At 39.2% G+C, this 46,352-nt stretch carries 43 protein-coding genes and 2 pseudogenes (1 of these 45 only partly in view); 15 read left to right on the top strand and 30 right to left on the bottom strand.

The window, feature by feature from the left end; translation table 11 throughout:
• Window positions 1-808, bottom strand: partial view of a KPN_02809 family neutral zinc metallopeptidase gene (gene ypfJ, locus BR30_RS0111550; protein WP_026565160.1) — the 5' portion only. It extends 32 nt beyond the left edge of the window; 808 of the gene's 840 nt are visible here — the first part of the coding sequence; the start codon lies at window positions 806-808; the stop codon falls past the left edge of the window.
• Between the two features lie 226 nt (window positions 809-1,034).
• Window positions 1,035-2,834 (bottom strand): S9 family peptidase, encoded by a 1,800-nt coding sequence (locus BR30_RS0111555; RefSeq protein WP_026565161.1) that lies wholly within the window; start codon window positions 2,832-2,834, stop codon window positions 1,035-1,037.
• A 301-nt stretch (window positions 2,835-3,135) separates the two neighbouring features.
• On the opposite strand from BR30_RS0111555, the gene BR30_RS0111560 reads away from it, so the two are divergent.
• The 5 genes from BR30_RS0111560 (at window position 3,136) to BR30_RS0111580 (ending at window position 9,080) form a co-directional block, all read left to right on the top strand.
• Window positions 3,136-4,158: a LacI family DNA-binding transcriptional regulator gene (locus BR30_RS0111560; protein ID WP_035445417.1), complete on the top strand. Its 1,023-nt coding sequence runs from the start codon at window positions 3,136-3,138 to the stop codon at window positions 4,156-4,158.
• A gap of 17 nt (window positions 4,159-4,175) precedes the next feature.
• On the top strand, window positions 4,176-5,336 hold the full coding sequence (locus BR30_RS0111565; RefSeq protein WP_026565163.1) for a Gfo/Idh/MocA family protein: 1,161 nt from the start codon (window positions 4,176-4,178) through the stop codon (window positions 5,334-5,336).
• 26 nt (window positions 5,337-5,362) lie between these two features.
• Complete coding sequence (locus tag BR30_RS0111570; protein WP_026565164.1) at window positions 5,363-6,100, top strand: ThuA domain-containing protein; 738 nt, start codon at window positions 5,363-5,365, stop codon at window positions 6,098-6,100.
• Window positions 6,101-6,152: 52 nt separating this feature from the next.
• A complete protein-coding gene (locus tag BR30_RS33210) occupies window positions 6,153-7,250 on the top strand; it encodes a Gfo/Idh/MocA family protein (protein WP_035445420.1) in 1,098 nt (365 codons plus the stop codon).
• A 276-nt stretch (window positions 7,251-7,526) separates the two neighbouring features.
• Window positions 7,527-9,080: a bifunctional metallophosphatase/5'-nucleotidase gene (locus tag BR30_RS0111580; protein ID WP_081825425.1), complete on the top strand. Its 1,554-nt coding sequence runs from the start codon at window positions 7,527-7,529 to the stop codon at window positions 9,078-9,080.
• Between the two features lie 177 nt (window positions 9,081-9,257).
• Here the strand turns inward: BR30_RS0111580 and BR30_RS0111585 are convergent, their stop codons facing one another.
• The 4 genes from BR30_RS0111585 to BR30_RS35835 form a co-directional block, all read right to left on the bottom strand.
• Complete coding sequence (locus BR30_RS0111585; RefSeq protein ID WP_026565166.1) at window positions 9,258-10,829, bottom strand: SagB family peptide dehydrogenase; 1,572 nt, start codon at window positions 10,827-10,829, stop codon at window positions 9,258-9,260.
• Window positions 10,830-10,852: 23 nt separating this feature from the next.
• Entirely contained in the window at window positions 10,853-12,802 is a 1,950-nt protein-coding gene (locus BR30_RS0111590) for a TOMM precursor leader peptide-binding protein (RefSeq protein ID WP_026565167.1), read from the bottom strand.
• Complete coding sequence (locus BR30_RS0111595; protein ID WP_026565168.1) at window positions 12,799-14,763, bottom strand: putative thiazole-containing bacteriocin maturation protein; 1,965 nt, start codon at window positions 14,761-14,763, stop codon at window positions 12,799-12,801. The genes BR30_RS0111590 and BR30_RS0111595 overlap by 4 nt, the downstream gene beginning before the upstream one ends.
• Before the next feature lie 175 nt (window positions 14,764-14,938).
• Window positions 14,939-15,259, bottom strand: a complete 321-nt coding sequence (locus BR30_RS35835; RefSeq protein ID WP_081825421.1) for a heterocycloanthracin/sonorensin family bacteriocin — start codon at window positions 15,257-15,259, stop codon at window positions 14,939-14,941.
• A gap of 328 nt (window positions 15,260-15,587) precedes the next feature.
• Between BR30_RS35835 and BR30_RS0111605 the strand changes: the two genes are divergently transcribed.
• The gene (locus BR30_RS0111605) at window positions 15,588-15,845 is read left to right on the top strand and encodes an HPr family phosphocarrier protein (protein ID WP_026565170.1); all 258 of its coding nucleotides are present in this window, start codon (window positions 15,588-15,590) and stop codon (window positions 15,843-15,845) included.
• A gap of 62 nt (window positions 15,846-15,907) precedes the next feature.
• Here the strand turns inward: BR30_RS0111605 and BR30_RS0111610 are convergent, their stop codons facing one another.
• The 10 genes from BR30_RS0111610 to pdxR all read right to left on the bottom strand — a co-directional run bounded on the left by BR30_RS0111610 (window position 15,908) and on the right by pdxR (window position 28,461).
• Entirely contained in the window at window positions 15,908-16,603 is a 696-nt protein-coding gene (locus BR30_RS0111610; protein ID WP_026565171.1) for a YoaK family protein, read from the bottom strand.
• 472 nt (window positions 16,604-17,075) lie between these two features.
• A complete protein-coding gene (locus BR30_RS0111620; RefSeq protein ID WP_026565173.1) occupies window positions 17,076-17,381 on the bottom strand; it encodes a hypothetical protein in 306 nt (101 codons plus the stop codon).
• A gap of 102 nt (window positions 17,382-17,483) precedes the next feature.
• On the bottom strand, window positions 17,484-17,654 hold the full coding sequence (locus BR30_RS36670) for a hypothetical protein (RefSeq protein ID WP_155928581.1): 171 nt from the start codon (window positions 17,652-17,654) through the stop codon (window positions 17,484-17,486).
• A gap of 248 nt (window positions 17,655-17,902) precedes the next feature.
• Complete coding sequence (locus BR30_RS0111630) at window positions 17,903-18,889, bottom strand: Gfo/Idh/MocA family protein (RefSeq protein WP_026565174.1); 987 nt, start codon at window positions 18,887-18,889, stop codon at window positions 17,903-17,905.
• Window positions 18,890-18,902: 13 nt separating this feature from the next.
• Window positions 18,903-20,066, bottom strand: coding sequence for a YecA family protein (locus BR30_RS38840; RefSeq protein WP_026565175.1), 1,164 nt, complete (start codon window positions 20,064-20,066; stop codon window positions 18,903-18,905).
• Between the two features lie 169 nt (window positions 20,067-20,235).
• Complete coding sequence (locus BR30_RS0111640) at window positions 20,236-22,359, bottom strand: glycoside hydrolase family 3 protein (RefSeq protein WP_026565176.1); 2,124 nt, start codon at window positions 22,357-22,359, stop codon at window positions 20,236-20,238.
• Window positions 22,360-22,543: 184 nt separating this feature from the next.
• Window positions 22,544-23,743: a helix-turn-helix transcriptional regulator gene (locus tag BR30_RS35185; RefSeq protein ID WP_051633575.1), complete on the bottom strand. Its 1,200-nt coding sequence runs from the start codon at window positions 23,741-23,743 to the stop codon at window positions 22,544-22,546.
• A 6-nt stretch (window positions 23,744-23,749) separates the two neighbouring features.
• Window positions 23,750-24,829: an LLM class flavin-dependent oxidoreductase gene (locus BR30_RS0111650; RefSeq protein WP_026565177.1), complete on the bottom strand. Its 1,080-nt coding sequence runs from the start codon at window positions 24,827-24,829 to the stop codon at window positions 23,750-23,752.
• A 184-nt stretch (window positions 24,830-25,013) separates the two neighbouring features.
• On the bottom strand, window positions 25,014-26,549 hold the full coding sequence (locus BR30_RS0111655) for an NCS1 family nucleobase:cation symporter-1 (RefSeq protein WP_026565178.1): 1,536 nt from the start codon (window positions 26,547-26,549) through the stop codon (window positions 25,014-25,016).
• Window positions 26,550-27,015: 466 nt separating this feature from the next.
• Window positions 27,016-28,461 carry a MocR-like pyridoxine biosynthesis transcription factor PdxR gene (gene pdxR, locus BR30_RS0111660; RefSeq protein WP_026565179.1) on the bottom strand — a complete coding sequence of 482 codons (1,446 nt, stop codon included), beginning with the start codon at window positions 28,459-28,461 and terminating at the stop codon, window positions 27,016-27,018.
• 142 nt (window positions 28,462-28,603) lie between these two features.
• On the opposite strand from pdxR, the gene BR30_RS0111665 reads away from it, so the two are divergent.
• The 3 genes from BR30_RS0111665 (at window position 28,604) to BR30_RS0111675 (ending at window position 30,177) form a co-directional block, all read left to right on the top strand.
• Window positions 28,604-28,795: a hypothetical protein gene (locus tag BR30_RS0111665; protein WP_026565180.1), complete on the top strand. Its 192-nt coding sequence runs from the start codon at window positions 28,604-28,606 to the stop codon at window positions 28,793-28,795.
• Between the two features lie 56 nt (window positions 28,796-28,851).
• The gene (locus tag BR30_RS0111670) at window positions 28,852-29,133 is read left to right on the top strand and encodes a hypothetical protein (RefSeq protein ID WP_026565181.1); all 282 of its coding nucleotides are present in this window, start codon (window positions 28,852-28,854) and stop codon (window positions 29,131-29,133) included.
• 117 nt (window positions 29,134-29,250) lie between these two features.
• On the top strand, window positions 29,251-30,177 hold the full coding sequence (locus tag BR30_RS0111675) for a DMT family transporter (protein ID WP_026565182.1): 927 nt from the start codon (window positions 29,251-29,253) through the stop codon (window positions 30,175-30,177).
• Between the two features lie 262 nt (window positions 30,178-30,439).
• Here the strand turns inward: BR30_RS0111675 and BR30_RS0111680 are convergent, their stop codons facing one another.
• Complete coding sequence (locus BR30_RS0111680; RefSeq protein WP_026565183.1) at window positions 30,440-31,378, bottom strand: hypothetical protein; 939 nt, start codon at window positions 31,376-31,378, stop codon at window positions 30,440-30,442.
• A gap of 330 nt (window positions 31,379-31,708) precedes the next feature.
• On the opposite strand from BR30_RS0111680, the pseudogene BR30_RS33220 reads away from it, so the two are divergent.
• Window positions 31,709-32,619: pseudogene (locus BR30_RS33220) on the top strand (IS110 family transposase).
• Window positions 32,620-32,996: 377 nt separating this feature from the next.
• On the opposite strand, the gene BR30_RS0111690 reads toward BR30_RS33220, so the two are convergent.
• The 7 genes from BR30_RS0111690 to BR30_RS0111715 form a co-directional block, all read right to left on the bottom strand.
• Window positions 32,997-33,359: a hypothetical protein gene (locus BR30_RS0111690; RefSeq protein ID WP_155928583.1), complete on the bottom strand. Its 363-nt coding sequence runs from the start codon at window positions 33,357-33,359 to the stop codon at window positions 32,997-32,999.
• Between the two features lie 326 nt (window positions 33,360-33,685).
• Window positions 33,686-34,633, bottom strand: coding sequence for an MFS transporter (locus BR30_RS33225; RefSeq protein WP_231507682.1), 948 nt, complete (start codon window positions 34,631-34,633; stop codon window positions 33,686-33,688).
• Window positions 34,634-34,662: 29 nt separating this feature from the next.
• Window positions 34,663-34,896 (bottom strand): hypothetical protein, encoded by a 234-nt coding sequence (locus BR30_RS37785; protein ID WP_231507683.1) that lies wholly within the window; start codon window positions 34,894-34,896, stop codon window positions 34,663-34,665.
• Between the two features lie 33 nt (window positions 34,897-34,929).
• The gene (locus BR30_RS0111700) at window positions 34,930-35,484 is read right to left on the bottom strand and encodes an NADPH-dependent FMN reductase (RefSeq protein WP_026565185.1); all 555 of its coding nucleotides are present in this window, start codon (window positions 35,482-35,484) and stop codon (window positions 34,930-34,932) included.
• A gap of 25 nt (window positions 35,485-35,509) precedes the next feature.
• Window positions 35,510-35,881, bottom strand: coding sequence for a winged helix-turn-helix transcriptional regulator (locus tag BR30_RS0111705; RefSeq protein ID WP_026565186.1), 372 nt, complete (start codon window positions 35,879-35,881; stop codon window positions 35,510-35,512).
• A 77-nt stretch (window positions 35,882-35,958) separates the two neighbouring features.
• A complete protein-coding gene (locus BR30_RS0111710) occupies window positions 35,959-36,801 on the bottom strand; it encodes a pirin family protein (protein WP_051633576.1) in 843 nt (280 codons plus the stop codon).
• Window positions 36,802-37,277: 476 nt separating this feature from the next.
• Complete coding sequence (locus BR30_RS0111715; RefSeq protein ID WP_026565188.1) at window positions 37,278-38,135, bottom strand: hypothetical protein; 858 nt, start codon at window positions 38,133-38,135, stop codon at window positions 37,278-37,280.
• Window positions 38,136-38,414: 279 nt separating this feature from the next.
• Between BR30_RS0111715 and BR30_RS37305 the strand changes: the two genes are divergently transcribed.
• Both BR30_RS37305 and BR30_RS33230 read left to right on the top strand, forming a co-directional pair.
• Window positions 38,415-38,804 (top strand): IS110 family transposase, encoded by a 390-nt coding sequence (locus BR30_RS37305; RefSeq protein ID WP_197032322.1) that lies wholly within the window; start codon window positions 38,415-38,417, stop codon window positions 38,802-38,804.
• A gap of 54 nt (window positions 38,805-38,858) precedes the next feature.
• Window positions 38,859-39,542: an IS110 family RNA-guided transposase gene (locus BR30_RS33230; protein WP_231507685.1), complete on the top strand. Its 684-nt coding sequence runs from the start codon at window positions 38,859-38,861 to the stop codon at window positions 39,540-39,542.
• Window positions 39,543-40,094: 552 nt separating this feature from the next.
• On the opposite strand, the gene BR30_RS0111725 is transcribed toward BR30_RS33230, so the two are convergent.
• On the bottom strand, window positions 40,095-40,454 hold the full coding sequence (locus BR30_RS0111725) for a hypothetical protein (protein WP_026565189.1): 360 nt from the start codon (window positions 40,452-40,454) through the stop codon (window positions 40,095-40,097).
• Between the two features lie 191 nt (window positions 40,455-40,645).
• On the bottom strand, window positions 40,646-41,587 hold the full coding sequence (locus BR30_RS0111730) for an SMI1/KNR4 family protein (RefSeq protein ID WP_026565190.1): 942 nt from the start codon (window positions 41,585-41,587) through the stop codon (window positions 40,646-40,648).
• Between the two features lie 468 nt (window positions 41,588-42,055).
• Between BR30_RS0111730 and BR30_RS0111735 the strand changes: the two genes are divergently transcribed.
• From BR30_RS0111735 to BR30_RS0111745, 3 genes are all read left to right on the top strand, one after another.
• Window positions 42,056-43,072 carry a DUF3231 family protein gene (locus BR30_RS0111735; protein ID WP_035445421.1) on the top strand — a complete coding sequence of 339 codons (1,017 nt, stop codon included), beginning with the start codon at window positions 42,056-42,058 and terminating at the stop codon, window positions 43,070-43,072.
• 674 nt (window positions 43,073-43,746) lie between these two features.
• Complete coding sequence (locus BR30_RS0111740; RefSeq protein WP_026565192.1) at window positions 43,747-43,932, top strand: hypothetical protein; 186 nt, start codon at window positions 43,747-43,749, stop codon at window positions 43,930-43,932.
• A 135-nt stretch (window positions 43,933-44,067) separates the two neighbouring features.
• Window positions 44,068-44,277 (top strand): hypothetical protein, encoded by a 210-nt coding sequence (locus BR30_RS0111745; RefSeq protein WP_026565193.1) that lies wholly within the window; start codon window positions 44,068-44,070, stop codon window positions 44,275-44,277.
• A gap of 188 nt (window positions 44,278-44,465) precedes the next feature.
• On the opposite strand, the gene BR30_RS0111750 is transcribed toward BR30_RS0111745, so the two are convergent.
• The 4 genes and pseudogenes from BR30_RS0111750 to BR30_RS35850 form a co-directional block, all read right to left on the bottom strand.
• Complete coding sequence (locus tag BR30_RS0111750) at window positions 44,466-44,666, bottom strand: cold-shock protein (protein WP_007083691.1); 201 nt, start codon at window positions 44,664-44,666, stop codon at window positions 44,466-44,468.
• 253 nt (window positions 44,667-44,919) lie between these two features.
• A complete protein-coding gene (locus BR30_RS35845) occupies window positions 44,920-45,339 on the bottom strand; it encodes a tetratricopeptide repeat protein (RefSeq protein ID WP_081825423.1) in 420 nt (139 codons plus the stop codon).
• Window positions 45,306-45,953, bottom strand: a pseudogene (locus BR30_RS33240) (reverse transcriptase domain-containing protein); the annotation flags it as partial. The gene BR30_RS35845 and the pseudogene BR30_RS33240, both read right to left, overlap by 34 nt.
• 170 nt (window positions 45,954-46,123) lie before the next feature.
• Window positions 46,124-46,345 carry a group II intron maturase-specific domain-containing protein gene (locus BR30_RS35850; protein WP_081825394.1) on the bottom strand — a complete coding sequence of 74 codons (222 nt, stop codon included), beginning with the start codon at window positions 46,343-46,345 and terminating at the stop codon, window positions 46,124-46,126.
• Between the last annotated feature and the right edge of the window lie 7 nt (window positions 46,346-46,352).

The raw sequence follows: 46,352 nt of genomic DNA on the forward strand, positions 1-46,352 counted from the left end.
CCTCGATGGTTCCATTTTTGAAGCCTTTATTGAACCAGCGTTTTCTTTGCTCAGAAGTTCCGTGTGTAAAGCTTTCCGGCACCACATAGCCCTGCGATTTTTTCTGGATATTATCATCACCCACAGCACTTGCTGCATTCACTGCCTCTTCAAGGTCGCCTTTCTCTAGGTAGCCTTTCCCTTGCGCGAAGTGGGCCCAAACACCCGCCAAGTAGTCCGCTTGCAATTCAAATCGAACCGAGTACTCATTAGAACGCTTCTGTGCCTGTGAAGCTTGGTCTCCAGTATGCAAGAGGGTCTGGACGTGGTGGCCTACTTCATGGGCAATGACGTACGCCATCGCAAAGTCCCCAGGCGCCTGGAATTTTTGTTTCAGTTCCTGATAAAAACTTAAGTCAATGTACAGTTTGTGGTCGCCAGGACAATAAAATGGTCCTACCGCCGAACTAGCTGATCCACAGGCAGACTGGACACTGCCGGTGTACAAAACAAGCTTAGGATTCTCGTATTGAAGCCCTTTCTTCTTGAATTCATCTGACCACACATCCTCTGTATCAGCAAGAACAACAGAAACAAAGTCCGCCAATTCCTTCTCCCCGGAGGATTCCTGATAAGGTGGAGGAGCTTGTGTGCCCGTATCAGAAGCCTGATTGTTGCCTAATAGATCTCCTGGATTTCCTCCGAGCAGCGTAAAGAGGAGAACAATAATAATACTGCCGATTCCCCCTCCAATCACGGTCTTGCCGCCCATTCCCATTCCTCTCCGGTCTTCAACGTTGGCGCTTTGCCGTCTTCCTTTCCATTTCATTTTTTTACCTCCTTTAAAAAGCCAATTAACCTTGTTATACCCACAATAGCGAAGATTAAATATGTATATATTTTGGAAATTGTTAACTAAATAGCCGTGCGAATACAAAACGGCCCCCAAATTCCGGGAGCCGTTTTGTATTTCACCTATTGATGTTCCATTTTAACTAGATGTATGCGGAATTTCAGTACTGTCCCACTACAGTTGTGCCATTTACATCCTTGAGTTAGGATCCATTACCAAGATAACGATCGAGAAACCTTACCATTTCCTTATAGGCAGTAATCTTATTTTTTTGTTTTACGATGGAATGGCCTTCATCCTCGAAGCGAATAAAGTCAACTGAGTGATTTCGTTTCTTTAGTTTATCGACTATTTGCTCAGATTCTTTTATGTGGACACGCGGATCGCCCTTCCCATGAATAACTAATAATGGGGTGGTAATTCGATCTGAATAATTCAATGGATCAATACGATCAAAAAATTCTCCGTCTCGTTCGATTGTTCCATATTCGCTCTCCCTGTGCTTCTTACGCCATGGACTTGTTGTTTGAAGGAACGTTCTTAGGCTGGACATTCCCACAATATCGATAGCAGCAGCCCAAAGATGTGGATAGTGACTGATGGCAGCAAGCACCATAAACCCGCCATAGCTTCCCCCCATGATCGCGATCTTTTTAGAATCTATATTCCCATTCACCTTTAGCCATTCCACTAAAAAAATGAGATCTTTAACTGCGTCCATTCTTTTTCGAACATCATCCAAATGTGTATACCTTTTTCCGTAACCTGTACTTCCCCGAATGTTTGGTGTACACACGGCATAACCCTGGTTAAGTAAATACTGCTGAACTGGATTGTATACCGCACGCGCTTGACTCTCCGGCCCGCCATGGATGTAAATAACAACTGGAAGTTTTTCAGTTGTATCTTTCGGTTTCGAATAAAAGGCAGGAATTTCGAGGTGATCAAAAGAACGAAAGGTTATAAGTTCCGGCTCCACTAATTTCTTTTCCAATACTGGAGAGCGGGATACATATGTAAGCCTCTCCGCCTGAATGGTCTTTAGGTCAAGTTCCCATATATCCGAGGGATTTGCTGCCCCCTTAAAGACATAGGCTAGTTTTTGGCTATCTGGGGAAAATTTTAAATTTGATATGACTCCGATTGGAGTTTTCCACGTATAAAGGTAACTTCGATTAATATCTAAAAGTACCCCCTTGGAAATTCCTCCCTCATTTATCGAAAAAGCTAACAAATTTTTATCATTATTCATTGTTAAATCCTCAAAATCCCATTTCCCTAGCTCTAGCCACTCGAGATGTTTGGTTTTTATATTTATAAGAGCAAGCCCATAGAATTCTTTGTCTTTATTCGATAATACATATAGATGGTCCGCATCCTTATTAAAATGAGCGTCTCTAAAACTAGCTTCCCCTGTATGTTCTGTTAACCAATTTATAGCCCCTGTTGAAAGGTCGATGATGCCCAAATCATTATCTAAAGGGGAATTTATCCTCTGGAATAAAATGGATTTACCGTCAGGAGACCATTTAACCGCTGAAAATACCCCATCTCCAGCATTCAAAAGACGAATATCCAACGATTCTAGATTTTGAATATGAATATCAAAAAAAGCTGGATTTCGGCGATTACTCGACCAGGCGATCCATTTTCCATCTGGAGAACTTCCGCCAAAACGGTGTATATGGTCTGGTGAGTTTGTTAACTCAATTAGTTTTCCTTCTTCCTTAAGTAAGTACAATTGCTGATTTTCATCCCCGCCAACATCCATGCCAATAATCAAATTAGATTTGCCATTTAGATAGCTAATAAAGGTGATTCTTTCTTTTGTAAAGGTGGTTTGGACAGGCCATCCACCACTCCCTTCCCCTAGATTCAATTCCCAAACTTGTGGCAAACCAGTATAGTCAGCGATAAAGCTTATCTTTTGACCAATTGGATCGTAGACTGGATTTTGGGCAAAACGAACATGTAAATACGGTTCTATATCAATCGTTGCCATAAACATCCCCCATCCAATTCATGCATTTTTTGTAACACTCAGGTGAATTTGAATCATTAAGCAGGATTCATGAATGATTTTATCCATATTAATTTTCGTCATTCTATCCAATCAATTATATTTACAACCCATTCATTTTATTCTAAATGGCTAGAGCTCTGTTGAATGGTGCCTATAAAAGATGAACTTTAGATATCAATTTCTCCAAAAAATATTGACAATTACCAATTTGAATATTGACAATTGTCTGAAAAATAGAGAGAATGAACGCGTGTACATTTTTAAGTCATGAGGTGATAACTTGGCTAATCGAAAGGATGTGGCAAAATTAGCCGGCGTATCTGAAGCCACCGTTTCACGAGTATTTAATAATATTGGACCCTTGCGTATGGAAACAAAACAAAAGGTTATGCAAGCAGCCCAACAACTAAACTACCATCCTAATGCGATTGCACAAAGCTTTGCACGTGGGAAAAGTAGCAACATTGGCGTCATTGTTCCTTATTTTCAAAAGGTTAACTTAATGACTACTCATTATTTCTCAGGGCTCCTAAGCGGAATCGGTACAAAGCTTGGTGAGTTTGGGTATGGTTTGCTTCTATTATTTCAATCCCCTGATGAGCCGAAAGATTATGTGAAGCTTTTTCATACTCAGAAGGTGGATGGTTGCATCATCCTCGGTTCCAAGGAAGTTCCCGGTGAAGTGGAAGCACTTGAAAAATTACACCAATTGCAACTCCCTTATTGTCTAGTGAATCAAACTTTTTCAGGCTATCCCTTTCATTCCATTGGCGCAGATCACCTAGATGGTAGTTTACAAGCCGTTTCATCCCTGTTAATGAAGGACTATGAACAAATTATCTTTTTAAATGGACCAACTGAATTTTCAAATAGTCTCGAACGGTTAAAAGGTTATCAAACTGCCCTCACGAATGCAGGTTTTTCCTACAATCCTACGTTAGTTTTTCAAGGTAATTACAGCCGGAAAAGTGGGTTTCAAGCGGCTGCAGAAATAGCTCCAATGATGACAGAAATCAATGCTATTTTTGCCGGAAATGACCGGATGGCTATTGGTCTTATGCAAGGATTGGGTGAACTAGGCTACCAAGCAGGACGCGATTATGCTCTCATTGGTTATGATGACTCTGAAATTTCAAGAATGACTTCCCCGCCGCTTAGCACCGTTCAAGTCCCGCTTTTTGATATGGGGCAATTGGCAGCTGAGAAGGTTCTTCAATTGATTTCACAAGAGATCATGGAGGACATTAATGAAAGTTTGCCGGTAACCTTTATTGAACGAGCATCATCACAACTACATAAATAAGAAAAGGAGATGAACTGATGGAAACAGTTAAAATTGGAATGGTCGGCTACAAATTTATGGGTAAAGCCCACAGTCATGCTTACCGGGATCTCCCCCTTTTCTTTCCATATACGACTCATCCTGAAATGAAGGTGATTTGTGGTCGTGACCAAGACGCTGTTGCTGTGGCAGCCAAGCAATTCGGGTGGGAGGAATATACAACTGACTGGAAAAGTCTTTTACAAAGAGAGGATGTCGATTTAATCGATATCAATGCACCAAGTGATGTACATAAAGAAATAACAATTGCAGCCGCCCAAGCAGGTAAACATGTTTTTTGCGAAAAACCGTTAGCGCTTACACTGAAGGATTCTAGAGAAATGCTCGAAGTTGTTGAGGCAGCTGGAATTAAGCATATGGTTGGCTTTAATTATCGCTTTGCTCCTGCTGTCATGCTGGCTAAAAAGCTACTTGACGAAGGTAAGTTTGGAGAAATCTATCATTTCCGCGCTTGGTTTTTGCAGGATTGGCTCGTCGATCCCAACTTCCCGCTCACCTGGAGACTTCAGAAGGATATCGCTGGTTCAGGTTCTCATGGAGATCTCGGGGCCCATCTTATCGACCTGGCCCACTTCCTCATCGGAGATGTTACTGAGGTAATTGGGATGAATGATACCTTTATTAAGGAACGACCTCTTTCTACTCAGATGACTGGTTTATCTGCGAAAGGAAGTGAGAGTGCTGAAAAAGGCGAGGTCACGGTTGATGATGCGACCCTATTCCTAGCACGTTTCGCTAACGGTGCTTTAGGCAGCTTTGAAGCGACACGTTTTGCCACTGGACATCGCTGCAAGAATTCCTTTGAAATTAACGGCAGTAAAGGAAGCGTCATCTTCGACTTTGAACGCATGAATGAGCTGCAGGTCTATTTCACTGATGATAGAGATGATGTTCAAGGATTCCGCCGGGTATTAGCGACAGACCCTTCCCACGCTTATGCCGAGAACTGGTGGCCGCCAGGACATACAATTGGTTATGAGCATACGTTTATTCATGAAATGGTTGAGTTAATGGAAGCTATCCGTGAAGATCGGCAGCCCGTTCCTAATTTCCTAGATGGCGTCAAATGTCAAGAAGTTTTGGAAGCGGTTGATTTATCAATCAAAAAACGCCAATGGATGCGAATTTCAGACGTCTAAAAAATTTGAAAAGGAGTGCTTCCATAATGAAGAAAAAGGCATTGATTGTATGGGGCGGATGGGACGGTCATCAACCGGAGCAAGTGGCAGATATATTTAAAGGTATCCTTGAGGAAGAAAACTTTCAAGTAGAGGTTTCCAATACACTTGATTCTTATGCAGATCCAGATAAGCTAAAAAATCTGGATTTAATCATCCCCCACTGGACCATGGGGGCAATCGAACAAAAGTATGTCCAAAATATATCCGAAGCTGTCATTCAAGGTGTGGGGTTAGCTGGATGCCACGGAGGTATGTGTGACTCTTTCCGCAATAATGTGGACTGGCAATTTATGACGGGCGGAAATTGGGTCGCACATCCTGGAAATGACGGTGTGGAATATATGGTAAACATCAAGCATTCGACCAGTCCGCTCTTAGAGGGTCTTGCTGATTTTAAAGTTGTCAGCGAACAATATTACCTTCATTATGATCCTGCTGTGGAAGTGTTAGCTGCTACTCGCTTCCCTAATGTTAACGGCCCACATGCTGCCAATAAACCAGTTGATATGCCTGTGGTCTGGACAAAACACTGGGGCCAAGGAAATGTATTTTATAGTTCATTAGGCCATCAAGCGAATATTATCACCATGCCAGAGGTTTCCCGTATAATGCGCCGAGGATTTATGTGGGCTGCTGAAGGAAGGAAACGATCTGAAGAATTAGGTGCAGCATCTATCTATGGAAATGCAGGGACGTACACAGGAATGGGGGATAGCCAGTAATTAGCCGCTTGACCTTTCGGAGACAAAGATTATTAAAATGGAGGAACTAGTCATGAAAAAGCTTAAAGTCGGTATCATTGGTTGCGGAAATATTAGTTCTATTTATTTGGAAAATTGTCCGAAGTTCCCCCACCTAGCCCTTGTTGCCTGTGCTGACCTAGATGAACCACGTGCCCAAGCTCAAGCTGAAAAATTCGGTATTCCAAAAGCTTATTCCGTCGAAGAGCTGCTTTCTGATCCAGAGATTGAACTCGTAATTAATTTAACGATTCCAAAAGCTCATGCGGCTGTTTGCATCCAAGCCCTTGAAGCAGGAAAGCATGTTTATACAGAAAAACCACTAGCCATTACTCGCGAAGAAGGAAAACAAATTTTAGAAACAGCCAAGAGGAAAAACCTCCTCGTCGGGAGTGCACCCGACACCTTCTTAGGTGCTGGTATTCAAACAGCCATCCATTTAGTTGAACAAGGTGAAATTGGTGTCCCTGTTGGTGCTTCTGCCTTCATGATTTGCCGTGGACATGAACATTGGCATCCAGATCCTGCCTTCTACTATGATATCGGCGGCGGACCCATGTTTGATATGGGACCCTATTATTTAACAGCATTAGTCGCTTTATTAGGACCAATTAAACGAATTTCTGGATCCGCGCGTATTAGTTATCCAGAACGAACTGTGTTGAGTCAACCGAGAGCTGGAACCAAGATTCACGTCTCTACCCCTACTCATCTATCTGGTGTGATCGATTTTGCCTCAGGTGTCATTGGAACCATTACAACAAGCTTTGATGCCTTTGGCGGAACATCCCTTCCACCTATCGAAATCTATGGCAGTGAAGGTACTTTACTCGTTCCTGATCCAAATACGTTTGGCGGTCCTGTTCGGATAAGAAAACGTGATGAGAAGGATTTCGCAGAAGTCCCGCTTACTTTTGGGTTCACCCAAAACAGCAGAGGGCTTGGTGTCGCTGATATGGCAAAAGCGATTCTCGAAAGCGGCAACTATCGAGCAAATGGCGAATTAGCGTACCATGTTTTAGAAGCGATGCACGGACTTCTTGAATCATCGGAAAAGGGAACACACTATATCATGGAAAGCACCTGTGACAGGCCTGAATCTGCGTCTGAAGTATTACAGTTTTCTAAGTAATTTTAGATTGCTTACCTCCCTGTTTAATTTATCTCGAAAAAATAAGGGTCTCCTTTTCGATAGGGAGGCTCTTTCCTTTTCACTCCATAACCCAATAATTAACTGAAAATTCACAAAAATGTAAAGCAGATTTAACAATCCTTCTTTAAGCTAAAGAAGTAACCAACTAGAGGATTTGGAGGCGAGAAACGAGTGAGAGAAACATTGAATAGGAACGTATTGAAAAAAGCAGTAACTGCTTTAGTTCTTACGACTACCTTAGCTGCGGGCATTGTTATGGCCTCCGGGGAACCGGAGACATCAGGCGTACCCAATAACACCGAGATTACTAAGAACCGTTTCATTCAAGTGCAATTACTCGGCGTAAACGATTTGCACGGACAATTAAATATCACCCGCAAATTTAACCGAAGGGACGTGGGCAGTGTTGAGTATCTAGCTGCCTATTTGAAGCAAAAGAAAGCTGAAAACAAAAATACCCTTTTGGTTCATGCAGGTGACATGGTTGGAGCAAGTGCACCCATCTCCTCGCTTCTGCAAGACGAACCAACGATTAAAGTATTAAACACAATTGGCTTTGACGTAGGAACCCCAGGTAATCATGAATTTGATCACGGCGTGAAAGAAATGATGAGGTTGATCCATGGAGGGTACAATCTCAAAACAGGATTTTTTGATGGTGCTCAATTCCCCTATATATGTGCTAATGTAATTGATGTAAAAACACGGAAACCTCTCCTCCCTCCCTATAAAATAATCAATCTGAATGGCATTTCTATCGGATTTATTGGCATTGTATTGAACGAAACACCCACGATGGTTAATTTGAAAGGAATAAAAGGGGTAAAATTCATTGATGAAGTGAAAGCCATTAATAAATCGGTGGCACAACTTAAGAAGCAAGGTGTGAAAGCTATCGTCATACTGGCGCATAATGACGGCAGGCAGTCCACTCCAAACGGTGCTGCTACTGGAGAAATCGTCAAAATGGCTAAAAGGGTAGACAATGAAGTGGACGTGATGTTTGCTGGTCATAGCCATACCTATCTTAATACGGAAGTAGATGGAAAGCTGCTTGTTCAAGCTTATTCCTACGGAATGGCGTTCTCCGCCGTCAACTTGGAGATTGATCCGGTAACGAAAGATATCGTGAACAAAAAGGCGCAAATTGTCATTACCTATCAGGACGCTATCAAACCGGATAAGGAAATCAAGGAAATGGTGGAAATGTACGAAGCTGAAGTTGCTTCCTATGTTAGAGAAGTCGTTGGAACGGCTGCAAACGACATTTCCAGCAATCGAAACGAAAACGGTGAATCAGCCTTGGGCAATCTGATTGCCGATTCGCAGCGAAATGCCATGAATTCTGATTTCTCTTTTGTGAACCCAGGTGGAATTCGGGCAGACCTACATGAAGGAGAAGTAACCATTGAGGATTTGTTAACCATTCAACCGTTTAAACGCAAACTCGTTAAAATGACGTTGACCGGCGACCAAGTCCGCAGCCTTTTAAATCAGCAATGGCAGACGGACAAAGTGAGAATGCTGCAACTTTCCGGTTTAAAATACACTTGGGACGGAACAAAACCTGCGGGAAATAAAGTGAACGATATTTTTACTACTGACGGGACCGCGATTGATCCAAAAGCAAGATACACAGTTACGGTAAACGACTACTTGTCAGACGGCGGGGACAATTTCACCGTCTTACTTAAAGGGACAAAAAAAGTCATAGGTCCAGTTGACATAGATGTATTTAAAACATACGTAAAGCAACTTAAGCAACCGTTTACCTCTTCGATCGAGGGCCGAATAAAAAAAATTCATTAGCCAAGCAATATGAATTATCATATAGAAATTTTCTACCTTTTGAAGAAAAAATTAAGCAAAATTCTAGTGCAAAGAATATTGAACGAGACGGCTGCAGCCGTCTCGTTTCCCTTTTTGCTATTTAGAAATAAGCTAGAGTTAAATGGTGTTTTCCAAGGTCCGGTTTAATAAATCTGCCTAACTATGCAAACTCCCCTTTAACCACGGACGATATCGATAGGGGCCAATTGGAATTTGGATTAGACTCGTTTTTCCTTGTGGACCCATCTTGTAAATCTGATCACTCAAGTTTGCATCAAACCCGAGGAGTGGGTGCCCCCCCATTCCGAGGGCTGACGCCGTTAACAGTAATCGTTGCACGAGCATACCAGCTTCCATTTGTTGAATGCGGTATCCTCTATATCCCAGTGCCGTTCTGAATGATTCCCTGTCCCCTGCCACATGTAGACAGAGCGGTACTTGTAGCAAGTTTACGTTATCTAGCGACATTCCAGATTGCAACTGGAGTCGATAATCTCCTAGATGTACCTTTCGTAACTCATGAGCAGTGCTGTCATAATAATAGGCTCCATTTAGAATACCTTCAACGTTATACATACAGCCATACAATGAAACACGAGGCTCGTTCTTCCAAGCTGTTCCATCCAAATCATTTCGATATGAGAAGGCTGCGGTCGATTCCTGCAATAGTGTGGTCAGTTGAAGTTTACTCACCCTACCCAATACAAAATCCATATCTGGCGAAAATCGCTCTCGACAGACAGACCGCAGATCATAAGATAACCGGTTCATGTGAGACAGAGCTTCCGCTTCTACGTCCGAATCCAAACTCTCTTTTGCCTCAATCAGCCGAAACGCTTGCGTTGAATCCAGCATGGACGCTTCATTCAACTTGGTTACCATCGGATACTCCTTGATTCTCTGTGACCGGACATAATGATACGGCTGAATCGCAGTTAACTCTTGACACAATTCGGCCGCAGAGACGTCAATTTTACTCCCGTTAGTAGACCATCGGGTTGGTTCTACGGAAAGCGGAATAACTGCATAAACACTCTCCTCTTGTTCGGAAAGACCAACAAGATGGTTAATAGCCCGATCAAGAAACTGGAAATAAACCCCCGTAGCAAAACCAAAACGTTTCGCTACTTCCAGTAGCTGTCCTATGACCACGCCGGCATCCAACCCTTGCAGACGATAAGAAAAGTTATTGTATTTAAAGAAATTTTTCCAAAACATAGTCGACACAAATACGGTACCAAAGCAGGCAGACACATCACAACGATTACCCAGAGAGCGGCCTATATATGAATCAAAATCCCCTTCTCGTAACAATACCAAACGATGATGGGCCACATCATAATGGTACATCCCAACTGGCAAATCCTCTATCTTAAGATAAACATATAATTCGTTTGGATATAATGCCCCGCCGGAAGGAGCGAACCGTCGATATGATTGTACTAGGCTCGCCGTTTTAGCTGTGGAATCCATGGGAAGGCCTGACTGGCTAACTTGAGTAAGTCCATATACATACCAAAGAAAATGACCAATTTTGCTAAGATTTGGCTTAGCGGGTGATTCTTGTCCCTCGAGTGACAGCGGTACTTCTAGAGAAAATGGTACTTCTGGCAAGCCGCGATAAAGCTTATAAGGAAGTGGAGCATCTTCCCAATCCACTTCCCAATTTGGTACGCTTGCCTTATCAATGTCAAAATGTAGATTGAGCAAAAACTCCTCTAGACTCATCCTCCTTACCTCCTAGTCGCCGCTTATGGAAACGGATGCGGATATGGGTTTAGTTGTTCAAGTGTCAACGGTTGTTTTGAATATCCGAGTTCCATCGGTACCCGAAGTACCCGCTCTAGCCCAGTTACGCGAGTAAGATGTTGTCCGAATGTCATCGGCAACATCCCCGGAATCAGCACCTTCACGCAAAAAAGCCCATTCCGCTTCAATTCTGGTGCCGTCTGGTCTACTACAATCACATCAAGATTTAATTGACGAAAAACTTGAAGAATGTCCTGAAGATCGTTAGTAAGGTCAGTATGTTTTGGCTTCCACTTGAATTCCTCTGCAAATGTTCGCAATGGACGAGTATCTTGAAGTAAGAAATCCAAACGTTCTTCCGCTTGCGGCAAGCCGTACAGCATGCCATGATCATCCATCTGCTTCACCAGAGATGAATCTTGCATCATTCGGCTATACTCTTCTTGGTTCGACTCCAATTTCTCATCTAGCGTCAGCATCATGCCAGCCAATTCATGAACCGCACTTTTTACCGCCCGTACCGGGTCGAGATGTGCGCCAGCAGCACAAATAAGATTCAATCCCTTTTCTTTCCTGTTTTTTGCAATCGCACAAATACTCGGAATTCCGTGTTCCATCGTCGAGTTATACAAATACAGATCATATCCTGCGACCACCCGCATTCGGTCAATCATTAACTGCAATTCTTGGTCATCAGCTGAGGATGGGTCAAGACGCGGCAAGTTCAGCTGCGCGTACCAAGTCATCAGAAATGAATCACGCTCCACCACTTCCATAATTCCGTAAAAAATAGCCTCCTCCAAACTTCCGCCTAACGCGCAGCCGTTGGAAGTTTCATAGACAAATCCACGCTGCCCGCAGCCCAAGCTGTAATAGGCAAGCAGTTCAGGCACAAGTATCGGACGCTCTTCCAAAAACGAATAACCCCATACCCAATTCATTGGTTTTTCAGGATTAAACGGTTGAAAAGGAAAACCATGCTGCTCATATTGTTCCTTTGCGTGTACACCCACTTTAATAGGATTAAGTGCCTTATTCTTCAAATTGTGGAAACTATCAAAGACAACTGTACGTTTCCCGCGTGGCTCTAGACCGCAGTACCGCTCCAATCCTTCTAAAATGGCAGTCAACTCACTTACTTCATATGAATTTGTCCTGCCTGCTGTTCCCTCATCCCCCTCGAACAAAGGCAGATTAACACTGACATCGGCAAATGGCCGCACCAAGTCAACCATTTTACCATTCAAAAGGCCTGTTCGTTGGTCTAGATAATCTATAGCTAAAACTTTACTTAGTTCTTCCAACGAACGGGAGCGGTAACTGTCGGGACTGACCTTCGGACTTGGCTGCAATGAGATTCGAGCAGAGTTTTCCGAATCGTCGGGTAATTGGCTGCAAACTGGACACAACGGGTCAGGGAGAAAGGAATGCCATGAACTCTTTAATGTTTTCAAATTGATTAAACATACCTGGTCTTCCGTAAGAGGATGTTCACCCCGCAAAATTCGCTGTACCTCTGCACTGAACTGGTGTGCCAGCTGTCGAAGTCCTGTAAATGATGCCCACCCTTCAGGCTGCATACCTCTGTACTCCTTTAGTTTCTGCTGTATCCCCCACACTTCTGTACGGTCACGACCAGCCATGAGGCGTCTCATGTCTGCACATTGAGAACATCCCGATGATCCTTGTCGAACTAGTGGACCCACCACTCCCTCTCCAAATGAAACGAAGCCACGCAGCCAAGGAGTGCCTGTTCGTCGAAACATCTCTTCTGCCTTTTGATGAACAGAAGGATTCCAGACATCGTGGAGAACCAGAGCCAAATCAGTTTGTTTCGGTACAACCGCCTCGAATTCGGTTTGGCGAACTACATGGTAATGGGCGAAAAGTTCTTCACACACACTGTCTGCCACCACCCCTTTTCCTATAACCAAAACGACAGCAGCGCTCACCTAAATTCCTCCTCTCGAAGCAACACACCGAACACCCCAGCCAAACCTTCTTTTAAAAATGGTTCAATTTCTTGTTCAAACACCGAAAGCCGCTTATGATTTCGTTTCAAAACTTCTATAGCGGACTGGAAGTTCTCGGATTGTATCCTCTCTTTACAAGCAGGGATTACAAGGCTTTGCGACACCTCCTCTTCCAGACGCAAGGACGATACATCCATTGCTTCCACTTGGAAGCTGTTTTCCGGGTTTTGTACTTTACTAAGAGCTTGTTGTAACGCATTTCGTAACGCCATTGTTATATTCAAATCTACGCTGCGAAACCATCCGTCACTCGTACTGACCCATACCACAGGGAAACCGGACACTTCCTCTCCTAACCCAATAATCGGTGCCCCATGAATCGTAGATAGCGCCTGCAAATAAAACCGGCAACGTTCATCTTCAACAGCACTCAACTGTACCCGCGAGATAGATAGCATCTGATCACGCTGTTGAATGTTCAATTCTTTGTCCAAACACTTTTGTAACCCACGGCAAACACCTTCCGCAAACGTTTCCCCTGCACCAACTCCTACAAATTCCTCCAATTCTAGTATTCTACCCTCTACTTCCTGATGTGGAAGTATATTTGTAACGTACAAGTCGATCATTCGTGAAACATATGCTTCAATCCCAGCCAGACCGGCTTCCCTTCGTGCCTCTTCATGTGTCAGACCTGAACAGACAATATCACTTAACAGCTCGGCCGGTCCCTCCGACAACGGGTCGACTGCCTGAACACGACACTGAGCTAACGGAAGCTGCTTTAATTCCTCCTCCCCCCAAATATGAAAAATCCCCGACTCCTTTGATGTCAACTGGTAGAAGTAAAGAAGCAATTCACTCTGCTCACGAGTGCTTAATCCCTGTCCAAGCCGGCTTTCGAAATCTTCAACCCATTTAGTCGATATTCGCCCAGTCACATGAGGATGAGGTAAAAAGGAATGCCAGTTTCCTTCTAACGTATCTAGATCAAGCAGGAAGAATTGATTCTTCTGTTCTAGTTCGGTTACTCCTGTAACCTCTTTAAACAATTCAAATACAATCACATTGGCCAACATGGCTCCGGCTGTCGAAGAGTATGCAGAAAATTGTTGATCTTTGAATAGCACAGATTGGTGCAAGCGGCGCCAAGCAGACTCCCAGCATGCCTCAGAGTCTGGTTTTACTAACGGACCTGCAATACCCACCTGTTGTATGCAAATAGCAGGGAGTAACATCTTCTTTTCTTCCCTACAAACCGTATGAAGAAGTCGCAGTTCCTCTAGATTGCCTTCCTGTGACACATACAAAATCGAATCAAACGGCTGCACACTCTCCCGCCAAAAACTTACCCTATCTTCCTTTAATTTGACCTCTTCTACCTCCACCTCAGGGTCTGATTTATGGGCATGTGCCACTAGTTCCAACAACCGCCGTCTATTAGTCGGTACCGTGTCGGTGATTAGCAGTTTGAACTTGGGTAATCCGGATTCAATCAACGAAGAAACCAATGAAACAAAAAAAGGACCAGAGCCAACTGCCAACACTTTGGCCTGACGATAGGTTTGAAAACGATACGCCCCCGAATTAACAAAACTATCCACAAATTCTATTTGTGAAGCATGCCTTTTAAGAACCTGATCTTCCAATTGATGCGGATAGTCTTGACTTACATCTCGGACAAACCCATTTCGATACAGCACTTCTGCAATTTCATACACTCGATCACGGTATGGACCAGGTAATCCTTCTGTTAAATTACCCAACGTATACTCCCCGTTGAACATTGGGATCAGCTTTTCAACCCACTGCTCAATCGTACTGCCTTCCATACGGAACGAGCTAATATTGTTGCGAAAATACACACCTCTGTTTGAATCGGGGATAAAAAACATGTCCCTTTTCACTTTCAGACGCATAGAAGGGTTCAAACTTGTCATTTCGCTCCTCCTTAGCCTTAGCTTTACTCCATTCTGTAACAAAACTTCACTATTATTCTATGTACAGCAATTTGTCCCTTATGTCTAAGCTAAGAGAGAAGAGCCCCTACAAAAACACATGCAGGGACGGTCTCTTCTCCTTAACAATCAGTTTTACATTAGAAAAATCGATCGATTAACCTCCGCATCGATGGCCGCCACAATGAGAGCAATGAGCGCAACTAGAACACCTAAAGCAACTAAAGCAACTAGAGCAACGGAAACAACTAGAGCAGTTAAAACAGCTAGAGCAACTAAAGCAACTAAAACAACTAAAACAGCGTCCAATACCACCTATACCACCAATTCCGCCAATTCCGCCAATTCCACCGATTCCGCCAAAACCACCAATTCGAGACTGATCAAGATAGTATTGGTTTGGATCAAAAGGAACGGCCTGGCTCACTTGAAAGTCTCCAACATTCAACATTTGGAGTTCATTTTGTAAAGGATTCATTTCATACCTCCATCTATTTAAAATAAAAATTTGTGTTAGTACATAAAACTTCAAGTACTCTCTTCACCAAAATATGACCTTTGGATGGGTATTGCTACTGATTCAAAAGCCTATTTTATTGGGACATTCCTAATACTTTGCCTAAAATGTTGATTAAACTTAAGGATTAGAGGGGCTTAGAGGGTGGGATTAAACCTGTTGTCAGAAGTTCTACCACACAAAATGGCCCATATTGCATCAAACAGAGCATTTTTTAAGAGCTAGTTTCATACATAAGAGAAGTGCATTATTTAGAAAATCTACCAAAGCACACCCAGGGAGGTAAATTATGATCCAACAAACTGTAACAATCAACAGAAATGCAGGTTTATATGCTCAGCCGGTCAATCAATTAGTTCAACATGCTTCTCGATTTAATGCAGATATCTTTCTAACGTATAAAGGACGAAAGGTGAATGTAAAATCGGTCCTCGGCTTGTTATCGTTAGCGATTCCTAAACAGGCAGAAATTATCTTAGAAGTTTCCGGGGACGATGAAATAGAAGCACTTAGAGAGGTAATGCATACGTTGGAAATGCTAGAGTAGAAATATCTGAATAAAAAAAGAGGAGGCTGAATCCAATTTGGGTTCCAGCCTCTTCCAACCATCTATTTAAATGTTAAAGACTTGCTTACATATCCCCGGTCACGATGATACAAAATAAGTGCAATCACTAAGATACCCGAGGCGATCCAGATTGACGTGTTCCCAAAGTAGGTGGTGGAAAATGTCCCCGTCAATGCGCCAAATAAAAATGAAAGAATAATTACAAAAAATTCTTTGAACTGTTTTTTAGCCTCATCATTATGTTCTTTTAAAGCCAAATAAGCCGCTTGTGTGGCCGTCCGAAGATTCCCAGTTGTCATTGTTGAATTGTAGGCCCACTTATCAAGTTTATTAAACGTACTAATTTGTAAAGACGATACAAATGCAATACATACGGTCACCACGATATTCGGTACATTGCTTGGCAATAGACCTACAATTATTAAAACCAGGCATTCTAAGATAAGAATAGACCTTCTATAACTATGCAAGACTTGTCTTACCCGAGGAATTTTAACGATTTCTGAGACCAAAACACCTAAAACAAATGCCAGAATGGGTGGGATAAAAAGCATTGTTCCTTGCCATTCCCTGTTTGCTGCTTTTACAGCGAGTAAAACCAAATTTCCTGTTTGGGCATTAGCAAATACACCGTCCCTGCTGATAAATGTATAAGCATCTAAAAAACCTCCTACTACCGCTAACAACATACCTAAATAAAATGAGTTGGACGCTAACGAAGGGATTTTATCTTTCATTGGTTGTATGTTCTCCTTGTTCCGTTTTGTTGCTTACAAAAGTATTTCCTAAGTCCTTATTTTCTTAAAATATCATGAATTTTAGCGAAAAAGTTACCTCATTTTTGACAATAAAAGAAAATTATCTATAAAACACGGGAATTTGAAGTTAAATTTTTATGATTTTCCAATTCTATAGTTAGAGTTTTTGAAGGTTTTAGATTTACTGGGCGAATATTTGCATTTTATGGGCGAATTCTTAAATTCAATGGGCGAATTATCGCATTCATTGAGCGAATTGTGAAATCTCTCAGGGAGTCCTAGTTCTATCAGCGAATTTGTTAGTTCTATCAGCGAATCCCATAGTCCTATCGGCGAATTCTCATGTCCAATCAGCGAATTTCCCAACTCAATCAGCGAATCAGCTATTAAGAGATATTCCACCAAAAATGGGACCAACCTCATTAGTTAGCCCCTAGTTTCGCAACCAATATTATTGATTATTCTTCATCCAATCAATCAATTCTGCGATAGCATCTTCAAAATCAACAGCTGCCGTCCCGTCTTCTGGAATTTCCTCCATCCCCTGTTCAAATTCATTCAGCCTGACAATCAGTTCCTCTAGACTCGCATCTGTCTTTTGTTTCTTTGATTGATATTTTTTGGCTTTATTTAAAAGGTCGGTAAACTGTTCCTCTTCACCAATTTCATCCACCAAGCTCCAAACCTCTTGTAAAACAGCCTCTAGTTTTTGTACGGAATCGTGCAGCTTTTGTAATTTCTCGATTGAGTTTCCCATTCTAGTACTTCCTTTCTATCTAAAAATGCACTCCATTCTATTATTTTCAAAAAATTCGTTTAGGAACCACAAATATACCATAAAAAAAACGCCTAAAGGCGTTTAATAATTGCACTTTGGACAAGGCTGAAAGCGGTCTTTTCCATGTCCGCACTGTCTGCACTTGTCTGGGTATTGTTTCCCATTTTTAAATTTCCATTGTTCATACGTGATGCCATGTGAACCTTTATCGTTTAAGTATTTAATATAATCATTCCCATAAGGATAGATCAACAACATCACCTCCAGTGCTCCTTATAATGTATGCGCTTACATAAATGAAAAACACTAGAAAAACAAATAAAAGTACCCGGTTCATTTTTCATATGCACAAAAATACAGCATGGTTAAAACCATGCTGCATCTTCATTGAAAAGGAGTGAGAAAAAGCTTGAAATGTCGGGTGAACATTCAAGCTCTTTTTCTAACTAATTTTTTGTCAAAAAAGTCTTTATCTTTTTCAACAATGGTTCATTAACAGTCTAATAATAATTCATCACCATTTCTCCCATGACCCAGTTTGTTCTAGCGCCTGAAACTCCTGTACTTGGGCACTGGGAGCAACCAGTTGTTAAATCTGCAACGATTGTTTCGACAAGTGGTTGATGAACGTGCTGTGGCCGTTCGAAACTCCACTGCTCTGTTCCGTTCGCTGTCGTCAAAACGATGGGCTCATTTCCGAAGGTGGAAAAGCTGATTTTCCCTTTGCTCCCCACGATTTCATTGATATCGACATCTTCAAAAGCCGTGAAACACCAATTTCCTATGCCATGGACCCCTGTTTCAAACCGATAGGTTCCTGTTACAATATCTTCGGCGCGATAATAGTTCCCTTGATTGGAAGCAAAACCATGAACAGACGCAATAGGTCCAAGTAGAAAATCTAATAGATCGAGTGTATGACTGGCTAGATCAAAAAAGAGTCCTCCGCCGGCCAATTCTGCTTGAACTCGCCAAGGGAGATTTTGTGGATCCAACACGTCTTCGGAGGCTTTTTGATATTGGGTTGATGATACAAACCGAATCTCCCCAATCGCACCATTATCCAATAACTCTTTAATTTTTAAAAATCGTTCTTGTGCCCTGCGATAGTACGCTACATATAAAGGCACGCCGGCATCCTCACAAACTGCAATCATTTCTTGGCATTCAGCAAAATTTCGGGCCATTGGCTTTTCTACATATACAGCTTTCCCGGCCTTTGCTGCCTTGATTGTATATTCTTTATGCGACCCTGGCGGTGTGGAAATATAGATTGCATTGACCTCAGGATCGTTAATGAGTTCATCAGCATTGTCGTACCATTTAGGGACAGCATGCCGTTTGGCATAGTCCTTGGCAAGTTCCCCTGTTCTCCTCATAACCGCGACCAACTCGGAATGATTTATTTTTTGAAAAGCAGGACCGCTTTTTACTTCCGTTACGTCACCGCATCCAATTATTCCCCAACAAACCTTATCCAACTTCATCCCACTTCTCTCCTTATTTGCCACAGCACTTTTTATATTTTTTACCGCTTCCGCACGGACATGGATCATTTCGTCCAACTTTATTTTCCATTTGAATCGGACCACTCTGGGGATTTCCACCCTGTTTGCTTTCATTTCTGAAGTCAATTTCTCTTTCAAGTGCGGCTAGTTTCCAATCCATTAATTCCGGGTGTGTTTCGCCCATGATGGAATAATAGCTATAAACCGTCTGTTCGATATCAACTAGGCTAGAGAAATATTCATTTTTCATATGATCACTAATTTCTGGTAATGCCTTTTTAGACAGCTGATGACAAAGAGCTTCAATCAGCATATCTTGTTCGTCAAGTTCAACTGTACCTCGATAAGCTTTGATTAAAACCTGTACTGCCCGGTCAGATTTAATATTTTCAACAACTGAACTAGCATAAATAATCGAATTCGAATTTTTTAAATATGGTTCTACCGCTTGCACAACTTCATCCGATTGAAAACCAATTAATGCGGATGAAACCTCTTCTAACAAGATATCATCATCACGGTCCAACAAACTGGCTAGCAGGGGGATATGCTTTTCTAGTTTCAGTAATCCAATCATATATACATACAAGATTCCATGAAAGGAAAACCATTTTTCGTTTAATTCCTCTTTTAGAATTTCCTCGATATCCTCTTCTGTGATCCAACCATTTTGAACGATACATGCGGCAAGTTTCTTTGCTTTAATAAATTGTGAATGCTCATATGTTTTGGCTTTGTCGAGATCGTTGATTATTTGTGCAAATTCTTCCCAAACGTCTTCGTCGTCCCCATTTACAATCAGATCAAATAAGGACCAATGCTCTTCACTTAAATATTTTTGCAGCGGTTCTTTATATTTTAGGCCAATACTTGGTTCAATCCGTTCTAATAAATTTACCGCCAAGTGGCTTTTAGTCTTGTCCATCTTTGGGATATTCTCTAACAGAACCTGGACGGCCTCTTCATTAATCTTCATGTTATCAATGTAAATTAGTATCGACGATTGCTTGTCCTCGTTTTTAAAAGCTTCCCTCAATAATTTTATCGTCCATTCTTCTGGGACGTTTGGATAATCGTGTAAGGCATGAAGCACTGTGTCTTGAATTAAGATATCCCTGCTAATTACATGCGGTTCTATTTTTTCTAAAAAAGTCATCGTATCCGTCCTTTTATCATCTTTATTCTCAATAGTATTATAATTGATTTTAAGCAGCAGCACCAAAAGAATACTTTAATGGTATGTATGAGCTGGAGCAATCGAAATACAAAAACTCGCCGCAAATCTTCTTGGGCGAGTTACTGATTTATGATTGTTTTACTTTATATTAAAATGTTAATCCGTGACCAAGCTTATAGATATTACCATCACTATCTTTATAAGCATACTGGAGACCTTCTGGCATATACTTGTCCTTGTCATAGCCCGGTACATCATTCCTTGATACACAATTACCTACTTCATCAACTGCAATGACGGCTTCACTAGCTGGCAATGTCAACGGTAAAACACCTACTGGGCGGCTATTACCTGCGATAACCTCATATTGCGCCTTAAAGTAGGTATCGTACCCAGCGATTAGGACATCCGCCAAAGGTTCAACGTTTCCAAGAATCCAAGGCAAAATGAAATTCACACTCATAATGACTTTTCCGCCGCGGACATGGATACTGTCTGCCACTTCTTTAAGATGACCCATTCCACTTAAAGTGGTTTCTTGATAGGAAGTACCATCTAAAGCCGTTTCTGTTTTATCTTCGCAGATTTCAAGTTCTAACAATCCTGGGGTTGCATTGAAATATGCCCCAGATTTTGGACTTAAGAATAGAATAGCGATGTCAGCTTCTTCGTAGTTATCCGTCATTGTAAATTGACCAAGCTCTTGACACTCTTGTCTGGCTTTTTCCGTATAAGTAGTTGCTCTTTCTGGTTCTTTGTGGAAAACTTCCACATAAACCTTCTTATTATCAATCTTATCAGCTGTTAAAGGTAACGTCTGGTTGGTATTTTTAAGAACGGTTACTGATTTTTTATGAGCCTCATATGCTGCTTCCCAGCTTGCAGGATTATTAACTACTGAAGTTGCATTCTCTGGTGAAACATAAGTACGATCATCGAATAGTCCTAACGCAAACATCTCTGTAAGAAGTCTTACATTCGCTTCATTAATCCGCTCTTCACTGATCCAGCCATTTTCGATCGCTTTTTTAAGGTTTTCAATATCGTTCGTGTCAGAAATAAGCTCTGTGCCCGCATTAATCGCTTTAGCAAAACGTTCCGCCTCACTTAAGGTTTCAACGCCCCAGCTCATTTTACTTGTGACGCCGCTGTCACTATTAATATAGCCTTTGAAGCCTAATTTTTCTCTAAGGATCGTATTTAAGAAATAATCATTAAAGGTAAAACCAACCTCTTCGAAAGGAATGTTTTCACCTTCGAATTCTTGTACTGCACTTTTCTTTACACTAGGAATCGAATAATATGGCATCATCGATGAAGTTCCATGTTCTACCGCTGCCCGAAACGGAGGCAGGTGATACTTTTCTAAGCTTCCTGGAGTTGGGTATAGGTTCCATTTCCCCTCTTTATAATGTGGATCAAATCCATTTTCCCTTGGTCCACCGCCAGGAAAATGCTTGGTCGTCATAGCGATACTATGATTTTCGAGGGTCTTCCCTTGAAAGCCGTCAATAATGCGGCCGATTGCATCCGAGATAAATTCAGGGTCTTCACCGAATGTACCATATATCCGCTGCCATCTCGGGTCCGTAACAGTATCTGCCATGTACATATATCCTTTTCTTAAACCAACAGCATCCCACTCATCATGAGCTATTTCGGCAAATTGGCTAAAAAGTGATGCATCACCGCCATTTTTTATATCCCCTTTAGCTGCAGCAGCAAGTCCTAACGTTCCAGGCCAGGTAGAAAAAATCCCAGCTGCATCATTCATACCAAAAATGAATTCTGTGTTTTCGTTTCTTGAATTCGATGCGATTAAACAAGGAATACCAAGACGTGTTCCCTCACATACTTCATTCATGGTATTGACCCACTCTGCCATTTGAGCTGGGCTCCAGTTATCTCTTAGAATGAAGTGGCGCAGATGCATGTTCTCAATCGTATGCGTTGTGCCATATACTTTCGCCAAAGCAAAAATAGTTTCACCCTTTTCAACAATTCCTTCATCTAACACGCCATCATGACTTGTTTTACTCTTATCTTTTTGAGTAAGTCCCATTTGACGAGTATTTATAAGCATCATACCGACCTTTTCATCGATATTCATTAATGAAACTAGGTTCTCCGCACGTTCCTTCGGGCTTAAGCGCCAGTCCTTATATGGTTCTAGTTTCCCACTATTATTTAAATCTTTAAATTTTAATCCATCCACTTCAATGATGTTCTTAACTCTTACTTCTAAATTCGGTTGTTTATGGTTTTCTTTCATTTTAATGCCTCCTATTCTTGTCCATTCCCATCTTTTTGGAATCGTCTGGGACAAGGGCTAGGTTCATGTTAGCAATTTCTGTGGGTTTTCACATCCAATATTGTTACCTTTTATATAAAATTGCACACTAATCACAAATAATTTTTATTAAAAGTGGCCATGAAATTATTCATGGCCTCCTAACCTAGTGGCTGTTTTTATACTCTGTAGTGGTCATTCCAATTAACTCTTTAAATACTTTACAAAAGTAATTATAGCTACTAAAACCCACATAAATACCAATATCTGTAATAGATAACCGCCCTTGCTCAATAAGGAAAATTGCCTCTTCTATTCGCTTTTTATGTAGATAATCAATCACACCAATATTCAATTCTTCTTTAAATTGCCTCGAAAGATACATTCGATTAAAACCTATTTCGTCTGCTATCGATTGTACATTAATAGGTTCTTTAAAGTAGAGATTTATATACATTAACGCTTTCCTTACAACTGTACTATACCCTTTAACGGCAAAATTCTTCACTGCATCACAATATTCTTCGACCATCCTGTAATTTATGGCATCTAAATCGGACATAGCTACCGCGGCCTCAATCTTTAGTGCAAATTTTTCCGAAATAGCATGTAAATATTGAGGTTCCACCCCTCCCTTAGCAGCAGCCATCCGATTCATCGTATTACTTGAAAAGCTAAGATTTTTTTTCGCCCGCAAAGGATTGCCTGGAACTCGATATGAAAAGTCACCAGTAAAATCAATTAATGCTTTCATTGCATTTTCTTTATCGCCCATTTCGATATAATGTAAAAATTTACTTTCTGCCTTATATCTAAGTTTAACTTCCATTCCATCTTGAGCATAATCCAGCGGCTGTACCTCCAGTTGTTTTTGCTCACTATGACTTGTTGCCGTTACAAATTGGGAGTCAACACGCGGATTCGCTAATAAATTTACTAATAAATCACCAATTGCTAAGTAGGATTGTCCCAAATTGGGTAATGATTTATAAAACTTATCAATAGGGTTTACCCAATTATTTTCAAGGTGATTTTCTCTGATAACACTCCAGATAAATTGTTCAGTTATCTGCTCTAACAGGAAAGGTCCGACGATAACCATTCCTTGAAACTGTTCATCCATATATAGGGCCGTTGCCATATAAGAGAGTTGGAAAGAATCTGTATGAAAACAAAAACTATTTTTATTGGTCTTTTCTAATGCTTTCTTAAGATCCAAATAGATTTTCTTTCGAGCTTCAACAAATATTAGGGGTTCACTATCATCAGATATATGTAAAATTGTTTGAAATTGATAATCAACCGCCTGTACATCTAAGTGAAAAGCATTTTTGATTAGCCAGCATTTACTTTTCAGTTCATCCACAACAAATCACCCTTCAGATTCTTCGGATTCGCATTTGTCGCTTTCAGATTCCCATCTACTTATTTCTTCCCTAACAATTGGTGCAACCTCTTTACCTAAGAGCTCAATGGCTCTCATTACATCATCATGTGGCATGGAGCCAACAGGGCAGTGGAGCATAAACCGTGTGATTCCAACATTCTTACGTAAGTGGATGATTTTCTCGGCAACTGTTTTTGAATCCCCTACGTACAATGCTCCTTCCAAACTGCGAGCGGCATCAAAGCTCGCACGATCATACATCCCCCATCCGCGCTCACGTCCTAATTTATTCATGACATGCTGGGTGGAAGGGAAAAACTTATCAGCTGCAACTTGGCTAGTTTCCGCGATGAAACCGTGCGAGTGCGAGGCAACCGTTAGTTTAGACACATCATGACCAGCGTGAACGGCTGCTTTCTTATAAAGTCTTACAAGTGGCTCAAATTGCAGCGGGCGCCCGCCAATAATGGCTAGAACGAGTGGCAACCCAAGCAGACCTGCACGGATAACGGAATCACGGCTGCCGCCACTTCCAATCCAAACCGGCAAAGGATCCTGAACAGGTCTAGGGTACACACCGAGATTTTGTATGGCTGGTCGATGTCCGCCTTCCCAGGTCACTTTCTCTGACTCACGTACTTTTAATAATAGCTCTAGCTTCTGATCAAATAATTCATCATAGTCTTTTAAATCATAGCCGAACAGCGGAAAAGACTCGATAAATGAGCCCCGGCCTGCCATGATCTCGGCCCGGCCATTTGAAATCGCATCAAGCGTTGCAAAATCCTGAAAAACTCGAACCGGATCGGCAGAAGAGAGAACCGTTACCGCACTGGTTAATCGAATCCGATTGGTTTGTGATGCGGCAGCAGCTAACACCACTGCTGGAGAAGAGGCCGCAAAATCCTCGCGATGATGCTCACCGACACCAAAAACATCGAGTCCAACCTGATCTGCAAGGACAATTTCCTCTACCACTTCACGGATACGTTGCGCATGACTAATCACCTCACCGGTTTTCACATCCGGTGTTGTTTCGACAAACGTGCTCACACCTATTTCCATATAGAATACCCTCCTATTAAGCCAAGGCCACTCCTGGCCTGAGTATATTAAAATTTAATTTAAGAAATACCATGCGTAATTATCCTACATTTCCCGATATATTTCAAAATAATCGGATTTTTACTATTAGGATGTAAAACAAAAATGAGTGTCAGGCACCCTTTGGGTGCCTGACACTCATTTTTTAATAAAAGAATTCTGTTTCATTATGGGCAACTGAATCTGTATTATTACCAGGAGTTGACGATTTGAAGGTCGTAATTTTTTCGTATTCTCCTGGTTGAAGAATGCTTTTGTCTCCTCTCATAAGGTAGGTGTAAGCGATAATCGAAATAAATAATCCAAATGTCCAGGCGTTATCCCACAAAAAGCGAAGTCCCGGGATGAGAAGTCCAAGTACAGGAACGGCGACACCAATTATCAGGGCGTAAACACCGTTTTTATTAAAACCGGATGTATAACTATAGCGGCCGTTTACATCATATAGTTCGTTAAGGGCCATTTGTCGCTTGCGAACAAGCCAGTAATCCGCAATAGCAATTCCATCAATCGGACCGAGTAAAGCACCGTACGTTCCCAACCAGCCAAAAATATAGTTTCCAAAGTTCTCCATAATGTACCAAGGCTGCATTAAAATCGCAAAGATTCCAGTGATTAGTGCACCTATGCCAAACGTAATTCGTCTTGGATTTAGATTTTCAATTGCACGGGCCGGTGCAACGATGTTTGCCCCGACATTAATGGTTAAGGAGGCAATCACTATGATTAAAGTTCCCAAAAAGATAACAAATGGAGGGAATTTAGCTAGTAGTTGAACTGGGTCCCATAGTGCTGTCCCGAAAATAACTACCGTTGCGGATGTGACCGCAATTCCGATAAAGGAGAAGATACTCATCGTAAGTGGCAGAGAGAAACTTTGAGCCAGCATTTGTGATTTTTGACTTTTTGCATAGCGGCAAAAATCAGGAATATTCAAGGCAAGGGTTGCCCAGAAGGCAATAACGCCGGTTAATGCAGGAAAAAATACCTTTAAAAACGCTCCTGTTGTCGTGAATTCAGAAGGGGTATCTAAGATTGGACCCCAGCCTCCTGCATTTGTATATGCCCATATAAGTAGAATAATGGAAGCGATACCGACGATTGGTGTGGCAATTAAGCCAAGAACTTTCATTGCTTGAGGTCCCCTATAGGCAACAACCACATTTAATGCCCAAAACAAGGCAAATACAATCGCCGTATGTCCTGGAACGTTTCTCCAGGCGGCAAAAGAAGCCGATAAAAGTGTATCAATCGCACCAGTACCAATCCATGTGTTAATTCCAAACCAGCCCGCGGCAACAATCGCTCTAGCTAAAGCTGGGATATGTGCTCCTTTTGAACCAAACCATAAACGAGCAAACACGGGATAGGGAATTCCAAACTTTGTACCAGCATGGGAATTTAATAGAATAGGGATAAGGACAATGACATTTCCAAGAAAAATCGTTCCAATTGCCTGCCACCAATTCATTCCTAATGAAATCAAGCCACTAGCCATTGTATAGGCAGGAATACACAAACACATACCAATCCATAATGTAGCAAAGTTTAGCCCTTTCCATGAATGTTCCTTCATTGTCGTTGGGCGCAGGTCATCATTCCACATTTCACTGTTACTTAAACCATTGGCTGCATCAGGCGTCAGGGTAACAATACCATTTTGTTCAATTTGTGTTTTCAACAAATTTCCCCCTTATTGGTTATTTAACGTGCTTTTTCTAGTGAAACAATGATGACGTAAATTCAAATGATACGGATTGGTTTGGAGCTCATCTCACGCTAGATAAAGTTGAACGAATATTAAAAAAATTAATGGCGGTTTTTAGCTATTTACCATTGCATCCCCTCTCTTTCCTTCACTTCCCGCAGACAGGACCCTATTTGCCGTCCCCAATGTATCAGGTAAAGCAAAAGGACAAGAAAACCTACTTCTCTATATTATATTATAAACCTCTTATCCTTCCTGTCATTGGACAAAAAGTCGAATAATTTCGATAAATTCTTTTATATTATGTAAAATGCTGCATCGGGTCGTTCAGGTGTATCCTCCTGAATGGATACCACTACCATATAGTGGATTATAATCAGGAGGACAGGATCTGTCTTAAATTGCGTAAGAATCCCTTACATAATTTCGTGTTCTTTTTCTAATAGTTGTTTACATCTAACTTAGTTAATGCGTGTGAAAATCTATTGATCCCCTCATGAATCATGCTTGTATCAACCCTTCCATAGGTAAGACGGAGACATCCTTTTTCAGAGCCTAAAACATTTCCGGGAACAAAGGCAATTCCCTTCCTGATTGATTCCTCCAGTAATTTTTGCTCATCTATAGGTCTGTTCACTTTACACCACAGATGAATTCCCCCATCTGGAATAGAGAAAGAAACTTTTTCATCCAATAATTGGTTAATACTTTGAACAAGTTGATTTCTCCGTCGTTCAAGCTCTTTTCTCAAAAATTGAATATGTGCATCAAAGGACTGTGACCCAAGAAATTCATTCGCCACCCATTGAGGAAACACACTATGTCCAAAATCAACTTGTTGTTTGGCGTCGGCAAGCCGCTGAATGACCTTTGAGGGGCCAATAATCCAACCGATTCGCAATCCTGACGCAATAATTTTCGACAATGAACTAATATATAGAACATTTCCATTGTCATCCATTGATTTTAACGATGGATTTACCACTCCATCAAAGGAGGTCAAACTATAGGGGTCATCTTCAATAATCGGAATTCCAAATTCTGCTGAAATGTTTAAAATTCGTTGACGCCTTTGCAGGGAAAGAACCTTACCTGTTGGGTTTTGATAATCCGGATTTAAGAATACCATTCTTATTCGGTGTTTCTTATGTAATTGAACAAGGTCCTCCGGATTTACCCCATTTGAATCCACAGGCAATCGGAAGATTTTTAAACCTGCCGTTTGGAAAATGGGCAGGGAATAACAATAAGATGGATCCTCTATAGCCACAGCGTCACCAGGTTTAAGCAAGCATTGGACAATCAGATGCAGCGCCTGCTGTGCACCAGAAGTAATAAGAATCGAAGAAGAAGTTGTATTAATATTCTTATATTCATTCACATGAGCGGCAATCGTATTCCTTAATTCTTCATTCCCCTGTGGATCGTCATAGCCAAGATAGCCTGTAAAAGGCTGCTCGGAAAGAATTTGTTGAAATTGCTCATTGGGAAATAGACTAGGTGACAATTCACCGCTTGCCATATTAATAAGGTCATTATCTTGTGTTTCCTTACGAATTCTTTGAACAACTGGAAGGTTGGGAAGAAATGAGCCACGCTCCAAATATCTACCCCAGTTTGGAATCCGTCTATGCTCGAGTCCCCAAATATCTGTACTGACAATGGTTCCACTACCTTTTTTTCTCTCCACAATCCCCATCGACTGCAGTTCTTCATATGCGGCTACCACTGTACTACGATTCACTTGCAGCTCTTCAGCTAAGGCCCTTTCTGAAGGTAACATGGTTTCCGGTGAAAACTGGCCTGTGGAAATACCTTGTTCAATGTAATCAGCAATTTGTTTATAAATTGGTTTTTTATTTGTTCGATCGGGTCTCCAATCCACAGTTCTCCCTCCTTTCATAAGTGGATGGTCCATTTTTTTAGTAATTGGATGGTCATTTTTTATAACTTTAACCTTAATATAGGAATCATACTATGTCTAATGAAAAATCAATAATTTTATCATATAGTGAGGATGAAAAAATATGAAGTTTGGCATGATTCTTATCATTGTTGTTCTAATAGCTGCCTTAATTGGTACCCTAGCACTTACTGGGAAACCGGATGAGGACTATAAAAGTTCCACAAAACAAAACACTTTAAGGTTGACGGCTATTTATGCCATTGTCATCTTAGCTGCAATTGGGGGATTGGCTTGGTATATCAGTATGAACTAAATATTAATAAATCTTTAGGAAAACACACATATTAAGAAAAAAAGGTGTGTTTTTCTGTGGATTTCCCTACTATTCAAACAAATTTTTGGGATGCAGTTTTTGCAATCCCAATCATTATCGTGTTAACTCAACTAATTAAGGTTTATTTCAAATTGCCGAAATGGTTTGTGCCAACCATTGCACTTCTATTTGGATTAGGAATTTCAATTTTTATAAGTCACAAACACAACACTCTTGGCGGTATATTTATGGGCTGGTTTTACGGATATGCAGCGATTGGGACTTATGCTTCGTTAAAATCAAATATTATTTCTTTTAGGAATAAACAAAGGAAATAATTTTAAGATCTCCCCCATTTAACACATAATTCAAAATCTATTAAAAATAATTATTTCGAAATCCGAAAAAAATGTTACAATTCTAAGTATTACTTTTAATAGATTGAAGGGACATGAATGAAAAAAAAGCAATGGCTTATATATGGAATGTTGATTTTCGCTACGGCGACATGGGGAAGTGCATTTATTGCTGGAAAAATTGCTGTTCAAGACTTTGAACCGGCTACAGTTGCTTTTTTACGTTTTTTAGGTGCTTCTGTCTTATTGCTCCCGCTGATGTGGTTAACTGAAAAAAATCGGATTAGGCCGACTCTTAAAGACTATAGCTTGTTTGCGGTTTTGGGTTTAACTGGAATAGCACTCTATAATATTTGCTTTTTTATTGCCACCAAACATGCACCAGTCATTAAGAGTTCCTTATTTATTGCGTCAAATCCTGTATTAATTGTTCTTCTATCAGGGATATTTTTAAAAGAGACGATTACCAAGAATCATATTTTTGGGATGTTGATTGCTCTTATTGGGGTTACTTTTATTATTACAGATGGTCACGTACTTTCTTTGTTCGAAATCGGCTTTGAAACGATTGATTTTGTCTTACTAGGTGCTGTGATTAGTTGGGCCTTATACAGCGTTGTCGGCAAAGTGGTGTTAAAAAAGTTTAGTTCAGTCGAATCCACTACTTATGCCGTAGCTTTTGGTACATTATTTTTATTGCCATTTGCATTAGTGGAAACCACATGGAAGGATGTCCAGCATGCTGACATTTCAACTTGGATAGCCATTGCCCATATGAGTATTTTCGTAACAGTGGTGGCATTTATCATGTATTATTACGGAATCAAGGAAATTGGCGCGGCAAAAGCTTCGATTTTTATTAATGTCATGCCAGTATCGGCCGTTTTGATGGCAACCATCTTTTTAAATGAAACCTTCACTGTGGCTCACGGAATTGGAGCGGCCTTTGTTCTATCAGGTGTTTATATTGGAACAAATACGAAGATTTTCAAGAAAAAAATAAGTACAGTTAATCGTGCTATTTAATTGAAAAATCACTTTAAAGGACTTACCAAATTGGTAACGGGTTCCGTTTCCTATCGCAAAGACCCGAAAATGTAGCTAAATTTGTACCGCCTTTTGTAACTATTTTTGCAATTTAAAAAAATGGCTCAGTTCACTATACTGAGCCATTTTTAATATCCATTTTTGATAGCTTGTTGAACTAACGCCCCCGTTACTTTAAGTGAAGAATTTCATAATCCTTATTAGAAAGAGAAGAATGGTTACCTTCATCTCTCCAAAGACATTAACGTAAAGTGTTTTCAAGGATGTAACCATTCTCCCACGTTCCTATAAGAATAAATCGGTCATCGTTGCTGAATTCCCCAAAACAAGCATATTGTATTTCTTCAACTACAATGGGTTCTAAATCATCGTATCGCAGTATTAAAACTGTCTTGCTATATGTGATGATAATAAATCGACCATCATTTGATAGGTGAATGTGTCGAAAAAAACCAAAGTAGTCAGAGTATTCATCATCTGTTAAGCTAACTTTCTTTATAATTTCTTTAAACTGCCCATCAAGTATAACTATGTCATAATCTTGAACCACAATATATACCTTATGAATAGAGTTAAAGATGATGGAATCCCAATTCCGAATTTCTAAGTTATCTAATAATTCAATGGACTCTTTATTTATTGGTTCTTTAACTTTTACTATTTTTTCGATTCGGTAACCTTCATTATTTACATAACTCAAAGTAAATAAATAAGAACTTTCAGCCTGGATAAAGTGATTAAAATAAATAAGAGTAATTGAATCTTTAAATTGAGTCAGTACGCCAAACTCACCCTTCTCAATGTTGATTAATGCCAGTTGATGTCCGTCTTTCGTTTTCAGTGTATCAAGGATAATGAGTGAAGTATTAGTTAAAGCAAAGTCCCCTTCAACAAGTTGATATTTTTTATTCGATTTAATGGTTTTGATTAACTGAAATCCAACCGTTTCATACACACATACAGTACCGATTGTGTTTTTTATATATAAATAATCATCATTGTCTGAGAAATGAATATCTCCAGGATTATTAGGTTTACTAAGTTCAGCTATTTTCTCCCAAGAACTTGAATCAAAAACAATCGTTTTACTACCCATTGTATGGCATAAAAAACGATAGTCATTCGAAAATTTTATTTGATAAGAGGTTTTAAATTTTTTGATTACTTTCATTTGAAGCATACTTCCATACTCCTTAGAAATTCATTTTCCTACTTTTTGTAGTCTACCCCTTCTGGAACTATTCTGCCACGTTCGTATTATAAGGTTAGCCAGAATGCTAAATATTTCTGGTTGACCATTTTTTTTATGGATTTATTATATCAGTAGCCAGGGTAGAACGTATCTGCTCGTGGGGCTTCGACCCCGTCAACTAAACGGTTCGCCCCCTACTTGTAGAAACATGATTGAGGCTGGTTGGGACCTAGATCTCGTATAACAAGCGAAGCTGTGACACTGCATGGAGGAATTAGGGGTACTGGCAAATTACTAGTTTAGGAAGAGGATTTTAAAATGAATCCAGTCATTGGTCTGGATGTTTCAAAAGGAGAAAGTCAGGTTCAGGCATTTTTAGATAAAGGCAAACCATATCGTAAGAGTTTTAAAGTTTCTCATACTATTGAAGGTCTTGAGTTACTTGTAGAGTTTCTGGGGGTCGTAAATAGAGAAACCGGTAAGAAACCCCCTATCGTCCTAGAAGCAACGGGACATTACCAATCCCCTGTTGTTCAATACTTGGAGGAACGTGGATTTTTATTAATCATCATTAATCCATAGATCTCTTATAAGGCTAAAAGTTCAAGTCTTCGTAAAGTAAAGACAGATGGGCTAATGAAAAAGCTATTCAACTCAAAGCTGCCGCAGACCGAAATCCGTTTGAAAAGACTTTGTATCAGAGCCATATTTTGAGTCTTGGTATGTATATAAACATCATTCTTCAATACAAAGAGCACCTATCCAAGTTAGAGTCTGAGATAGATGCCCTGGCTAAAGAAGTTGAAGAATATAAAATAATCAAATCTATTCCTGGTATCGGAGAAAAGGTCCCTGCAACGATCATTTCAGAAATTGGAGAGATAGATCGATTTACCGATCCTAAAAAGCTGGTAGCTTTCGCTGGGGTTGACCCAAGTGTATTTGAATCTGGTAAGTTTACAGCCACCAAAAACCGAATCACTAAAAGAGGATCAAGTAGGCTTCGTCACGCCTTATATATGGCAGTTCGTTGTGCTATACGTGACTGTCGTAAGAGCAAAACGAGCGATGAAATAATTCCTCGCAATAAGAAATTACGAGAGTTCTATGATAAGAAACGTGATGAAGGAAAACCTTTTAAAGTAGCTGTAATTGCTTGTGTAAATAAACTCTTACACTGGATATTTGCCCTTTTAAAAAACAAAGCGACTTTCCAAGATATAGCTTAGAACCTAAATTAAACTAAATTGCACAAATCCTTCCAACACCAGACTAACGGAAGGTTATTTGGCATGCACATTTTTAGTATAACATGAGATATTTTAAGTTTTTATTGAAAAATATTGACAAACTATTAGCTGGTTTAGTTGAACAAGAAAAAGACCGAAATTGACCCAAATGTAACAAAATATATATTATGTTACATTTTTTAAGGTACAAAAAAAGTTGCATATGTAGCTAATGCTTTGCAACTATCGCGCCCGATTACGGAAGATATCTGTAAATGCTCACAGATAAATCAAAAAAATCCAATCTTCCGGTACTATGAAAAAAATTAAGCCATATTAAATACAAATCCCCTTTAAATTAATAAAGGGGATTTACTTTATCTATCTGAATCATGATTAAAATAAATAGGAATGAAAGACAAACCCTTTTCTTTTCTAACTTTTTCAGCTTCTTCTGGATTTCCAGCCTGAATTTCACTAAGAATACCAGATGTTTGTGATATGGAAACTTCTATAACCTTTGAATTTTCCTGATTTTTCACTTTTCCTATTACAGTTCTATCAATTGAAAATTCTTTTGGATATTTTTCAAGATATAAATCCATTTCTTTCATTTCATCATTCGACAGTGGTTCTGCTGTAAATCCATTTTCAGCTAACAATGCGTCTATATTGGGTTTTTTACTACCTTCCGCTTGTTTTTCTATAGTTCCACTACCGAAGATTAATCCTGCTGACATGATTCCTACTCCCACTAAACCAAAAATTATTCTTTTCATTTTATGATATCCTTTCTATATTCAATTATGTATAAAGGCGATTTTATTATTTTTGATCATAATATTGAGCATACAAATTATCAACTACTGCTAGCAATCATTTTTGGCTTTTTGGGTTCCTTCAATGTAATAAAACTTCCATTAAGTTACATTCATTTTTACGCCAGATTCCATAAAAAAAGCTGCATTGCAGCTTTTTTTAACTATCGCACCCTTTAGTTTAAGTACATAATTTCACAATCATATTTCAAAATGAAAAAGAGCTACACTCGTAGCCCTTGGATTTATTATTTGAATCCAACTTTATTCACAACTTCAAACTGTTTTTTCGCTATATCCAACTGTTTGTTTCTTTTATGAGTTGCTGCAAATTGAACTAAAATCATGAGTACATTTATTACAATCATCCCAATAACGGCGGAAGCAAAGCTGTTGGATGCATCATGAATCCATCCGAGGATAATTGGACCCAAAGCACCAATCACATATCCAACAGATTGTGTCATTGCTGACCAAGAAGCAGCGTCATGAGCGTTATTTGTAGCATCAATTGGTAAAAGAAGGTTTAAAGAAAACAAACCGCCTGCCCCTATTCCGATAAACGCTGAAGCAATTATTGGTTCGACATTTAACATTAGTAAAATTAGACCTATAAGTTCAAATAAAGATTCGATAACAAGCCACAAGCGTCGAGACGGAAAATATTTTAACAAAATAGGTAACACTAGACTAACAGGAATTTGAATAGCTACGAATACAGTAAGGGAAGTTGATGCGTAAGATTTTGTATAGCCCATTCCTTGGATAATCTGTGGAAGCCATGCTGTAAACGAGTAAAATAACATAGCCATCAAACCGAAGGACAAAGTAAGTATCCAAGCCTTACCATTCCCCCAAGGTAATTTGGTATTTGTTCCATCTGAAGCAGTTTGAACTGATTTCTTTACTTGTAGGTTAACAAAAATCCACCAGATAATAGCAGCAACGAAAGCGATAATTGACCAAAATGCAAGTGAGCTCTGCCAGGATTGAAAACTTCTCTGCAACGGAGCCGCTAGCATAGAACTGAAGGCAGCCCCCAAAGTCAGTGCAACTGTGTAGATGGCAATCATTGATGGAACTTGTTTAGGAAAATGCTTTTTAATAAATCCTGAAAATAGCGGACCCATTAATGCAATACCTATACCCGCAATAAAAGAAGAAATGAGCAGGACAGATACGGAATGAGTTAACAAACGAATAACAGTACCAACTCCAATGATTACTAGCGAAGTCCTATTACTCGTTCAATTCCCCATTTCCCCCCAGCTTTTACGGCGACTGGTGAAAAAATCCCCATGCAAAGCACTGGAATGGAAGTTAGCAAGCTGGCTATTGCCGCACTCATTCCAAGATCTGCACTCATATTACCAAGTAACGGAGCGATTGAATTAATCGCTGGACGTAAATTCAGTGATGCGATAAATAAAGCTATAATTAACAATACATTTTTTTTCATGTTATATTTCCCCTTTGTTTTTTTGTTCCCCCTTTAAATTGCTTCAGACTTTACAAAACCAATAAAAGCCTCCACTTTACTATCTAAGAAACTAAGTGTCCCTTCATCCACCAATTGCCCTGTGTGTTCATTAAACTTCTTATTTGCAAAACCAATCAGTACCTCATTTCCTCCTGGAGGAAGTATCTTTGCCTGAACACCGGGAGCTGCTAGAATTTCACGTAAATGCATTTGAGCACGAACAGTTCCGAGCATTCCAAGAGTCACACCAAGAGCCATGACTGGTTTACCAATGAATACCTTCTCCACCCTAGAAGCCCAATCTAGAGCGTTCTTTAATACACCAGGAATCGACCAATTGTATTCTGGCGTAATGATGATAACACCATCTGCACTTGCGATTAACTCTTTAAATTCTTTTACTGCCTGCGGTGGATTGTTTTCCTCATCTTGGTCATAATGAGGCAGGGAACGGATGTCTGCTATTTCGATGTCAAATTTATCCTGGTAACGTTCTTGCATCGTTTTTGCAAGGTGCATGTTATAAGATTCTTTCCTTAAACTTCCTACGATTGTCACAATTTTCATGATTGATTACCTCCAATAATATTTGTTAATCATTTTTGTCATTTTGATTGTCAGTACCTTTACTGACCATCATTTGCGTTTTTCTTTGAAGATGGGCTTCTCCCCATTCATGCATCATTTCTAGGATGGTTTGAAGTGATTTTCCGTATTCTGTCATGGAATATTCCACTTTTGGCGGAACTTGAGGATACACTACCCTTTCGACAATGCCTTCTTGTTCAAGATCTCTTAGATGAGAAGTTAACATTTTCTGGGTAACACCAGGCATCACATGTTGCAGTTCGCTAAATCGCATTGTTCCATAATGATTCAAATTTAGCATGATAGCAATTTTCCATTTCCCAATAATCATTTCCATCGTGGTTGCTACTCTGCAATGATCGGGTTTATTGTCCATTGTTTTACCTCCATAAACGAGTAATTATCAACGCTTGGGATGTTACTTTTAGATTATTTTTTGTCTTAATACTTCCATTAGTCCAGGAAAGTCCCGTTTCTATAATCAGCAAAGGCTTGAAGAATTTCCTTTTCTGTATTCATCACAAATGGACCTCTTGCTGCAACAGGTTCGCCAATCGGTTCTCCTGCATAAAGCATTACATGCATGTCTTCTTCAGTTTTTATTTTAATATCACTTATTTCAGCATGATTACCTGAACCAAGCCACAATACCTCACCAGCTTTACCAGATGTATGCTCGGAGCCAAAAGTGCCTGAACCTTTTAGAACATATAAGAATCCATTATAGGAGCCTCGGATTTCTGGGGTAATTTCACTTCCTGCTACCATTTTGAATTCAACCATCGTAACTGGTGTTATATTCATTGTTGGTGCAGTTAAACCATTTACTGAACCTGAGAATACCTTAGTAGACACACCATTTTCCACTTTGTGTGGCATGTAGTCTTTTCGAAGATCTTGATAACGAGCTGCCGTCATTTTTTGTTTTGCTGGAATGTTGACCCAAAGTTGAAGCAGGTTAACCAGTTCTCCAGGAGCAGCATCTTCAACGTGCTCAACGCCTTTGGCAGCTGTCATCCATTGTGCATCCCCAGGGTGAAGAACGCCTGTCCCATGTTTGCTATCATAATGATTTAGGTTACCATCAATCATATACGTTACAGTTTCTATTCCACGGTGAGGGTGGACTCCAAAGACACCGCTTCGCATGTGATCATGTGCCATTAACAAAAAGGGGTCATGTTTTTCCCAGTGTCCTGGTTCGATTACCCAAGCCATTGTATGAATTTCACTATTCCGTTGGAATTCAGGAGTGTATTTATGACTAATTGTTCTATTGTAAACATGGCTATTCATCATTGATTCCTCCTTTTAACTTGTTTGCGTCGATACAATGTAGTGTTCTCTACGGAACCTATTATCTAACCTAACCGTCAGAATGTTAAGTAGGCACCTTAATGTGGGGTAGTTCCTTTGAAGAAACTATGGATTACAGAGCCATTTTTATCTGAAAAAAATTTAAATTTATTATTGGAAGTAGGGTAGCAATTAGAGATGTTCACAAAAAAAGCAATCCTTCTTAATCAAGAATCGTCAGCAATCAAATTATGAACAGAAGCCTGACTTTGAATATTCCCTTTTTATTTCCTTCTTCCACTAAACTGCTCCGTTAGTGGAACAAGAAAAAAGAGCTGCCTCGATGACAGCTCCGTTCTTCAAGTCAAGCACCCGTTACTTTAAGTGTAATAATTCACAATCTTCTTCTTAATGAAACAAAACAAGGCAGTGCATTGTTTAATTTCGCTACCCATTCATTTAAAAAGCTATGGATTTTACAATTGCTTCTGTAACTGTTGAAGAAATAGAAATATATCATTAGCTTCTATAATTGAACAACTTAAATTCATAACAATTCTATCATTAATTATAAGTTCCTTATTCTCATTGTTGTATACAAAACTAATTTGCTTAAAAACGTGCCAAGGAAAATATATCGATAAGAACTCCTTAGAAAAGAAAACCCCTTTTTCAGTAATTGTGATTCCATTTGTTCCTATGCCCATATAGGTATTAACATAAGCAATTAATTTTTCATCTTCACCTAAGTTATTTTTCTTCATTAGAGAAATTCTTGTTTTATCAGAAAGAGAGTCTGAAGTTCTTATATCTACGTTTAACATTGTACACAACAAGCAGTCCTCATTACCTTTAAACGTACTACATATACGAAGCACATTTTCAATATTTATTGAAAAATCACTTATACTACTTGTATTTAAAGTTAAGAAATCTTGATGTTCAATGTAATTTCGCTTGATTTCTTCAAGCAGTTTTACTAAATCGTTTGAAGGGTATGAAGTCCCTGCTATCATTAAAACTTTCTCATTATTTAGATATAGTTCATCTTTTTCAATTTTGAAATGGTCTATTTTCTTTAAAAACTCCCAAGAAAATCTACCTTTCCCTTTTCCTTTCCCTTGCCCAAACAATTTCCAATAGACACCCTTCTCTGTAAAGCAGAGTCCAGTTTTAAATCCACAATGTAAAAATGCAATTATAGATTCTTCAATGGGTATCTCATACTTTTTGTTTATGTAATTTAACATTTTTTCAGGGATATATTTATAATAAAATCCCTCATCTTGGTAATATGCAAATATATCGTAAATATCCATCTTTGTATTCTGCAACTAATCAATCCCACCTTTTTCCATTTTATATTTATACGCTTTGAAATGGAAAAAAGTTTCAAACACATCTGAGTAATTTTTTCATAAGCTAACCTGTCCCGTTAGCACAACAAGACAAAGAGTCGCAGCTACGACTCTTTGTTAAATTCACTCAAGCACCAGTTAGTCATAATGAACGAAACGGCTCCCATCGCTTAACGTAGGTTGCACTTGGTCATAATGTTACTACCCAAAATAAAAACCAAGTGTAGAGCTACACACGAAAAGGAGCCGAATATTATGAAGGATGTACAAAAATTTGTAGGTTTAGACGTATCTAAAGATATAATTGCTGTTGCGATTGCTGATCCTGGTCGTGGTGAACCTAGATTTCATGGAACTATTCAAAATAAACCCGAAGACATTCGCAAACTAATGAAAAAGTTGGGGAATCCTGACAACCTATTAGTATGTTATGAAGCAGGGTCTACTGGATATGGAATTTACCGATTACTTCTTTCAATGGATATTGAATGTATGGTTGTGGCACCCTCTCTTATCCCAAAGCGATCTGGCGATCGTGTAAAAACAGATAAAAGAGATTCTATTAGATTAGCTCAGCTACTTCGTGCTGGAGAGCTTACTTCTGTATGGGTTCCAGATGAGGATCATGAAGCATTGAGAGACTGAATTCGTGCACGTCATGATGCTCGTGAGGATTTACAAAGTTCTCGTCAGAGACTTATTCACTTCTTACTTCGCCATGAAATACGTCCTCCGCAAGGAGTACGAAATTGGTCTGTAAAACATCGTGAATGGTTAAAACGATTAACTTTTGAAAGAGCTTCTCATCGTATTGTTTTTCAAGAATATCTCCATGCAATTTATGAAGTTGAAGATCGTATGAAACGTATCGAAGCACAGATTCATGAAGAAGCCCTTCAAAGTGAACATGCTCCCGTCATACAAGCACTTCAAACCTTAAGAGGAGTTGCTGAAGTTACGGCAGTTACATTAGTTGCGGAAATCGGACAATTTTCAAGGTTTTCAAGTCCTAGACAATTAATGTCCTATGCTGGTCTTGTTCCGAAGGAATATTCAAGTGGGTCTAGCCGTTGGCAAGGTTCGATTACCAAAACTGGAAACTCCCAAATTCGTCGTTCCATAGTAGAAGTTTGTTGGTCTTATCGTCACCGACCATCTCTTAAAGGTGAATTGCTTAAACGTCAAGAAAACCAAGATCCAGAGGCAAAACGAATTGCTTGGAAGGCTCAACACCGTCTTCATAAGAAATATCATCGCATCTCCGCTAAAGGAAAAGGTGGAAAAGTAGCTGTTGTTGCTGTCGCTAGAGAATTACTTGGCTTTATTTGGGCTATCGCTTGTTCTATTGAGGATAAACTAGTAAGTGATTCGAATGCTGCTTAAGTAGATTGAAAGTAAGACATATATGAAATTTTTTATTAAGTAATAACTTTGTAATTGAAAATTAAAGATTTGGCTCGAAGGCAAACCCCTGGGAAGGAGAACCCTCATGTTCAACTATGCACTAGGTCCAAGGACTGAACGTGCGCCGTTAGTCAGAGGCAGCTCCGTGACGGATGGAGTGAAATGTGGTACCCAACCCACGCATATCAGTTTGTATACTACCGTCAGCGTTTTTGCCTTCGTGCCAAGTTTTTAAGGTTATCCTTGTTCAACTTTTAGAATTGTATCCATTTCAGATTTAGCTTATCAAGGGAAAGTGCGCCCTTGACAAGCTAAATCCGAAAGGATATTTGGTCTATAAGTTAAACAAGGAATAACTCTATTCATACTGAATAAAACACCATTTTAAAACATTTTGGTGTGGTGGGTTGACAGTTTCGTTCATATCAGTTGAGCAAGAAAAAGGATCGCCGCAGCAACCCCCTTGTTCAAGCACCCATTAGTGAAAGAAGAACATTTCAACATCGTCTCAGGGTTTAAAATACAAATTTGTCATTTTTCCCGATAAGCTGAACAATGTTCATCGGAAATACGGTAATTTTCCCTGCCTGTTAAAGCTGCTACTTCCACTAATTTATGACCGAGACTGTCCCATACCGCAACTGCATTCAAGGATACCCATTCAAGATTTCCACGTGCAAGTCGAAAGGAATAATAATCATTATCTGTTGTTACCAAGACTTCTTTATAAGTAATCTGCTTGTTTTTTCGGTTTTGAATCACCAAAACAAAGTCTAGTTTTTCTTCTTCTTTGGGTATCTGGATAATCCGTGCTACAAACATTCCATTAGGGTTCTTCTTTGTTTTATAAATTTTTTCTGCTTCTATTTTTAGTTCTGGTCTGCCCTTCATAATCTCTCCCTCCATACTTATATTTTATCCGATGATTTATACAAATTCCCAGCCAGTAATGATAATCCACTGTTCAACTAAACTGCTTCGTTAGTGCAATAAGAAAGCCGCCAGAAATGACGGCTGGATTTTCAACTCTTGCACCCGTTGAAGAAGAACATGTGTATTTCACTATCTATTTGTGAAAAGTATTACTCCTCTTCAGCTCCAAAGTCAATCATCACTCCAATAACCTCTTTAGAAATGTTATATTTTACTTTCACCTCGTACTCACCGTCACCATAACCAGACATTGAAACCGCACCACCTGGAACGACTCCCCCTTGTGCATCTGAAGCAACAATATCACAACATGCAACATAATATTTTAATCCATCTTCATCTATCTCTATATCATAAACATTTTTCACTTCATATTGGATAGATTCATCTCTACCGAATACTGCAAGATCAAAGATTCCAGCTTGTGCAGAATCAACTGCAATTGTTTTATCGCAATCATGCCATTTTCCACTTGGTTTCTTTTCTCCATGAAATACAATTAAACTTTCCACCACTTCTTCATCAGTGTAAGTGATGGATGCCTTCCAATTCCCCTTTTTTACATTTGAAAGTATAATTTGCAGATCTTCTTCATCCACCTGATAACATGGATCAGTAACAATTAACTTTCCACTATCAACTGTAAAAGTACCAACTGTTAAAGGCTTATTAGTATTCACTTTCGGCACATACCAATCAATAAACTGGCTTAAAGTTGATGCCTTACAATCGCTTATTCCAGTTTTTTCATTCCAAAGAAAGATTAGTTCCTGCATAAATCTTTTTCTTATACGATAGCAAAGTTTATCACCATTGATATTTTCACCAATGCAAATCATATCACTCGGTACATTTTTCGGTCTGTTCTCACGATTTTGTTTTACAATATCAATTGTTAATGCTGATCGTTCTTTCATTTGAATAGGGAACAAAGTCCAATCACCAAATTTAGCTCCATTCGTTTCTAAAAAGATTTCTTTGTACTCCTCTGGAAAAGTAGCACCAAGTGCTTTTTCTGCTTTTTTCAATTCAAGCAACGATACACCAGCCACTTTGGAACTCGGATTAATCATGTTTATTACTTTCTTCATTTCTTCCTCCATGAAACTTTCGGATAATTAACTATGAGGGTTTTCGATATTTATTATTAAAAACCCTCTATATATTCAATAAATTTTTGTCATTTCTGCTTCGTTACTTCAATAAAAAAGCCACCAAAAATGGCAGCTTGATCTTCAACTCTTGCACCCGTTACTTTAAGTGCACTATTTCACAATTTTTTTGTGAGATTAGAAAAAGGCAAACTACATCTTGAAGTATCACACCAGTTAAGCTATAAATGTATCCCGATAATAATCGGAATTACTGAACCACCCGCATCGAACCATGTTGAAGTTTCTTTGTAAAAAACCTCCACAAATACTGTTTTTATCAAAACTACACCTTGTTTCTCATCAGTAAAATCTTTTGATTTAAGAGGTTTCTAATTTTTTACATATTTTTCACCTCTGAGAAAACAATAAAAACAATGTACAAGTTCGTTTATTGGAGGATAAATCTTGGAGACAAATAACCCCATTCGATTAACTGCTCCAGAAATGGCAAGCCTTTGGACTCAATACATTTTTGATACCATGTCCATTTGTTTTTTTCGTTATGCACTGGAGCATATTGAAGATCACGATGTCAAATCAATCTACCAAACTGCCCTTGGATTATCCCAAAAGCATGTCCAAAAAATTACAGAATTCATGGTAAATGAAAATTATCCTATCCCACATGGGTTTACAGAAAAAGATGACGTAAACATTCAAGCACCTCGCCTTTTTCAAGACCCGTTCTACCTAAATTATATTTATATCATGACTTTGCAAGGGATGACTGGATATTCTTTGTCTGTTGGTACTTCGATTCGTTCTGATTTACGGAAGTATTACATAACCTGTATGTCCGAAACGATGGAGCTTTTTGATCAATCCATTGATTTAATGCTTTCTAAAGGACTTTTTGTACGACCTCCTGTTATTTCACCACCCGAATCAATCGATTTTGTAAAGCACCAAAGCTTTTTAACGGGATGGTTGGGAGATCGTCGTCCTCTGAATGCTATCGAAATAGGAGATATTACTTTCAACATGCTAAAAATGCATTTACATGCTGCTTTAAAAGTAGGATTCATACAAGTAGCCCAATCCAAAGAGATTCGTCAATATTTCATGAGGGGACTTGACATTGCCAATAAACACATAAAAATATTTGAATCGGTATTTAAGGAAGATAAATTAAATTCTCCTGTTTCTTGGCAATCGATGATCACGAGCTCTACTTCTATGACCTTTTCGGATAAATATATGATGTACCAAATTCTATTGTCTACACAATTATCCCTTTCATTTTATGGTTCTGCTTTGAGTGTCAATTCAAGAAGAGATTTAGGTGCTCATTACATACGACTAATTTTAGAACTCTTACAATTTGCAGAAGACGGAGCAAACCTAATGATAAAAAATGGATGGTTAGAGCAGCCTCCAACAGCAAGTGACCGTGACTCGCACGCCAACAGGAAGGAAAAATAAATAATATGTAAAAACTGGACGCTAGGAACGATTCCTAGCTTTTTCATTTGCTGCACTTCATAGGGCAAAGAAAACAAAATTCCATCTCCCTTGTTACACTAAACTGCCCAGTTACTTGAAGTAGGAAAAAACGATCCTTCGTTATTGAAGAATCGCACCCGTTAGTTGAAGAACAATCTTTTATAAAAGTATATTTTAATTCCGCAAATTACAGCCAATCCTACAAATGTTAATATAATAAAAACAGGAGAAACAACAATCCCGAACGCTACTTCATTTTGAAGTGTATTCACATTATCCCATTCACTTGGAATATTAGGTTTATATAAGCTTGTTTTTATATACCCTACTAAAAATACAGTTATAAAATAAGCTAAATGAATTATTATTGACCAAATAATTGCTTGAAAAATTATCTTTATTTTAACTCCCCTCCTATATCAAATTTTACCATAATAACCCACAATTGTAATTAAACTAACCTGCCTCGTTAGCTGAAGAAGGAAAAATTCAGCTGCAGGCATTCCTTACTTTACATGTTCTGTCCCTACGCCCTTGATTGTCACGTCTTTTCCTTGTATATCTATGGGATTTTTGGACTGTATATGTATCTAATGGCTCCAAGTGCTTATCTTGGGCATAATACAGTTTATATACATTAGAGGTGGGATATTATGAGGCTAAGAAATGGAGATTTTTATACTAATGTTTTTACCAATAAGTTATATAGGCTAAATGAAGACGGCGATAGCAACTGGTACTTGAGTTTGCGTGATGAACAAGGTTATCATGAAACAGAAAAGACCTCAGGGCGTGATATGATTAGATTGGTAGAAGGTGGGTATAAAAAAAGCAAATAAAAAAAGCTACCCATTTCTGTCAGGGTACCTATAATCAGATGCTTTTAGTGGAAAGTCGGTAAAACTTGACAATATAAGATATTCCAAGGAAAAAGTCCACTTATGTCGAATATAACAACTAAAGGGGATGACCCAATGAATAAAGTTGAGTTATTAAAAAGATTATTAAATGGTAGCCGAGGTAATATGTTTTCATTAGAGATTCCTACTACAAAAGAAGATGAAAAAAAGATTCAAGAATTGGTTAGAGTATTAGAAACAGAACAAAGAATAAAATTAAGAGAATATGTACAGAGAGAATACTCAGTTTATTTACATGGAATAATTAAGTATGCATCCGAATAATCGGATGCTTATTTTTATTTGATAATTAGTAGAATTTTTGATTGATTATGTGATACACTTTGATTACCATTTGATTTACTTGTTTACATGTTCCCCATTCATTCGTGAGTGGGGTTTCTTGTTTTTAACGTAAATAAAAAACAGACTCTAAAATAGAGCCTGTCTATATCCAACATTATTATTTATTATTAAGCTTTACGAACGTTAGTAGCTTGGGGACCACGTTGACCTTGCTCTACTTCAAAAGTAACTGCTTGACCTTCGTCTAAAGATTTGAAACCTTCGCTTTGGATTGCTGAGAAGTGAACGAATACATCGTCTCCAGCTTCGCGTTCGATAAATCCGAAACCTTTTTCTGCGTTAAACCATTTTACTTTACCTTGTTCCATTTTGTTTCCTCCTGCTGTGTGCTTTGCACACAATGTGTTACTATCCTTGCACTCAGTGATCATCAAGACGAAAAGTTAATCTTATACTATCCTTTACACCGACCAAAAATAATTCTTCTAAAGTTTAACATTTTTTAAAAGTATTTGCAAGACGACATAAACGCAACCATATTTGCCACTCCTGAATTTTCACAATTAGTTTGGATTCTTATGTTGTTATTATTCAAGTAAAGCACCCAGTTCAATAAGGTCTTCATCTAATTTGATTTTCAAAAATAGCTAATTTCTTAAATTTCTTATCATAACTTTGTCGTTGAAGAAGATTATTTAACCAGAAATTTGCTACCTCTATATCCTTATTTTTAACAAACGTTTCAATAGCCTTTTTTAAATTACTGCTATAAAAAAATTTCTCGTCTTTCGCTAATTCAAGTCCTTGTTGATAACAATTTGAGGCTTTACCGTAATCCTTCATTTTAGAATAAAGTTCCCCTAAATAAAAATAACCACTTGATATTTCTTTTATGTTGAAACGTTGGTTTTTTACGGCGGATTCCATTGTTTGAATGGCTTTTTTTCTTAAAAATAAATCTTCATAAATGACTGCTCTATAAACATAATCATCATTGGATTGCTTATTTTCCCCTCTTCCATAATGCCAGCTTTCAACCATTTACGAAGTAATTTTAAAACTCTTCGGTCGCTTATACGTTGCTCCACTAGTTTCATCAGCTTATCTTGGTTGATGTTATCAAAATACCCTTGGATATCGACGTCTACTACCCAAAAACATTTCTTACTTGCCTTACGAATCTTCGCCATGGCTTGATGAGCATTACGCTTAGGGCGAAAGCCAAATGAGCAATCCTGAAAGTCTGCCTCAAAGATAGGTTCAATAATCATTTTGGTTGCCATTTGTACTACTCGGTCTTTTATAGTTGGAATTCCTAATGGACGTTTCCTTCCGTCGTCTTTTGGTATGTAGGTTCTTAGGACCGGATGTGGATGATATCTATTTTCCTTTAACTCTAGGTAGAGTTCGTTCAAGAATTTCTTCTCCCCATACTCCTCGACGATACTTTCAATCGATTGTCCATCTACACCTCCACTACCTTTCTTTCGTTTCACACGTTGCCATGCTTCCCATAGGATGTCAGGACGATAGATTTTATCATATAAAGCATGAAACTTGCGACCAGTGTTTTCCTTGGCACAAAGATATAACGTCTTCCAGAGTTCTTGAGCTTTTGCATTATTGGTGTAGTTAGCCATTTTCTTGGCATTCACTGACTCTTACCCCCTTCCAACATATGAACGAAGTAGGGTTCCTTTCCTAGACAAAGTTATGTTGTCCTTGTCATCATTGGTGTAGAGTCGAAGGAGGTCGGCAAAAGCCTTCCTCCGTCCGCTCAATCAAACGGATCGTACAGTTTTCCCGTAATCCGCTTTCCTTTATGTCATCCTTTAGATGCAACTTTAGATTCTAAATCTGGAATTAATGAAATAAGGTTTACAAGTTTGTAATCCGAATAGAGTTTGGATTCGTGAAGTTTCTTCCAACCCATGTTTCGCCATCTTTTAAATCGATGGCTCCATATTCTTCTTACAATCCAGCGTTGGAGTTTATTGAAGAGTTTTTTAACGTGAGCTTTACGATAGTAGTTACCCCATCCTCTGATAACAGGA

The sequence above is a fragment of the Bacillus sp. UNC41MFS5 genome, assembly GCF_000686805.1.

Excerpts from the sequence above, each read along its gene's own strand:
- BR30_RS0111555 (WP_026565161.1), bottom strand. The coding sequence starts at position 2,834 with ATGGCAACGATTGATATAGAACCGTATTTACATGTTCGTTTTGCCCAA.
- BR30_RS0111565 (WP_026565163.1), top strand. The coding sequence starts at position 4,176 with ATGGAAACAGTTAAAATTGGAATGGTCGGCTACAAATTTATGGGTAAA.
- BR30_RS0111570 (WP_026565164.1), top strand. The coding sequence starts at position 5,363 with ATGAAGAAAAAGGCATTGATTGTATGGGGCGGATGGGACGGTCATCAA.
- BR30_RS33210 (WP_035445420.1), top strand. The coding sequence starts at position 6,153 with ATGAAAAAGCTTAAAGTCGGTATCATTGGTTGCGGAAATATTAGTTCT.
- BR30_RS0111580 (WP_081825425.1), top strand. The coding sequence starts at position 7,527 with ATGGCCTCCGGGGAACCGGAGACATCAGGCGTACCCAATAACACCGAG.
- BR30_RS0111585 (WP_026565166.1), bottom strand. The coding sequence starts at position 10,829 with ATGAGTCTAGAGGAGTTTTTGCTCAATCTACATTTTGACATTGATAAG.
- BR30_RS0111595 (WP_026565168.1), bottom strand. The coding sequence starts at position 14,763 with ATGACAAGTTTGAACCCTTCTATGCGTCTGAAAGTGAAAAGGGACATG.
- BR30_RS35835 (WP_081825421.1), bottom strand. The coding sequence starts at position 15,259 with ATGAATCCTTTACAAAATGAACTCCAAATGTTGAATGTTGGAGACTTT.
- BR30_RS0111605 (WP_026565170.1), top strand. The coding sequence starts at position 15,588 with ATGATCCAACAAACTGTAACAATCAACAGAAATGCAGGTTTATATGCT.
- BR30_RS0111610 (WP_026565171.1), bottom strand. The coding sequence starts at position 16,603 with ATGAAAGATAAAATCCCTTCGTTAGCGTCCAACTCATTTTATTTAGGT.
- BR30_RS0111620 (WP_026565173.1), bottom strand. The coding sequence starts at position 17,381 with ATGGGAAACTCAATCGAGAAATTACAAAAGCTGCACGATTCCGTACAA.
- BR30_RS0111630 (WP_026565174.1), bottom strand. The coding sequence starts at position 18,889 with ATGAAGTTGGATAAGGTTTGTTGGGGAATAATTGGATGCGGTGACGTA.
- BR30_RS38840 (WP_026565175.1), bottom strand. The coding sequence starts at position 20,066 with ATGACTTTTTTAGAAAAAATAGAACCGCATGTAATTAGCAGGGATATC.
- BR30_RS0111640 (WP_026565176.1), bottom strand. The coding sequence starts at position 22,359 with ATGAAAGAAAACCATAAACAACCGAATTTAGAAGTAAGAGTTAAGAAC.
- BR30_RS0111650 (WP_026565177.1), bottom strand. The coding sequence starts at position 24,829 with ATGGAAATAGGTGTGAGCACGTTTGTCGAAACAACACCGGATGTGAAA.
- BR30_RS0111665 (WP_026565180.1), top strand. The coding sequence starts at position 28,604 with ATGAAGTTTGGCATGATTCTTATCATTGTTGTTCTAATAGCTGCCTTA.
- BR30_RS0111675 (WP_026565182.1), top strand. The coding sequence starts at position 29,251 with ATGAAAAAAAAGCAATGGCTTATATATGGAATGTTGATTTTCGCTACG.
- BR30_RS0111680 (WP_026565183.1), bottom strand. The coding sequence starts at position 31,378 with ATGCTTCAAATGAAAGTAATCAAAAAATTTAAAACCTCTTATCAAATA.
- BR30_RS0111690 (WP_155928583.1), bottom strand. The coding sequence starts at position 33,359 with ATGTCAGCAGGATTAATCTTCGGTAGTGGAACTATAGAAAAACAAGCG.
- BR30_RS37785 (WP_231507683.1), bottom strand. The coding sequence starts at position 34,896 with ATGAAAAAAAATGTATTGTTAATTATAGCTTTATTTATCGCATCACTG.
- BR30_RS0111700 (WP_026565185.1), bottom strand. The coding sequence starts at position 35,484 with ATGAAAATTGTGACAATCGTAGGAAGTTTAAGGAAAGAATCTTATAAC.
- BR30_RS0111705 (WP_026565186.1), bottom strand. The coding sequence starts at position 35,881 with ATGGACAATAAACCCGATCATTGCAGAGTAGCAACCACGATGGAAATG.
- BR30_RS0111710 (WP_051633576.1), bottom strand. The coding sequence starts at position 36,801 with ATGAATAGCCATGTTTACAATAGAACAATTAGTCATAAATACACTCCT.
- BR30_RS37305 (WP_197032322.1), top strand. The coding sequence starts at position 38,415 with ATGAAGGATGTACAAAAATTTGTAGGTTTAGACGTATCTAAAGATATA.
- BR30_RS0111725 (WP_026565189.1), bottom strand. The coding sequence starts at position 40,454 with ATGAAGGGCAGACCAGAACTAAAAATAGAAGCAGAAAAAATTTATAAA.
- BR30_RS0111730 (WP_026565190.1), bottom strand. The coding sequence starts at position 41,587 with ATGAAGAAAGTAATAAACATGATTAATCCGAGTTCCAAAGTGGCTGGT.
- BR30_RS0111740 (WP_026565192.1), top strand. The coding sequence starts at position 43,747 with ATGAGGCTAAGAAATGGAGATTTTTATACTAATGTTTTTACCAATAAG.
- BR30_RS0111745 (WP_026565193.1), top strand. The coding sequence starts at position 44,068 with ATGAATAAAGTTGAGTTATTAAAAAGATTATTAAATGGTAGCCGAGGT.
- BR30_RS0111750 (WP_007083691.1), bottom strand. The coding sequence starts at position 44,666 with ATGGAACAAGGTAAAGTAAAATGGTTTAACGCAGAAAAAGGTTTCGGA.
- BR30_RS35845 (WP_081825423.1), bottom strand. The coding sequence starts at position 45,339 with ATGGTTGAAAGCTGGCATTATGGAAGAGGGGAAAATAAGCAATCCAAT.